The sequence below is a fragment of the Micromonospora sp. NPDC047730 genome, from assembly GCF_043204765.1.
GTDB lineage: Bacteria > Actinomycetota > Actinomycetes > Mycobacteriales > Micromonosporaceae > Micromonospora.
The window spans coordinates 112,850-154,190 of sequence record NZ_JBIDCU010000017.1 but is presented as its reverse complement, the minus strand read 5'-3'; the positions used below and the strand labels follow the sequence as shown (position 1 = coordinate 154,190).

The 41,341-nt window shown below is 72.7% G+C and carries 44 protein-coding genes, 2 tRNA genes and 1 other RNA gene; 25 read left to right on the top strand and 22 right to left on the bottom strand.

Features of this window, described 5'->3' with window-relative positions:
• Positions 1–134 precede the first annotated feature (134 nt).
• Both ACGF5G_RS29265 and ACGF5G_RS29260 read right to left on the bottom strand, forming a co-directional pair.
• Complete coding sequence (locus ACGF5G_RS29265; protein WP_393268578.1) at positions 135–1,805, bottom strand: DUF885 domain-containing protein; 1,671 nt, start codon at positions 1,803–1,805, stop codon at positions 135–137.
• A 52-nt stretch (positions 1,806–1,857) separates the two neighbouring features.
• Positions 1,858–2,457, bottom strand: coding sequence for a Uma2 family endonuclease (locus tag ACGF5G_RS29260; RefSeq protein WP_393268576.1), 600 nt, complete (start codon positions 2,455–2,457; stop codon positions 1,858–1,860).
• A gap of 117 nt (positions 2,458–2,574) precedes the next feature.
• Between ACGF5G_RS29260 and ACGF5G_RS29255 the strand changes: the two genes are divergently transcribed.
• Entirely contained in the window at positions 2,575–3,552 is a 978-nt protein-coding gene (locus ACGF5G_RS29255) for a DMT family transporter (RefSeq protein WP_393268574.1), read from the top strand.
• A gap of 110 nt (positions 3,553–3,662) precedes the next feature.
• Here ACGF5G_RS29255 and ACGF5G_RS29250 read toward each other — a convergent pair whose 3' ends face one another.
• Positions 3,663–4,739 carry a PHP domain-containing protein gene (locus ACGF5G_RS29250; RefSeq protein ID WP_393268571.1) on the bottom strand — a complete coding sequence of 359 codons (1,077 nt, stop codon included), beginning with the start codon at positions 4,737–4,739 and terminating at the stop codon, positions 3,663–3,665.
• Positions 4,740–4,793: 54 nt separating this feature from the next.
• Positions 4,794–5,543 (bottom strand): M23 family metallopeptidase, encoded by a 750-nt coding sequence (locus ACGF5G_RS29245; RefSeq protein WP_393268568.1) that lies wholly within the window; start codon positions 5,541–5,543, stop codon positions 4,794–4,796.
• Positions 5,544–5,603: 60 nt separating this feature from the next.
• Here ACGF5G_RS29245 and ACGF5G_RS29240 point away from each other — a divergent pair, with 60 nt between their 5' ends.
• From ACGF5G_RS29240 to ACGF5G_RS29225, 4 genes are all read left to right on the top strand, one after another.
• The gene (locus tag ACGF5G_RS29240; RefSeq protein WP_393268567.1) at positions 5,604–5,990 is read left to right on the top strand and encodes a hypothetical protein; all 387 of its coding nucleotides are present in this window, start codon (positions 5,604–5,606) and stop codon (positions 5,988–5,990) included.
• Between the two features lie 112 nt (positions 5,991–6,102).
• Positions 6,103–6,270 (top strand): hypothetical protein, encoded by a 168-nt coding sequence (locus ACGF5G_RS29235; RefSeq protein WP_350709602.1) that lies wholly within the window; start codon positions 6,103–6,105, stop codon positions 6,268–6,270.
• Positions 6,271–6,383: 113 nt separating this feature from the next.
• Positions 6,384–6,911 carry a tRNA adenosine deaminase-associated protein gene (locus ACGF5G_RS29230; RefSeq protein ID WP_393268564.1) on the top strand — a complete coding sequence of 176 codons (528 nt, stop codon included), beginning with the start codon at positions 6,384–6,386 and terminating at the stop codon, positions 6,909–6,911.
• Positions 6,912–7,104: 193 nt separating this feature from the next.
• Positions 7,105–7,557 (top strand): nucleoside deaminase, encoded by a 453-nt coding sequence (locus ACGF5G_RS29225; protein WP_393268592.1) that lies wholly within the window; start codon positions 7,105–7,107, stop codon positions 7,555–7,557.
• Positions 7,558–7,562: 5 nt separating this feature from the next.
• On the opposite strand, the gene ACGF5G_RS29220 is transcribed toward ACGF5G_RS29225, so the two are convergent.
• The 5 genes from ACGF5G_RS29220 to ACGF5G_RS29200 all read right to left on the bottom strand — a co-directional run bounded on the left by ACGF5G_RS29220 (position 7,563) and on the right by ACGF5G_RS29200 (position 11,917).
• Positions 7,563–8,030 (bottom strand): acyl-CoA thioesterase, encoded by a 468-nt coding sequence (locus ACGF5G_RS29220; protein ID WP_393268562.1) that lies wholly within the window; start codon positions 8,028–8,030, stop codon positions 7,563–7,565.
• Positions 8,027–8,665 (bottom strand): TetR/AcrR family transcriptional regulator, encoded by a 639-nt coding sequence (locus ACGF5G_RS29215; RefSeq protein WP_393268561.1) that lies wholly within the window; start codon positions 8,663–8,665, stop codon positions 8,027–8,029. The genes ACGF5G_RS29220 and ACGF5G_RS29215 overlap by 4 nt, the downstream gene beginning before the upstream one ends.
• A 107-nt stretch (positions 8,666–8,772) precedes the next feature.
• Positions 8,773–10,308: a hypothetical protein gene (locus tag ACGF5G_RS29210; protein ID WP_393268559.1), complete on the bottom strand. Its 1,536-nt coding sequence runs from the start codon at positions 10,306–10,308 to the stop codon at positions 8,773–8,775.
• Entirely contained in the window at positions 10,305–11,183 is an 879-nt protein-coding gene (locus tag ACGF5G_RS29205; RefSeq protein WP_393268556.1) for an ABC transporter ATP-binding protein, read from the bottom strand. The genes ACGF5G_RS29210 and ACGF5G_RS29205 overlap by 4 nt, the downstream gene beginning before the upstream one ends.
• Positions 11,183–11,917: a hypothetical protein gene (locus ACGF5G_RS29200; protein WP_393268554.1), complete on the bottom strand. Its 735-nt coding sequence runs from the start codon at positions 11,915–11,917 to the stop codon at positions 11,183–11,185. The genes ACGF5G_RS29205 and ACGF5G_RS29200 overlap by 1 nt, the downstream gene beginning before the upstream one ends.
• 132 nt (positions 11,918–12,049) lie before the next feature.
• On the opposite strand from ACGF5G_RS29200, the gene ACGF5G_RS29195 reads away from it, so the two are divergent.
• Together ACGF5G_RS29195 and ACGF5G_RS29190 are read left to right on the top strand one after the other, a co-directional pair.
• Positions 12,050–13,369: a sensor histidine kinase gene (locus ACGF5G_RS29195; RefSeq protein ID WP_393268552.1), complete on the top strand. Its 1,320-nt coding sequence runs from the start codon at positions 12,050–12,052 to the stop codon at positions 13,367–13,369.
• A gap of 11 nt (positions 13,370–13,380) precedes the next feature.
• Complete coding sequence (locus ACGF5G_RS29190) at positions 13,381–14,067, top strand: response regulator (RefSeq protein WP_393268589.1); 687 nt, start codon at positions 13,381–13,383, stop codon at positions 14,065–14,067.
• 157 nt (positions 14,068–14,224) lie between these two features.
• Here ACGF5G_RS29190 and deoD read toward each other — a convergent pair whose 3' ends face one another.
• Positions 14,225–14,932 carry a purine-nucleoside phosphorylase gene (deoD, locus tag ACGF5G_RS29185; RefSeq protein ID WP_393268550.1) on the bottom strand — a complete coding sequence of 236 codons (708 nt, stop codon included), beginning with the start codon at positions 14,930–14,932 and terminating at the stop codon, positions 14,225–14,227.
• Between the two features lie 75 nt (positions 14,933–15,007).
• Here deoD and ACGF5G_RS29180 point away from each other — a divergent pair.
• Positions 15,008–15,094: transfer RNA gene (locus ACGF5G_RS29180), tRNA-Ser, on the top strand.
• A gap of 147 nt (positions 15,095–15,241) precedes the next feature.
• Entirely contained in the window at positions 15,242–15,676 is a 435-nt protein-coding gene (locus ACGF5G_RS29175; RefSeq protein WP_393268548.1) for a hypothetical protein, read from the top strand.
• A 216-nt stretch (positions 15,677–15,892) separates the two neighbouring features.
• On the opposite strand, the gene ACGF5G_RS29170 is transcribed toward ACGF5G_RS29175, so the two are convergent.
• The 4 genes from ACGF5G_RS29170 to ACGF5G_RS29155 form a co-directional block, all read right to left on the bottom strand.
• On the bottom strand, positions 15,893–16,444 hold the full coding sequence (locus tag ACGF5G_RS29170; protein ID WP_393268545.1) for a hypothetical protein: 552 nt from the start codon (positions 16,442–16,444) through the stop codon (positions 15,893–15,895).
• Positions 16,445–16,580: 136 nt separating this feature from the next.
• Positions 16,581–17,075 carry a hypothetical protein gene (locus ACGF5G_RS29165; RefSeq protein WP_393268586.1) on the bottom strand — a complete coding sequence of 165 codons (495 nt, stop codon included), beginning with the start codon at positions 17,073–17,075 and terminating at the stop codon, positions 16,581–16,583.
• Positions 17,076–17,107: 32 nt separating this feature from the next.
• A complete protein-coding gene (locus tag ACGF5G_RS29160; RefSeq protein ID WP_393268543.1) occupies positions 17,108–17,722 on the bottom strand; it encodes a hypothetical protein in 615 nt (204 codons plus the stop codon).
• Positions 17,723–17,866: 144 nt separating this feature from the next.
• Positions 17,867–18,874 (bottom strand): helix-turn-helix transcriptional regulator, encoded by a 1,008-nt coding sequence (locus ACGF5G_RS29155; RefSeq protein ID WP_393268541.1) that lies wholly within the window; start codon positions 18,872–18,874, stop codon positions 17,867–17,869.
• Between the two features lie 62 nt (positions 18,875–18,936).
• Between ACGF5G_RS29155 and ACGF5G_RS29150 the strand changes: the two genes are divergently transcribed.
• Together ACGF5G_RS29150 and ACGF5G_RS29145 are read left to right on the top strand one after the other, a co-directional pair.
• Positions 18,937–19,347 (top strand): VOC family protein, encoded by a 411-nt coding sequence (locus ACGF5G_RS29150; RefSeq protein WP_393268538.1) that lies wholly within the window; start codon positions 18,937–18,939, stop codon positions 19,345–19,347.
• Positions 19,348–19,352: 5 nt separating this feature from the next.
• Positions 19,353–19,925: a YdeI family protein gene (locus tag ACGF5G_RS29145; protein WP_393268537.1), complete on the top strand. Its 573-nt coding sequence runs from the start codon at positions 19,353–19,355 to the stop codon at positions 19,923–19,925.
• Between the two features lie 150 nt (positions 19,926–20,075).
• Here the strand turns inward: ACGF5G_RS29145 and ACGF5G_RS29140 are convergent, their stop codons facing one another.
• A complete protein-coding gene (locus tag ACGF5G_RS29140) occupies positions 20,076–20,267 on the bottom strand; it encodes a DUF397 domain-containing protein (protein ID WP_393268534.1) in 192 nt (63 codons plus the stop codon).
• The gene (locus ACGF5G_RS29135) at positions 20,258–21,025 is read right to left on the bottom strand and encodes a Scr1 family TA system antitoxin-like transcriptional regulator (protein ID WP_393268531.1); all 768 of its coding nucleotides are present in this window, start codon (positions 21,023–21,025) and stop codon (positions 20,258–20,260) included. Before ACGF5G_RS29135 ends, ACGF5G_RS29140 begins: the two co-directional genes overlap by 10 nt.
• A gap of 332 nt (positions 21,026–21,357) precedes the next feature.
• On the opposite strand from ACGF5G_RS29135, the gene ACGF5G_RS29130 reads away from it, so the two are divergent.
• Positions 21,358–21,681: a hypothetical protein gene (locus ACGF5G_RS29130; protein ID WP_393268529.1), complete on the top strand. Its 324-nt coding sequence runs from the start codon at positions 21,358–21,360 to the stop codon at positions 21,679–21,681.
• A complete protein-coding gene (locus ACGF5G_RS29125; protein WP_393268527.1) occupies positions 21,678–21,926 on the top strand; it encodes a flavin reductase in 249 nt (82 codons plus the stop codon). The genes ACGF5G_RS29130 and ACGF5G_RS29125 overlap by 4 nt, the downstream gene beginning before the upstream one ends.
• Before the next feature lie 30 nt (positions 21,927–21,956).
• On the opposite strand, the gene ACGF5G_RS29120 is transcribed toward ACGF5G_RS29125, so the two are convergent.
• Positions 21,957–22,742 (bottom strand): sulfite exporter TauE/SafE family protein, encoded by a 786-nt coding sequence (locus ACGF5G_RS29120; protein ID WP_393268524.1) that lies wholly within the window; start codon positions 22,740–22,742, stop codon positions 21,957–21,959.
• 573 nt (positions 22,743–23,315) lie between these two features.
• Between ACGF5G_RS29120 and ACGF5G_RS29115 the strand changes: the two genes are divergently transcribed.
• Positions 23,316–23,969, top strand: a complete 654-nt coding sequence (locus ACGF5G_RS29115; protein ID WP_393268521.1) for a TetR family transcriptional regulator — start codon at positions 23,316–23,318, stop codon at positions 23,967–23,969.
• A gap of 166 nt (positions 23,970–24,135) precedes the next feature.
• Positions 24,136–25,275 (top strand): SMP-30/gluconolactonase/LRE family protein, encoded by a 1,140-nt coding sequence (locus tag ACGF5G_RS29110; RefSeq protein ID WP_393268519.1) that lies wholly within the window; start codon positions 24,136–24,138, stop codon positions 25,273–25,275.
• 336 nt (positions 25,276–25,611) lie between these two features.
• Here ACGF5G_RS29110 and ACGF5G_RS29105 read toward each other — a convergent pair.
• Positions 25,612–25,696, bottom strand: a tRNA-Ser gene (locus ACGF5G_RS29105).
• An 82-nt stretch (positions 25,697–25,778) separates the two neighbouring features.
• Here ACGF5G_RS29105 and ffs point away from each other — a divergent pair.
• From ffs to ACGF5G_RS29060, 9 genes are all read left to right on the top strand, one after another.
• Positions 25,779–25,869: signal recognition particle sRNA small type (gene ffs, locus ACGF5G_RS29100), an RNA gene on the top strand.
• A 108-nt stretch (positions 25,870–25,977) separates the two neighbouring features.
• Positions 25,978–28,638 (top strand): DNA polymerase III subunit gamma and tau, encoded by a 2,661-nt coding sequence (locus ACGF5G_RS29095; protein WP_393268516.1) that lies wholly within the window; start codon positions 25,978–25,980, stop codon positions 28,636–28,638.
• A 121-nt stretch (positions 28,639–28,759) separates the two neighbouring features.
• Positions 28,760–29,068: a YbaB/EbfC family nucleoid-associated protein gene (locus ACGF5G_RS29090; RefSeq protein WP_357696159.1), complete on the top strand. Its 309-nt coding sequence runs from the start codon at positions 28,760–28,762 to the stop codon at positions 29,066–29,068.
• A 7-nt stretch (positions 29,069–29,075) separates the two neighbouring features.
• The gene (gene recR, locus ACGF5G_RS29085; RefSeq protein WP_350683348.1) at positions 29,076–29,669 is read left to right on the top strand and encodes a recombination mediator RecR; all 594 of its coding nucleotides are present in this window, start codon (positions 29,076–29,078) and stop codon (positions 29,667–29,669) included.
• Between the two features lie 310 nt (positions 29,670–29,979).
• Positions 29,980–31,644, top strand: coding sequence for an ABC transporter substrate-binding protein (locus ACGF5G_RS29080; RefSeq protein WP_393268514.1), 1,665 nt, complete (start codon positions 29,980–29,982; stop codon positions 31,642–31,644).
• A 77-nt stretch (positions 31,645–31,721) separates the two neighbouring features.
• Positions 31,722–32,726 carry an ABC transporter permease gene (locus tag ACGF5G_RS29075; RefSeq protein WP_393268511.1) on the top strand — a complete coding sequence of 335 codons (1,005 nt, stop codon included), beginning with the start codon at positions 31,722–31,724 and terminating at the stop codon, positions 32,724–32,726.
• Positions 32,723–33,691: an ABC transporter permease gene (locus tag ACGF5G_RS29070; RefSeq protein WP_393268509.1), complete on the top strand. Its 969-nt coding sequence runs from the start codon at positions 32,723–32,725 to the stop codon at positions 33,689–33,691. Before ACGF5G_RS29075 ends, ACGF5G_RS29070 begins: the two co-directional genes overlap by 4 nt.
• A 167-nt stretch (positions 33,692–33,858) precedes the next feature.
• Positions 33,859–34,938, top strand: coding sequence for an ABC transporter ATP-binding protein (locus ACGF5G_RS29065; RefSeq protein ID WP_393268506.1), 1,080 nt, complete (start codon positions 33,859–33,861; stop codon positions 34,936–34,938).
• Entirely contained in the window at positions 34,935–36,038 is a 1,104-nt protein-coding gene (locus ACGF5G_RS29060; RefSeq protein WP_393268505.1) for an ABC transporter ATP-binding protein, read from the top strand. The genes ACGF5G_RS29065 and ACGF5G_RS29060 overlap by 4 nt, the downstream gene beginning before the upstream one ends.
• Before the next feature lie 46 nt (positions 36,039–36,084).
• Here ACGF5G_RS29060 and ACGF5G_RS29055 read toward each other — a convergent pair whose 3' ends face one another.
• Both ACGF5G_RS29055 and ACGF5G_RS29050 read right to left on the bottom strand, forming a co-directional pair.
• Positions 36,085–36,540: a hypothetical protein gene (locus ACGF5G_RS29055; RefSeq protein WP_393268502.1), complete on the bottom strand. Its 456-nt coding sequence runs from the start codon at positions 36,538–36,540 to the stop codon at positions 36,085–36,087.
• Complete coding sequence (locus ACGF5G_RS29050; protein ID WP_393268500.1) at positions 36,522–37,184, bottom strand: HNH endonuclease family protein; 663 nt, start codon at positions 37,182–37,184, stop codon at positions 36,522–36,524. The genes ACGF5G_RS29055 and ACGF5G_RS29050 overlap by 19 nt, the downstream gene beginning before the upstream one ends.
• Positions 37,185–37,292: 108 nt before the next feature.
• Between ACGF5G_RS29050 and ACGF5G_RS29045 the strand changes: the two genes are divergently transcribed.
• The gene (locus tag ACGF5G_RS29045) at positions 37,293–38,723 is read left to right on the top strand and encodes an MFS transporter (RefSeq protein WP_393268498.1); all 1,431 of its coding nucleotides are present in this window, start codon (positions 37,293–37,295) and stop codon (positions 38,721–38,723) included.
• A gap of 52 nt (positions 38,724–38,775) precedes the next feature.
• Here the strand turns inward: ACGF5G_RS29045 and leuA are convergent, their stop codons facing one another.
• A complete protein-coding gene (leuA, locus tag ACGF5G_RS29040) occupies positions 38,776–40,527 on the bottom strand; it encodes a 2-isopropylmalate synthase (protein ID WP_393268496.1) in 1,752 nt (583 codons plus the stop codon).
• Positions 40,528–40,765: 238 nt separating this feature from the next.
• Entirely contained in the window at positions 40,766–41,317 is a 552-nt protein-coding gene (locus ACGF5G_RS29035) for a nitroreductase family protein (protein WP_393268493.1), read from the bottom strand.
• Between the last annotated feature and the right edge of the window lie 24 nt (positions 41,318–41,341).

Here is a 41,341-nt window from a genome sequence, read left to right as displayed (position 1 = left end):
GGGGGGGGGGGGGGGGGGGGGGGGGGGGGGGGGCGGGGGGGGGGGGGGGGGGGGGCCCCCCGGGGGGGGGGGGGGGCGGGGCCCCCCCCCGCGGGGGGGGGGGGGGGGGCCCCCCCCCCCCCCCCCACCGCACCTCAGAGGCGGGCGAGCGCCCTGCGCAGCGGGTCGAGCCCGAGCGAGCCCAGGTCGAGCGCCTGGCGGTGGAACTCCTTCAGGTCGAAGTCGGCGCCCTTGCGGGCCTTCGCCTCGTCGCGGGCCTGGAGCCAGATCCGCTCGCCCACCTTGTACGAGGGGGCCTGCCCCGGCCAGCCGAGGTAGCGGTTCAGCTCGAAGCGCAGGTTCTCGTCCGGCACCCGGCAGTGCGCCCGCATGAACTCCCAGCCCAGCTCCGGCGTCCAGCGCTCGCCCGGGTGGAAGCCGAACGGGTTGTCCTTCGGGATCTCCAGCTCCAGGTGCATGCCGATGTCGACGATCACCCGGGCAGCCCGGAACGCCTGCCCGTCGAGCATGCCGAGCTTGTCGCCCGGGTCGTCCAGGTAGCCCAGATCGTCCATCAGCCGCTCCGAGTAGAGCGCCCAGCCCTCGCCGTGCCCGGAGACCCAGCAGAGCAGCCGCTGCCAGCGGTTGAGCAGCTCGGCGCGGACCGCGGTCTGGGCGACCTGGAGGTGGTGACCTGGCACGCCCTCGTGGTAGACGGTGGTCACCTCGCGCCAGGTGGAGAAGTCCGTGACGCCCTGCGGCACCGCCCACCACATGCGACCGGGGCGGGAGAAGTCCTCGCTCGGGCCGGTGTAGTAGATCGCGCCGTCGCTGGTCGGGGCGAGGCAGCACTCGATCCGGCGGACCTGCTCCGGGATGTCGAAGTGGGTGCCGTTCAGGTCGCTGATCGCCTTGTCGGCGAGCGCCTGCATCCAGTCCCGGAACGCCTCCTTGCCCTGGATGGTCCGGGCCGGGTCGGCGTCCAGCGCCGCGACCGCCTCGTCGATGGTCGCGCCGGGGCCGACGATCCGGGCGGCCACCGCCCGCATCTCGGCCTCCAGCCGGGCCAGCTCCTCGAACCCCCAGGCGTACGTCTCGTCGAGGTCGACCCTGGCGCCCAGGAAGTACTGCGAGGCCAGCTCGTAGCGCTCGCGGCCGGCGGCCTGCTTCTCCCGGCCCAGCGGGGCCAGCTCGGTGCGGAGGAACTGCCCGAACTCGGCGGTCGCCGCGGTCGCCGCCGCCGCGCCTCGGCGCAGCTCGGCACCGAGGCTGCCGTCGGCGTCCAGCCGCTCGACCAGCCCGTGGAAGAAGTTGTCGCCGTCCGGGTCCGTCCAGATGTCGCACTGCTTGGCGACCTCGACCAACTGCACCCGGGAGCTGACGTGGCCGGCGGCGGCCGCCTCGCGCAGCGTCGCCTTGTAGCCCTCCAGCGCGCCCGCGAAGCCGTTCAGCCGGGCGGCGATGTTGGCCCTGGCGTCGTCGCCCTCGGTGGGCATCAGGTCGAACACCATGCGGACCTCGTGCAGGCCGCTGGCGATCACGTTCACCTCGCTGGTCGTCTCGCCCGCCTCGTAGCGGGCGAGGTCGAGGCCCAGCCGCTCCTGCATGGCCTCCTTGGCGGTCCGTTCCGACTCTGATTCCGGCTCGGTCACGTCCAGGTCCGCCAGGGTCTGTCTGATCAGCCCGGCCCGGGCCGCGTATCCGTCCGGTGACAGATCGTCGAGCTGGCCGTCGTAGCCGGCAATGCCGACGTAGGTGGCGCCGGTCGGGCTCAGCGGCGCCCAGTCGGCCACGTACCGGTTCGCGAGGTCATCGATTCGTCCCACGCTGCGACCCTACGCGACGCGACCGCCGAGTTGTCGAGCGTGTTTGCGGTGTTCAGGGCAGCAGGTCGGCAGGGTCGAAGTCGATCGGGAACGGTGCGTCGGCGTGGAGCCGCTGCCCGCCGAGCGCCTCCGCCAGGATGACGTACGCACCTTCCTCGTCGAGCGAGTACAGCTCGACCGACACGTGCCGCAGCCGTCGGGTGATCTCGATCCGCATGAAGTAGGGCACCCCGCCCTCGGCGCAGCGGCGCGGCTTGTCCACGAAGTCCTGCCGCCGGCTCCCGGGGGAGACGAACTCCACGGCCATCGTGCACAGCTTCACCGGGATCCAGCGGTCCTCCTCGTCGTCCGCCGGGAGGGTGTGCAGGACGGTCACGTCCGGCTGGATCCACCGCTGCGGAGTGAAGGTGAGGTTCACCTGGCCGTACACGTAGAGGCCGGCGGTCTCCGCGGCCGGCCCGAGGAGACGGATCAGCTTGGCTTCCCCGTAGCTGTTGGTGCCCACCTCGGCGGGTGTCATGACCAGCCTTCCGTCGATGCACTCGTAACGCGCGGCCGGCACTTCCGGCAGCGGGAGGTAACGGTCGGCGAGTCGCGTCGTCCACATCCCGTCGAAATCGGTGAGCGGGTCGAACCGCATCGGCATCGCCATCGGGTGGCCACCTCCTCGGCTGGTCAACGTCTCCAATGTAAGTCGGTTGCTGTGGCGGTCGACACGGCGTCCGAAAGTCGCGGGACATTGTCGTGGGGCTGCGGCAGAGTGTCAGGAGTGACAGCGGATATCACCCCTGACCGGGCGGCGCTGCGGAGCTGGCTGCCCGGGTTCGTCGCGCTGGCGGCGATCTGGGGCTCCAGCTTCCTGTTCATCAAGGTCGGCGTCGAGGAGCTGCATCCGCTGCATCTCACCCTCTACCGGGTCGTCGCCGGCGCGGTGACGCTGCTGGTGGTGCTCGCCGTGCTCCGTGACCGGCTGCCCACCGAGCCCCGGGTCTGGGCGCACCTGGCCGTCGTCGCCGCGTTCGGCGTCGCCGTGCCGTTCACCCTCTTCGGCTACGGCGAGCAGCGGGTCGAGTCGATGCTCGCGGGCATCTGGAACGCGACCACCCCGCTGATCGTGCTGCCGCTGGCGGTGCTGGTGTTCCGCACCGAGCGGCTGACCGTCCGCCGCGCGGTCGGGTTGGCGCTGGGCTTCGTCGGCGTGCTGGTGGTGCTCGGCGTCTGGCAGGGCGTGGGCGGGGCGCACTTCGTCGGGCAGCTGATGTGCTTCGGCGCCGCCGCCTGCTACGGCGTCGCCATCCCGTACCAGAAGAAGTTCGTCGCCGGCAGTGCGCACTCCGGGCTCTCGCTCTCGGCGGCGCAGTTGCTGATGGCGGCGGCCCAGCTCGCGGTCGTCGCGCCGTTCGTCGCGGGGGCGCCGCCGGCGCCGACCGGCCTCTCGGTCGAGGTGGTCGCCAGCGTGCTGGCGCTCGGCGCGCTCGGCACCGGCCTCGCCTTCGTCATCAACATGCGCAACATCCGGGTCGCCGGGGCGAGCACCGCCTCCACCGTGACCTACCTGATCCCGGTCTTCGCGGTGCTGATCGGCGCCCTCGCCCTCGACGAGCGGCTCACCTGGCACCAGCCGGTCGGCGCACTGATCGTGCTGCTCGGCGTCGCCGTCTCGCAGGGCCTGATCGGCCGGCGTCCGCCGGCGGCCGACGCCGCCGCGCCGCCCGCGCCGGCCATCGTGCCGGCCACCCCTCGCTGAGCGGCCCCGGCCGACGTCGCCGGGCGGGCTGCGCGGGCCACCTACCGCTGGGCGGCGCCGCGCGGTGTCGACGGGGCGCCCCGGCCCGGGGCGGCCGGCGAGGCGAGGGTTCAGCGCGCGGCGTGCTCGCGCGCCCAGTCGACCAGCCGGTCGGCGTCCCACGTGTTGACCACCCGGTCGGCGGGCACCCCGCAGAGGGCGGCGCGCTCGCAGCCGAACCGCTGCCAGTCGAGCTGCCCCGGGGCGTGCGCGTCGGTGTTGATGGCGAAGTCGCAGCCGGCCTCCAGGGCCCGACGGATCAGCCGCTTCGGGGGATCCTGCCGCTCCGGCCGAGAGTTGATCTCCACGGCCACCCCGCGCTCGGCGCACGCGGCGAAGACGGCGTCCGCGTCGAAGTCGCTCTCCGACCGGGTACGCGGCCGGTGCGCCCGGTCGCCCGGCCCCTTCACGCCGGCCGGCCGGGACGACACCATCCGCCCGGTGCAGTGGCCGAGGATGTCCAGGTGCGGGTTCGCGATCGCGGCCAGCATCCGCCGGGTCATCTTCGTCCGCTCGTCGTTCAGGCCGCTGTGCACCGAGCCGACCACCACGTCGAGGCGGGCCAGCAGCTTCTCGTCCTGATCCAGCGAACCGTCGGCGAGGATGTCGACCTCGATGCCGGTCAGGATCCGGAAGCCCTCCGGCAGCGCCTCGTTGACCTTCGCGACGTGGTCGAGCTGGCGGCGCAGCCGGTCCGCGGTCAGGCCCCGGGCCACCTTCAGCCGGGGCGAGTGGTCGGTCAGCACCAGGTACTCGTGGCCCAGCTCGACCGCGGCGAGCGCCATCTCCTCGATGGGGGAGCCGCCGTCGGACCAGTCGGAGTGGGTGTGGCAGTCGCCGCGCAGCGCGGTGCGCAGCGCGGTCGCCGCCGCGTCGAGGTCGGTGCCCTCGGTGGCGACCAGCCGGCGCAGGTAGACCGGCTCCTCGCCGGCGAGCGACTCGGCGACGCACCGGGCGGTGACGTCGCCGACCCCGGACAGCTCGGTGAGCTTGCCGGTGCGGGCCCGCTCGGCCACCTCCCTCGCCGGCAGCGCGGCGAGGGCCGTGGCCGCCGACCGGAACGCCCGGACCCGGTAGGTCGCCTCGTTCGCCCGCTCCAGGAGGAAGGCGATCCGGCGGAGATCGGCGATCGGGTCCCGGGCGCTCATTCCAAGGAAAATACGCCTCCGTGCCGCCGGTCGCAGGGACGACCTGCGGCGCGGTCAGCCGGTCGTCGCCGGGGCCTTCGGGCAGCCGTGCCGGCGGTGCCACGCGGCCACCTCGGCGGCCGGCTCGCGGTTGCCCTTGCGCCGCCACGAGTTCAGGTAGGGCGCCGGCCAGACCACGCCCCGCCGGATCCACCAGCCGTCCCGGCCCGTACACGGCGGGGAGATGCCGAAGTGCAGGTGGCAGACGTTGTTCGCGTTGCCCGTCCGGCCGACCTCGCCGAGCAGCCGCCCCGCCCGCACCCGCACGCCGGCGTCGATCCCGTCGGCGATCCGGCGCAGGTGCGAGCCGTAGTAGCGCACCCCGTCGTCGCCGAGCAGCGAGACCGACAGCCCGCCGTTGTAGGGCCCTCGCGGCCCCCGCTTGTCGAACCGGTCCACCCGGCTGACCTCCAGGACGAGGCCGTCGGTCACCGCCACCACGGGCTCGCCGCAGTCGGCGAAGATGTCCGTCCCCGGGTAGGCCGAGTGGGTCGGGTGGTAGGCGACGTTCGCCGCGCGTACCGGAAAGACGTGCGGCAGCCCGGCGCGGGTCGGCACCGCCGACGGGCCGGTCGGGGCGGCGTCGGTCGGGACGGCGGACGACGGCGCCGGTTGCGCGGCCGTGGCCGGCAGGCTCGGGCGGGGGGTGCCGGGTGCCGTCCCGGGCCGGCTCGTCGCGCAGCCGGCGGCCAGCACCGGCACGAGCAGCAGCAGGACCGGGTACGCCGGACGCGCGCGGCGGCGTCGGATCGTCGGCGAGGGCATCCGGACATCCTGACAGAGTCGGTACGGTGGGACGAGCCGCACGGCAGAGGGGAGGCGCAGGTGACGACCGGACCGTACGCCTTCCCGCCCGACCCGGACCTGCGCCCGGCGCCGCGTGCCCCCTCGGGGCTCTTCCCCGCCGGGCCGCCGTCGCGGCCCACCTACCGCGAGCCGCACCCGGTCACCGGCGTGGGCGTCGCCGTGGGCGGCGGCGCGGCGACCGTCTGGCTGCTCCTGTTCGGCCTGCTCGGCCGCAGCGTGTCCGAGTACGCCTGGTGGACGGTGGCGGCCGGCGGCCTGGCCTGGCTGGCCGCGCTGCTGCTGGTCCGCGCCGGCGACCGGGGGGTGGCCACCGGGGTCGCGATCGTCACCGCCGGCGGGTGGAGCATCGCCGCCGCCGTCGTGGCGGTGCGCTGGGCGTCGAGCGGGGACTGGCCGCTCTGGTAGTCCCCGGTCCCGGGGAGGTCCGGGCGGCGGGCGCGGCTGCGCTGCGTCGCGGGCCGGCTGCGCAGCGAATCCCGTCTTGACGTGGCCGCACGGACTCGGCACTCTCGGCGGTATGGCCTGGACCACTCCGCGGCTCGATCCCGAGCGCAGCCGTCGTCGCCAGCAGCTCCTCGCCGAGTTGGCGGGTGCCCGGGCGGTCCGCCAGCGCGAGCGGCCGCAGCGGGTGCGGAGCGAGCGGCTGCGGGAACTCATCGCCACCCGCCGTCGCGTCGCCGGCTGAGAGAGTTTCCTCAGGATTGACCGGCCCTTCGGGGCGTTGACCGGTCGTCTGCCGACCCGACCGGCTAACGTGCACGCGTAACGGGTCGGCGTGCCGAGGCTTTTGGGGGGACCGTGTCGTACTTCGCTGCGGCGGTCGTGCGTGACGGCGGCGGCTGGACCGCGGCCGAGGTCAACCTGCGGGGCGTCACCGACGTCGACGACGTCGCCGACCGGCTGCGCGACGTCGACCAGGATGCCGACCTGTCGCTGCTCTTCGTCGAGGCGGACGACGCGTACCTGGTGATCCTGCGCCTGGACGAGGGGGAGGACCTGCGGGTCTTCGGCTCCGACTCGGCGTACGCGGAGGAGTCCCGGCTGGGCGCGCTGCTGGTGGGAGACCTCAAGACCTCGGTGACGGGGGTGGACGACACCGACGAGCCGCGCCCGGCCCCTTCCGGCGACGAGGAGAGCCAGCAGCCCGCCGTCGACCCCGAGGCCGACCCGGTCGGCGACGCCGACATCCTGGCCGACCTGGGCATCCCCGCGCAGAAGCTGCTCAACCTCTGCGCACAGGAGGGCATGATGCCCGCCGACGTGACCGCCGAGGTGTGCCTGATGCTCGGCTGCGCCGACGAGGTCGAGGAGCTGCGTGAGGTCTGACCCGTCCGGTGCCGCCGGGCCGGGTCGGTCGGGGGCCGGCGGCGGGGAGCCGGCCGACGCCACCGATCCGGCGCTGGAGACCGTACGGCCGGGGCAGCCGACCCCCGGCTCGGTCGGCCGGGTCGGGCCCGGCGCGCACGAGGGGCTGGCCGACCCGGACGGCGCCGGCCGGCGGCAGCGGCACGAGCTGTGGATGCGCCGGGCGCTGGAGGTCGCGGTCACCGGGCCGGCGGAGCCCCCCGGCGGCACGGGCGAGGACGCCTCCGACGACATCCCCGTCGGTGCCGTGCTCTACGGGCCGGACGGCGCCGAGCTGGCGACGGGGCGCAACGAGCGGGAGCTGACCGGCGACCCGACCGCGCACGCCGAGGTGCTGGCGCTGCGCCGGGCGGCGGAGCGGCTGGGCCGCTGGCGGCTCGACGGCTGCACGCTGGTGGTCACCCTGGAACCCTGCACGATGTGCGCGGGCGCGCTCGTGCTGGCCCGGGTGTCCACTGTGGTGTTCGGTGCCTGGGAGCCGAAGACCGGGGCCGCCGGCTCGCTCTGGGACGTGCTGCGCGACCGTCGGCTCAACCACCGGCCGGAGGTCTACGGCGGCGTCCTGGAGTCGGAGAGCGCGGCGCTGCTGCGCGCCTTCTTCCGCTGAGCGCGTCAGGCCGGGCTTGGGGCGGGGCGGAGCAGGGTGGCGGCCACCGCCTGCGCGGTCTCGGTCCACGGCGCCGGGCGCAGAGTGGCCGGGTCGAGCCGGACGATGGCGCGTCGGCCCTCGGCGTGCACGGTGCGGCCGTCGGTCGAGCGGAACTGGTAGGCGTACTCGGCGCTGCTGGTGCCGAAGTGTTCGAGCCAGAAGTGCACCGCCACGGGCCCGGTGCCGGTGATCGGGGCGCGGTAGGTGATGGTGAACTCGCGTACCGCGTGGAACACGTCGGGGGCGCTGCGCTGCCCGCCCTGGAACGAGACGCCCCGGGCAGCCCAGTACGGCGTCAAGGCCCGTTCCAGCAGCACCGCGTACCGGGCGTTGTGCAGGAGGCCGAGGGCGTCGAGGTCGTCGAAGTGCACCGTGACGTGCTCGACGTGACCGAACTCGACGGCGGGCTGGTCGGCGATGGCGTGGCTCATGAGCGGCCTTCCGGTAGCAGGGTGGGGTCGGGGCACAACGCCCGTAGGCGGTTCAGCAAGCCCTGGCGGGCGTGCCGGTAGGCGGTGTCGGGGTCCAGCAGCCGGGAGCGCAGCGCGGCGGTGATCCCGAGCGCGTCGATCTCGTACGCCAACTGCGGGACGTCGGTGTCGGCGGGTAGCTCGCCGGCGTCGACGGCCTCCCGGACGAGCCGTTCGAGGAACGCGGCCCAGCGGCCGAACACCTCGGCGAGCCGGTCCCGGACCGGGCCGGGGCGGGCGTTGTACTCGAAGTCGGTGCTGGCGAAGAAGCAGCCGCCGGGGAGCACCCGGGCGGCGTAGAAGTCGATCCGGGCCTGGTGCAACGCCCAGAGCCGCCGTACGCCGCCGGGGGCGCGCAGGGCCGGGGCGACGATTTGCTCCTGCCACTGCTCCACGGCCCGGTCGATGGTGGCGAGCTGGAGCGCCTCCTTGGAGCGCCAGTGCGCGAACAGCCCGGACTTGCTGACCCCGAGCGTGTCGGCGAGCTGGGCGAGGGAGAGCCCGTGCAGGCCGACCTCGGTGGCCAGCACCACGGCGGCGTCCAGCGCGGCGGCGCGGCTCCGCTCGCCCCGCGCGAGGCGTCCGTCGACGGTCATGGGGAGAGGCTAATCAAAAAGCACGACTGGTCGTATTTATTTTCGGTGTGATCGTGGCCACGAAAGCGCCGCCCGCCATCCGGTGATGACGGGCGGCACCGACGCCGTCAGCGGCGGGCCTCGCGGGTGGCGGTGGCGGCGAGGGCCACCACCAGCAGCAGCGCCGCCACGGCGCCCACCCCGACGGGCGCCGGACCGCCGGCCAGCGCGCCCATGTAGTCGAGGCCGGCGACGCCGTTGGCCACGGCATACCAGAGCGCCGGATACGTGGCCTGGAACAGCCGGTGGGTGCGAGCCAGCACGCCCAGGGCCAGCGCGAGCGCCGGGATGAAGGCGGCCCCGGACAGCCAGTCCCCCAGGTCGCCGGCGGCGGCCATCCGCACGGCCGGGCCCAGCCCGACGAGCGCGGTGAGCAGGAAACCGGCGAGCCACTGCGCCAACACCCGGCCGGCGGGGGACGGGTAGGCGCCGAGCAGCGCCTCGACGCCGTGCTCGCGGGCGTGGGTGCCGAGCCGGGACCAGACCAGCACCGGCCAGACCCACGCCGCGACGAGCGTGGCCCGCGAGGCGCCGACGGGCAGGGCCGCCCCGGCGACGACCAGCACCGCGACACCGAGCCACCACCACCAGGAGACACCCCGGACGAGGATCCGCAACTCGCCGGCGAGTAGGCGGCCGAAGGAACGCCCGCGCCGTGACGCGGTCCGGGGCGACGACACCACCGGGTACGCCGTCGCGGGAAGCTCGACCGGTGCGGCGGTGGCCGGCGCGGACGCGGCGGGGACGACCGCGCGGGCCGGGTCGAAGCGGCCGAACCAGACGGCCGGCAGGGTCACCGCCACCGCCGCCACCAGCACGAGCACGAACCGTTCGCCGACGAAGCCGGCGGTGAAGTCCACGCCTGTCCAGGGGATCGCCCGGGGCGGACTGTCCAGGTACATCAGGCCCAGCGCGAACTCGGTGACCGCCAGGCCACGGGCCGCCAGTTCGTCGCGCATGGAGTCGGCGAAGAGGTGCACGCCGAACCCGCCCAGCGGGGCGTTCGCCGACTGCCCGACGACGATCGAGGCCATCGACAGGAAGAACCAGACCAGGTTCCCGACTCCGGTGCGCAACACCGGGGTCGTCTCGAACACCACCGCGGCGGCTGCGGTGAGCGCCAACACCGGCAGCGTGAACAGCGCGAACGGCAACAGCAGGGCGACCGGGTCGACGGCCCGGGACTCGCCCCGCGCCAACTGCAGCACCAACGCCGTCCCGGCCAACGTCACCGCCATCGAGCCCAGCACCAGCAGGTTGCTCAGGAACTTGCCGAGCAGGTATCCGCAGGTGCGAAGCGGCGTCGTGGCGAGCAACTGCCCCACGCCGGTCCGCTCGTCGTGGGCGATCGCTGTCCGGATCACGTAGAAGCCGCCGACGGAGAGCCACAGCGCTCCGGCCAGCGCGGTCACCGTACCGAGGTAGGCGCTGTTGTAGACACCGCGGTACGCCCCCGAGTTGACGATGGTCCAGTTGGTTCCGGTCGCGGGCGCCGCCAGGTAGCCCAGCCCGACGGCGGCCAGCAGGACCACCAGGTACCCCGGGCGGCGTACGCGCTCGCGGAAGTCCGCGACGGCGAGCGCCCCCAGCATGCCCGGCCTCATCGGGCCAGCTCCGGCATCCCGCCCACCACCGCGAGGTAGGCGTCCTCCAGGTCGGGCGACACCGGCGTCGCGTCCGGCCCGGGCGCGGTGGTCGACAGCAGCCGTACGCGCACGCCGTGCGCGGTGCGGACCATCCGGCTGACCGGATGCCGGGCCTGCACCGCGGCGACCGAGTCCGGCCCGACGACCGTCTCCCAGACGTGCCCCGTCACGGTGCGCAGCAACTGCTCCGGTGCGCCGCGGCGCAGCAGCCGACCCTGAGCCACGATCGCGATGTCGTTCGCCACCGACTCGATGTCGGACACGATGTGGGTGGAGAGCAGCACCAACCGGTCGGCGGCCAGTTCGCTGAGCAGGTTGCGGAAGCGCACCCGCTCCTGCGGGTCCAGGCCGGCGGTGGGCTCGTCGACGATGACCACCCGCGGGTCGGCGAGCAGCGCCTGCGCGATGCCGACCCGGCGCAGCATGCCGCCGGAATACCTGCCCAGCGGGCGCTTGACCGCCTCCGTCAGGTTGACGGTCTCCAGCAGTTCGTCGATGCGTGCGCGGGCGGACCGGGCCGCGAGCCCCTTGACGGCCGCCAGGTACGACAGGAATTCTCGGGCGGTCAGGTTGGGGTAGACGCCGAAGTCCTGCGGCAGGTAGCCGAGCTGACGCCGGAGCACCTCGGGCTTCGCGACGACGTCGGCGCCCTGGAAGAGCAGTTGCCCGCTCGTCGGCCTGGTGACGGTGGCGGCTATCCGCATCAACGACGACTTGCCCGCACCGTTGGGGCCGAGCAGGCCCACCACGCCGGTGCCGAGCCGCATGGTGATCCCGTCGACGGCCCGCTTCCGACCCTTGTAGATCTTGGTGATGTCGTTCAGCTCCAACATCAGCTCACCTTTCGCACGGTAGCGGTGTAGCCCTCGCCGGCGGTGACGGTGACCGTTCGCCTGCTGGCCGGATCGTTGGTGAGCGCGGAGCCGCCGGGCGTGGCGACGACGCGGTAGGTCTCCGCTCCGCCGGGCAGCGCGACCTTGGCGGAACCGTCGGCGCGGACCTCCACCCGGTTCGGCGGGGTGGCGAAGACGAGGTCGACGTTCCGGCCGCTGGACGTGGCGATGACGTCGGGGGAGCGCGCCCCGGTGACGTCGATGTCGTACTCGGCGTCGAGACGCAGGGTCCCGGCGGGTTTCTCGACGCGCAGCCAGCCGTCGGTCACCGTCGCGGTCAGGTCGGCGCTCAACCCGACCACCCGTACCGCGGCGTTGTTGGTCACCCGGACCGCGACGCCGGCCGGCACGTGAACGATGTGCCGGCCCGTGCAGTCCGGCACCAGGCCGCTGCACGTCACCCGCAGCCGGAGCCTGTCGCCGTCAAGGGACCAGGACGCGTTGCCGCGGAGGGTGGCCTTGCCGGTCAGCGACCGCTCGACTTCGACCGCCGCGCCGGTGCCGGCGACCAGGCGTAGTTCGGCACCGTCGCTCTCGATCACCAACTGTTTGCCGGACAGGGCGAAGTCGCGCCGGTCGTCGCGCGCTTCGTTGATCGCTCGCACGTCGGCGCAGCCGGTAACGGCCACGGCGGTCACGACGGCGGCGGCGGTCAAGGTGGGGACAGGGCGCATGAAGGGCTCCCGAGACGGGGAAAGGGATGCCCAAAGCTCACCACCCGGCGCGGGTGCGGAGCACTACGGCCAAGCGCCCAAAGCAGGGTAGAGCTAGGCATACCTCGACCGCGGGAGGGATATGGTGGCCCGGTGCCCGACCCGCCGCCGCAGACGCTGATCAGGGCGGTCGTCCGGCGCCGGTTCGTCGTCACCGGGTGGCCATGGCGGTCACTGGGCTATCTGCTGACCACCCCGCCGATGGTGCTCGTGGCAGGGCTACCCCTGGCCGTGCTCGCCCTGCCCTGGGCCGTACTGCTGCACCGGGCCACGACGGGGGACGCCCCGACCCCCGCCGAGCTGGCGCTCCTGCCGTTGGCCGGGGCCGGGCTGCTGGCGGCGTTCGGCCCACTGGTGGCACTGCCGGTGGCGGCGGTGGAACGCTGGCGGCTGCGGCTGGTCGACACCCGGCCCGTCGAACCGGCGCACCGGCGACCGCTCGGCGACGGCCCGGGGTGGTGGCTGCGCAGCCGCTACGCCGAGGCGGCCACCTGGCGGGCGCTGGGCTACGCGGCCCTGCTGTCGACCGTGGTGCCGGTCGCGTACGGCGTCGTGCTGGTCCTGCTGCTGTTGATCGTGGCGTGGGTCGCCAGCCCGCTGATGGTCTCCGACGGCCCGCTCTCGCTCGGCTTCGGCCAGGTCGCCACCGCCGCCGACACGGTGCCGTACGTGCTCGCCGGCGTAGCGTTGCTGCCGGCCGTCCCGTACCTGCTGGCGCTGCTCGCGAGCGCCCACGGGGCGGCGGCCCGGGCGCTGCTCTCCGCCCGGCCGGCCACCCGGCTGCACGCCGAACTGGTCGAGGTGGCACGGTCGCGGGCCCGCCTCGTCGACGCGTTCGAGGCCGAGCGCCGCCGGATCGAGCGCGACCTGCACGACGGTGCCCAGCAGCGGCTGGTCGGCCTGACCCTGCAACTCGGGCTGGCCCGCCTCGACCTGCCGGCCGACTCGCCCGCCGGCAAGGCTGTGGCGGGCGCCCATGAGCAGGCGAAGCAGCTGATGACCGAGCTGCGGGAACTCATCCGCGGCATCCATCCGCAGGTGCTGACCGACCTCGGGCTGCCGGCGGCGCTGCACGAACTGGCCGACCAGGCGCCGATCGAGGTGAGCGTCGATGCCGACCTGCCAGGGCGACCACCCGCCCACGTCGAGTCGACCGCTTACTTCGTGGTGGCCGAGGCGCTCGCCAACGTGTCCAAGCACAGCGGCGCCACGGCGGCGACCGTCACCGCCAGCCAGCGGGGCCAGATCCTCGCCGTCGAGATCCACGACAACGGGCAGGGCGGCGCAGACCCGGCACGCGGCACCGGCCTGACCGGCCTGGCGGACCGGGTCTCCGCGGTGGGCGGACGGATGTACCTGACGAGCCCGGCGGGCGGGCCGACCCTCATCCTCGTGGAGCTTCCGTGCAGGTAGAACGACGCCCCATCCGCGTGGTCCTCGCCGAGGACGGTGTGCTGTTGCGGGAGGGACTCGCCGGCCTGATGGCCAGATTCGGGTTCGAGGTCGCCGCGGCCGTCGGCGACGCGGACGCGCTGCGGGCCGCCGTCGCCGAGCACGCCCCCGACCTGGTGGTGACCGACATCCGGATGCCGCCGGGCTTCACCGACGAGGGGTTGCGCGCCGCCGTGGAGCTACGCCGGGCCCACCCCGGGCTGGCGGTGGTCGCGCTCAGCCAGTATGTGCAGCAGAACTACGCCGCCGAGTTGCTGGACTCCGGCGACGGGCACCGGGTGGGCTACCTGCTCAAGGACCGGGTGGTCGACGTCGAGGAGTTCGTCGCCGCGCTCCGCCAGGTGGTCGACGGCGGCACCGTCGTGGACCCGGACGTGGTACGGCAGCTGCTGCGCCGCCGCCGCGATCCCGTCGCACAACTCTCCGCCCGCGAGCGTGAGGTGCTCGCGCTGGTCGCCGAGGGGCACTCCAACGCCGCCATCGCCCGAATCCTCGTCGTCTCCGAAGCCGCCGTCGGCAAGCACGTCGGCAACATCCTGGCCAAGCTGGACCTGCCGCCCACCGACGACACCAACCGCCGGGTGGTCGCCGTGGTGACGTATCTGCGCAGCAGCTCGGCACCGCTGTCGACCCCACCCGGTGCCGGACCGCCACGCTGAGCCGGCGGTCAACGCGAGCCGGGCCCGCCCGCAGGAGCCGGTGCGCCCACGGCACGCACGCCGGGATCGTCGGGCCGCGGCGGAGCCCTGGCCGCCTCCGGAGACCGGGAACGACGCCGTCCCGCCGTCGGAGCAGACGGCGGGACGGCGGCCGGGATCAGGCGATGATCGTGTCCAGGGCGATCTCGACCATCTGGCTGAAGGTCTGCTCGCGCTCCTCGGAGGTGGTCTTCTCGCCCGTCTTGATGTGGTCGCTGACCGTCAGCAGGGTCAGCGCGCGGGCCTTGAACCGGGCGGCGATCGTGTAGAGCGCCGCCGACTCCATCTCCACCGCCAGCACGCCGTAGTCGGCGAGCGTGTCGTAGAGGTCCGGGCGGTCGGTGTAGAAGGCGTCCGCCGCCAGGATCGGGCCCACCCGCATGGCGATGCCGCGCCGCTCGGCCACCTCGACCGACGTGCGCAGTAGCCCGAAGTCCGCGACCGGGGCGTAGTCGATCAGCCCGTCGAAACGCATCCGGTTCATGTTCGAGTCGGTGGACGAGCCGATCGCCGCGATCACGTCGCGCAGCCGCAGGTCCTCGGTCAGGGCACCGCAGGAGCCGACCCGGATCAGCGACTTCACGCCGTACTCGTTGACCAGCTCGTGGGCGTAGATCGAGGCGGAGGGCATGCCCATGCCGGAGCCCTGGACGGAGACCTCGACGCCGTTCCAGCGCCCGGTGAAGCCCAGCATGCCCCGGACCGTCGAGTAGCACTTGGCGTCCTCGAGGTAGGTCTCCGCGATCCACTTGGCCCGCAGCGGGTCGCCCGGCATCAGGACCCGCTCGGCGATCTCTCCCGGCTTCGCGCCGATGTGCGTACTCATGGCAAAGATCCTGCCAGGCCGGAGGCGGGGATACCGGTTCGGCATCCAGACCCGCTGTCCTGTACCCTCGTCGGCGGTGGCGTGTCCGAGTGGCCTAAGGAGCACGCCTCGAAAGCGTGTGAGGGTTTACGCCCTCCGCGGGTTCAAATCCCGCCGCCACCGCTCGTGAACAGCGAGAACGCCCGGCAGATCCGTGAGGATCGGCCGGGCGTTCCGCTTGGTGGTCTCAGTTCTGGTCTCAGTTGGGTGCTAGTGCCGCGCGGCGGTGAGTGGTCATGACAGCTGGACCGATCTCGTTACGGTGTGCTCGTGGCGAATGGGACAGCTGGCTGGGGGATGAAGTTCCTGCTCTGGGTTGGGCTTCCTTTCCTCGCCTTCCTCGGGCTGGCCCTCGCCGTACCCGACGTCGCTTCGGCCTTGCGGGCGAAGTCCGGTGACGGCACGGCGGGCACATTCACCGCGCGCTACGAGACGTGCGGCCGCAACTGCACCTGGCACGGCGACTTCGTCCCGGACGGGGGCGGGACGCCGCGTAACGACGTCATCGTTTACGACGGGCCGGATGGGCTGACCTCGGGGGCCACCGTGGCGGCCCGTGACACCGGCGCCCGCAGGGGTGTCTTCGCCGCCCAGGGCGGCAGTACTTGGCTGCTCTTCACCGGGCTCGCCGTGGCCGGCGCGCTAGCCGCGATCGGCTGGGTGGTCCTCCTGGTCCACGCGATAGCCAACCGGCGCCGGACGTAGCGGGAACCGGCCGGGCCGGGCGACCGAGGAGTCCCCGGCTGGGGACGATCACGCAGGTGACCGGGGTCGAGGCGACGGCGTGGCAGGGGCGTCTCACGCCGCCACCGCTCGTGACAAGCGAGGACGCCCGGTCGATCCGCGAGGATCGCACCGGGCGTTCCGCGTGTGGTCCCGGTTTCGGCGGTACGCGAGCGGGCGCGGTAACCCGGACGCCCGTCAGCGCCGGTCGAGTTCCGACTCCAGCCGCTGGATGAGCGTCTTGCGACCCTTGTTGTCACGTTCGTTCCGCAGTGCCGCCTTGAGTTGGCCCGTGTCGAGGCCCCGGACGAGCTTGGCCGCCTCGGCAACCGGCAGCTCTGACAGCCGCCCGACCGACGTGGCGTTCCGGCGTGCGCGGCTGGCCCGCTCGGTGTTGGCGACGTACTGCTTGCCGGACCTCGACTCCTTCCGCTTCTTGGCGTCGGTCTTGCGCTGCTCCTCGTCGGAGAGCTGCTCCCAGGCCTGTTTGGGCAGGTATCGACTCGTCTCGTCGCCGTGCCGCGCCCGGGTGTCGCCTTCCCTGGTCTGCCAGTGCTCGCCGCCCCAACGCTGCAGGGACTTCTGCCGCTCGTCCTTCGGGCCCTCGTAGCCTCCGCCGCGCTTCTGGTACTCCTTGGTGAGCCGTTGCGACTTGCGCGCCGACCACTGCCCCTGCCTGCCGCCCTTGTCGGAAGCCATGATTTCTTCCTTGAGCTGTTCTCTCAGCTCGGGCTTCGTGTACCGCGCCATGTCCGGCGGATACCCGGCACTCCGCTGCACATGCCTGCCGCGCCCCCGACCCCGTCGACGCCCGGTCCATCCGCAAGGCGTAGCCGTCGGGCCGCGGTACCGCACGCCGCTGGTGTCGGAGACCGACCGGCGGAGTTCAGCAGGGGCTGTGGCCCTCCTCGAAGAGGCGCTGGGCCCACTCTGCGTACCCGACGATGATCTTGCGGACCGTACGCCCGTCGTGCAGGAACAGGTACGCGCGGTCGCCCCGCCGGGCGAGCAGCCCGGCGAACCGGTGCGTCCCGTGTGGAGACTCCAGCTCGCGCGCCGACGGGTAGCGGCCCCAGACCTCGTCGACGGGGCTGCCGGCGGTGACGCCCTCCGGGGTGCGCGTCGCGTCGCCGAGCCAGAGCAGCACGAGCCGGTCGTCGACGAAGATCGGGCTGGTCGTGTCGTGTCCGGCGAGGGACGGGCCGCAGGCGTCGACGTCGGTACGCAGGATGCCCCGCCGGGTCAGCTCGTCCTCGGTGTCGCCGAACTCGACGTTGTGGAGCCCGTTCAGGCCGACCACGTCGAGGGCCCCGGCGGGCCGGCCGTCCATTTCGGGCAGTTGCGGGCGCGCGCCACTGCCCGCGATCGAGGCAGCCGTCAGCAGCGTCGCGATGAAGACGAATTGTCGCAATTTCATAGAATCCCCCAGTCCCCAACGGGGCCGGGGCGCTCAGGTTGCTGGTCGTTTCCAGATTGCCGGCTTTCCCACTCCTCGGCCAGCTCGTCCCAGTAGTCGGCGCTCAGCCGCCGGCGGCCGTGCGCGAGCCACCCGGCGGTGCTCCGCTCGACGTGCAGGCCCAGCTCGGCGAACGGGTCGATCCACGCCCCGGGCTCCGCGCCGAGCCGGACGAGCGCGGCGTTGAGCGGCCACTCCGCCCGCGGCCCGTCGAGGTGGCCGTCGACGCGCGGACCCCAGCTCACCCCGCCACCAAGCCACACCACGGCCGACTGGTAGCCGACGCCGCCAGCGAACTCCGCCTCCACATAGGCCACCGGACCCGACCGTGACCAGCGCGCGAGGACCCCGGCGAGGGCCGCCGAGAGCACCAGGTGGAACGGCTCCTCCGGCGACCGTTCCGCCACCGAGTAGTCGGGCAGCGCCCCGGTCAGCTCCTCGACCAGTTGCGAGGTGACCGGCAGCAGTGCGAAATCCTGACGCAGCTCGCCGAGGACCGCGTGGTCGAGGTCGGCGGTCTGCTCGCGGAGCAACTCGGCGTCCGCGACGACCGCACTGAGCTGGTAACCCATCGGAGCCCTCCGCCGTCCACAGCCTGTGGATGGAACATGTGTACGACGGAACCGGCTCCGCCACCAACCACCGCACGCTACCCGCCCATCCCCGCCGCCGTGGGGACCGTCGACCCCCGCGATCTTGCACTTTTGGCCCCCGTTTCAGGCGGAATGCGCGCCTTCGCCCGGGCGCGAAGTGCGAGATCGCCGGGGTGGGTGGGGGAGGGCGGCGAGGTAGCGGGTGGCGAGGGTGTGGAGGAGGTCGTGGAGTTCGGGGGGAGCCAGGACCGTGAACGGGACGTCGAACTTGCTCAGGTACGTGGCCAGGTCGTGCAGCGAGTCGGTGCCGGTGACCAGCTCGCACGTCGCGTCGTCGATCGGGATGATCTCGCCGGAGGTGGGGGTGCTCCGCTCGGCCACCACGGCGGCCGGCGCGTGGAAACGGATGCGCGCCTGGTACGCCCAGACCCGCGAGCGGACGCCGCGCAGCACGTGCGCCGCCGCGTCGCCGCCCGGCGGCTCGCGCGGCACGAACCGTGGCCCGGCCGGCGGCAGCGGACGCACCCGGTCGGCGCGGAACGTGCGCCAGTCCCGCCGGTCCGTGTCCCAGGCCAGCAGGTACCAGCGGCGGCCCGTGTAGACGAGGGTGTGCGGCTCGACGTCGCGCACGCTGGTGCTCCCGTCGTGGCCGGCGTACTCGAACCGCAGCCGTTCGTGCCGGTGGGCCGCCGCCGCGACGGTGGTCAGCGTGTCGGCGTCGACGGTCGGCCCGCCACCGGCCGCCGAGACCGTGGTGGTGCGCAGGGCGTCGACGCGCGGGCGCAGCCGCGCCGGCAGGGTCCGTTCGAGCTTGGTCAGCGCCCGCAGCGACACGTCCTCGATGCCGGTGACCGAGCCCGCCGCGGCCGCCCGCAGACCGACCGCGACCGCCACCGCCTCGTCGTCGTCGAGCAGCAGCGGCGGCAGCGCGGTGCCGGCGCCGAGGCGGTAGCCGCCGGCCGGGCCGGTGGTCGAGTCCACCTGGTAGCCGAGCTGCCGGAGTCGGTCGACGTCGTTGCGGACGGTCCGGGTGGTGACCGCCAACCGGGCCGCCAGGTCGGCGCCGGACCAGTCGCGCCGCTGCTGGAGGAGCGAGAGGAGCCGCAGGAGCCGTACCGAGGTTTCCAGCATTTTCCCGATTCTGCCCGAGATTGAGGAAGCTGGTGTTCCTCAACCCGTCCTAGCGTGAGGCCATGACGGAGACACTGAGACTGCGCGGCATGGCCAACGTCAGCTACTGGGCGGCGGACTGGCAGGCAGCCAAGGGCTGGTACACGGAACTGATCGGCTTCGAGCCGTACTTCCTCCGCGACGGCTACGCGGAATGGCGCCTCGGCGACCACCAGGACGAGCTGGGCCTCATCGACAGCCGCTACCGGCCGCCGGGCGCGACGTCCGGGCCGGGCGGCGTCGTCCTGTACTGGCACGTCGACGACGTGCACGGCATGTTCGCGCGGCTGCTCGCGCTGGGGGCCACCGCCCACGAGCCGCCGCAGGACCGGGGCAGCGGCTTCGTGACCGCCACCGTGGTCGACCCGTTCGGCAACCTGCTGGGCGTCATGTACAACCCGCACCACGTCGAGATCCTCGCCGGGCAGGGCTGACGATCGTGGACGAGGTCGAGATAATCCGGTGCGCGGACGCCGACGAGTGGGACGGGTGGCTCGCCGCGCACGCCGGCACCCGGTCCGAAGCCTGGCTGGCGATTCCCCGCAAGGGCTCGGGCGCGGTCGCCATGAGCGCGGCGCAGGCCGGCGACGTCGCCATCTGCCACGGCTGGATCGACAGCCACCGCCGTCGCCTGGACGCGACGCACTTCCTCCAGCGCTACTCGCCGCGCCGGCCGGGCAGCCCCTGGTCGCGGGTCAACGTCGACCGCGTGGCCGCACTGGAGGCGGCCGGCCGGATGCGCCCCGCCGGCCGCGCACAGGTCGACGCCGCGAAGGCCGACGGCCGATGGGCGAGGGCGTACGCCCCGCAGCGCAGCGCCGCCGTACCCGAGGATCTCGTCGCGGCGCTCGCGGACAGCGACCGTGCCCGCGTGGCGTTCGAGGCCCTGAGCCGCAGCGACCGGTACGGGATCTTCCTGCCGCTGCTCAAGGCGCGCACGCCGGCCGGGCGGGCCGGCGCGCTGCGGCGGGCGCTGGCGACCCTGGAGGCCGCCACGATGCCGGGGGAGTGACCCCAGGTCGTCCGGGGCGCCGGAGTCTCCCGTCGCCCCGGACGCCGACCCGGTCACCGCCGCTCGGTCACCGCCGCTCGGTCACCGCCGCTCGGTCACCGCCCGCTCGGTCAGGGCGCTCGGTCAGGGCGCTCGGTTACCGCCGCTCGGTCAGGGGCGCTCGGCGATCCGGCTGACGAACGCGCGCCACGCCGCCGGCGGGAAGGCGAGCGCCGGGCCGGCCGGGTCCTTCGAGTCGCGCACGGCGACGATGCCGGGCAGGTTGTCGGCGACCTCGACGCAGTTGCCACCGTTGCCGCTGCTGCGGCTGCTCTTGCGCCACCGCGCGCCATTCAGCTCCATGTCTCCGCCACTTCCGTGATGAGATCGACAGACTGCCAGTGGGTCAGCGCCTCGCCGCGCACGTTCTCCCACGCAGCCATCATGGCGGCGATGTCCGTGGGGTCGCTAACCACTTGGCCCTGGAGTTGGTTGTCGAGATAGCCGGCGATCCGGTGGTCGTGGCTGTTGGCGATGACGAACGGCCCGTTCAGCCCCGCGTAGGCACCGACCGACGACGGCACGACGTGCACCCGGACGTGCGGCTCGGCGCACACCGTGACCAGGGCGTGGAGCTGCTCGCGCATGGTGGCCCGGCCGCCGACCGGCCGGCGCAGCACCGCCTCGTCGACGACGGCCGTGAACTGCGGCGGCTCGTCCTGCCGGAGGATGCCCTGCCGGGCGAGCCGGGCCGCCAGGTGCCGCTCGACGTCGCCCCGGGGGAACAGGCCTCCGCCGGTCAGCACGGCCCGGGCGTACGCCTCGGTCTGGAGCAGCCCGGGCAGCACCACCGACTCGTACGACCGCAGCGACACCGCCTCGCGCTCGATCTCCTGCCACGGACGGAACCAGATCGGGTCACGACGTCTCGAAGTGTCCGGCCAGATGTCCGACACGTCCCGGTGGAGGGCCTCCGCCGCCGCCAACCGATGTCGCGGATGCGGGATGCGGTCCTCCGTCAGCCAGCGCCCCACCGTCTTCGGGTCGACGCCGATCTTCTCGGCGAGGGACTCCGTCGTGTGCCCGGTGTCGCTGAGCGCGACCCGCAGCGCGTCGTTCACGGGCTCCTCCCATCGGATGTCCCAAATATCTGGCGACCATACATTTACGCGGTGTATCTGTCTGCTCACCACCGGCAAGTTGGGGTGACGAAGGCGGCGCGGCCGGTGGAGGCGAGGGAGCCCGGCGGTCGTGCCAGTCGCGGGGCCGCCCCGGCGGGGAGGGCGGGGCGGCCCCCTCCAGCCCGCTCGTCGCGTTCCTCGTCGCGCTCCCGGAGGAGGCCCCGCCCGTGCCCACCCGCCGTACGCCCGGCCCGACACCGTCGCCCGTCCGGCCCGATGCTGTCGCAGGCCAATGCCAGCCGACCCCGCCCACGCCCCGTCGGGAGCCACGGATGCCTCTGGCCGTCGGCGCGACGATCCGCGTGCCGGACGACGCGTACCGCTTCGGCGAGGGACCGCTGACCCTGCGGATCACCGAGGTGCTGAGCATCGGCCCGTTCGAGGGACGGGTGTGGGCCGAGGTACGCGGCCACGAGGTCACCCCAGACGGCACCCTCCGCGCCCGAGCCCGGTTCGCCTTCGTCCGCGTCGACCGGGTCGGGTTGCTCTGCGCCGGTCCCGAGCCAGCCGGGTCGGTCCCGGTCGTTGCCGACCAGGCCGGGTCGGTCACCGGCGGCCGAGGGTCCGCCGGGGCAGCGGGGGCGGCCCGGCCGTGACGCGACGCCGCGAGCACGTCCCGACCCGGCCGACCTGGCGCTGCCGGGTGTGCGGCATCGCCTGGCCCTGCTCGGCGGCGAAGCTGCGGCTGCTCGGCGAGTACCGCCACGACCGCGTCGCGCTCACCGTCTACCTGGCGACCCTCCAGGCCGAGGCCGCCGAGCAACTCGCCGGGCTGGACCACGACGTCAACCCCGCCGACCTGGCCGACCGCTTCGTCTCGTGGACCCGTGCGCGCGGATGACCGGCCAGGCTCACGTCGGGCGGCGCCGGCTCAGGCCAGCAGGTTGACCAGGGCGGCGAGCCCGACGACCACGATCGCGGCGCGCAGCACCGCCGGCGGCAGCCGGCGTCCCCAACGGCCGCCGATCAGGCCACCCACCACGGAACCCGCGGCGATCAGCAGGGCTGGCTGCCACGCCACCGTGCCCAGGGCGATGAACAGGACCGCCGCGACCCCGTTCACCAGCCCGGCGAGCACGTTCTTGACCCCGTTGACCCAGCGCAGGTCGGTGGAGAGCAGCACCCCGAGCAGCCCCAGCAGCAGCACGCCCTGGGCGGCGCCGAAATAGCCGCCGTACACCCCGGTGGCGAACACGCCGAGGAGCAGGAGCGGCCCGGCGCGCCGGACCTCGGCGGACGGGTCGCTGCCGTCCCGGCCCTGTCGGCGGGCCAGCGCCCGGGCCAGTTGCGGCTGCACCACCACCAGCACCAGCGCCAGCCCGATCAGCGCCGGCACGATGGCGCGGAACGCTCCCGGCGGCAGGCGCAGCAGCAGTACGCCCCCGGTGACCCCGCCCAGCACGCCGGCGACGCCCAGCCGCGCCAGCAGCCGGCCGTGCCCCGCCAGGTCCTTCCGATAGGCGTACGCCCCGGAGAACGACCCCGGCACCAGCCCGACCGTGTTCGACACGTTCGCCACCACCGGCGGAAAGCCAAGGGAGAGCAGGACCGGGAAGGTCACCAGCGTGCCCGAGCCCACCACCGCGTTGATGGCGCCGGCAGCCACCCCGGCGGCCAGTACGGCCAGCATCTCGGTGGCGTTCAGCATCGTGTTCATCTGTGTCCGCGCCTTCCCCGGGCCGGTCGTCGCCCTCAGGTCGCCGCCGCCCGGTTACCTCGCTGTCGAATGCGGCTGCCAGCGTAGGGTCCGGGCGTCGCCGGTCGGCCGACCTGCGTCGGAGATCACCTCCCGACCGGCCGCCCGGGGCCGACGCGGGACAGCAGGACCGGGCCTCCAAGCGAGCTGTGGGGATGCGCGATTCCTAGCTGGGGCCGACCTGGGCACCGTCCTTGACACCGGCCGGCTCACCGACGACCTGATCCGCCGCTGCGAGCAGGCCGTCATCGCCTGGCGCGACCACCCAGGCGGCTTCCGGGGTATCGGCTGGACCGACGTCGTCGACGCCTGCTCCCAAGCCGGAGAGGCCGTGTGGGCAGCGTGCCGGCCGGCCGACCCCGGAGAGCAGCTCGACCTATTTGCCACCGCCGACATCGAGAGCTGAGGCCACCATGATCAGGACCGCGACCCCGCGCCTGGCCCAACCACCGACATCCAGCCGGCCGAATCCACCCCAAAAAATACCGTGCGGTCGGTATTTACAAACCGCGCGGTAGGTTTTAATGTGAGGACATGACAACGCGACTCGACGCTTTGGCGCCGGCCGAGATGGTGCCCGCGACCGCGAAAGGTGAGGCGACTCGGGCGTTCCTACTGCGGACGGCGGCCCGGGTGTTTGCCGAGCGTGGTTACACGGGCACTGCGCTGGGCGACTTGATCGCCGCCAGTGGGCTGACCAAGGGCGCCTTCTACTTCTACTTCCGGTCCAAGTCGGCACTGGCCCTGGCGGTGCTGCGTGACCAGCAGGAGCGTTGGCTCCGGCTGGTCAGCGAGCGCGTGCTGTCCGAGGGCACGGCGGTGGAGCAGTTCCGAGCCTTGACGCCCGTCATGCTCGAGTTGCTCGCCGTCGACCCGGGCGCCTGGAGCATCACCCGGCTGACCAAGGACATGGCGGCTGATCCGGCCACGGCCGAAGAGGTCAGCAAACCCATGGCGAAGTGGGTGGAGCTCGTCGCGGACATCGTGCGGCGCGGCCAGGCCAGCGGCGACCTTCGCCCGGGGCTTGACCCGCACGATGCCGCCGTGGTCCTCGTGGGCGCGTTCGACGGGCTCAAGGCCCTGACTGACGTGCTGGATCCGGGTGGGCGGGCTTCCGAGGTCTTCGCCCAGCGGGCCCAGGTGCTGCTGGCCATGATCGAGCGCGGCCTGCTCGTCGAACCAAACTAGGCCTCGCGGGCTTTACTCACGCCCTCGCCGACGCAGCAGCCACGGCGATGCTCCGGCTCAGTCCGGCACCGATTCGCCCTGGCAGATCCACTGCGGTCGCAATCACGGTCGGGAGTAAAAACAAACCAACCGGTAGGTTTAAAAGCCTCAAGGTAAGGAAAGAACCATGACAACCACCGCCACTACTCATTCGGCGGCACCCGCGAAGAAGTCCCCGGCACGCAGGCGCCTGCTGCGGGTGACCGCGTGGAGCGCAGGCCTGTTCGTGCTCGCCGGGATGGTCTTCTTGGCCATCCCGTCGCCGATCGACCCGCTCGCGTGGAGCACACCACCAGCACCGGCAATGACCGGCGTACTGGCCCCCAACCAGGAACTCGCTCGTGCCGAACTCGTCACCCCAACCCCGGATGGCCCCGAAGACATCACCTTCGACGCTCAAGGACGTCTCTACACCGGTGATGAATCCGGGATCATCTACCGCCTGACCGCCGGAGGGCAGGCCGAGCGGTTCGCCGACACCGGCGGCCGGCCCAACGGCCTGCGCTTCGCCCCCGACGGGCACTTGCTCGTCGCGGACACCCGTCGAGGACTGCTCAGCGTCGACCCGACCGGCAACGTCAGCGTCCTGACCAACAGCGCTGGCGGCAAGCGGATCGCGCTCGCCAATGAGCTCGCCGTCGCCACGGATGGCACCGTCTACTTCAGCGACAGTTCCGACACGGTCTACGACAAGATCAACCTCACGCACGAACTACTCGAGCAACGCCCCTCCGGGCGGCTACTGCGCTATGACCCGCACAGCCACCGCACCGACGTCCTGCTCAGTGGCTTGAGCCTGGCCAACGGCGTAGCACTGGCTCCCGACGAGTCCTTCGTCCTGGTCAATGACTCATTCCGCTACCACATCACCCGTTACTGGCTCACCGGCCCGAAAGCCGGCACGCACGATACCTTCGCCGACAACCTGCCCGGTTTCCCGGACAACCTGACTCCTGTCGGCGACGGCACCTACTGGGTCGCCCTCTACCAGCCCCGCGACCCGAATCTGGACAGGCTGCAGAGCCACGCGTTCCTTAAAGCGCAGATCGCCAAACTGCCCAGCTCGCTGCTGACCGGTGCAACCCGCCGCGCAAGCACTGCCCTGCAACTCGACAGTGCCGGCCGGCCCATCCGCGCTTTTAGCGATACCACCGGGCACATCTTCGGTCTCACCACCGTCGTGCCCCATGACGGCTACCTTTACCTCGGCACCGACCACAACGGCAGCAATGACGTCATGCGCTACCACCTCCCGGATGTGCACTGACCACGAAGATTGAGCCGTCCCACCTCGTTGCCGCAGGTGACGGCTGGTTGACAGTGGGGAGATCGGCGCTCAACCGGAGGCCGGTGTGGGTGACCGGCATGTGGTTGACAAGAACCACCATTCGGGATCGTCGGATCCTTCGGCCTCGACGTCGGCGGCGATCCCGGCCTGGATCTCGGTCAAGGTGTTCAGGAAGCCCAGCGGAGGCGGCGGCGGCCTGTGTTAGGGACGCCCGCTGTGCGAACGAGACAACAACTGAGACGGGAGCGGCTCCAGAGACGATGGAGGGCCGGCCCCTCGTAGGGCCGGCCCATCCGTTCGTGCTGCTCTAGCGAGCGGAGGATACGAGATTCGAACTCGTGAGGGTGTGAACCCAACACGCTTTCCAAGCGTGCGCCCTAGGCCTCTAGGCGAATCCTCCGCAGAAGAGGATACAGGTCCCCGGCGGGTCGGCCACCCCACCACCCCCTGAAGATCGACGGCCGGTCGGGTAGGCTTGGCGGCACCCCCCGTGCGGCGTGCATCTCGTGAACCTCCCCAGGGCCGGAAGGCAGCAAGGATAAGCGGGCTCTGACGGGTGCACGGGGGGCCTTTCTGTCTCCGGGCGCCGGTAACGTCCCTGCGGGTCAGGTCACCGGCGGGGTGGGTGGTCACCCGCGGCTGACCGGCGCAGAATGGCTCGGTCGAGAGGAGGCGGGACGGGTGGCACTGGCGCTCTACCGCAAGTACCGGCCACGCACCTTCGCCGAGGTCATCGGGCAGGAGCACGTCACCGAGCCGCTGTCGCAGGCGCTGCGCAGCGGGCGGCTCAACCACGCGTACCTCTTCTCCGGCCCCCGTGGCTGCGGCAAGACCTCCAGCGCCCGGATCCTGGCCCGCTCCCTCAACTGTGAGCAGGGTCCCACCCCGGAGCCGTGCGGGCAGTGCGAGTCGTGCCGCTCGCTGGCCACCGACGGCGCCGGCTCGATCGACGTCATCGAGATCGACGCGGCCAGCCACGGTGGCGTCGACGACGCCCGTGAGCTGCGCGAGAAGGCGTTCTTCGCGCCGGCCCGCAGCCGCTTCAAGATCTATGTCATCGACGAGGCGCACATGGTCTCGTCGGCCGGCTTCAACGCCCTGCTCAAGCTGGTCGAGGAGCCGCCGGAGTACGTCAAGTTCATCTTCGCGACCACCGAGCCGGAGAAGGTCCTCGGCACGATCAAGTCGCGGACCCACCACTACCCGTTCCGGCTGATCCCGCCGAAGGTGCTCCGGCCCTACCTGGAGCAGCTGACCGAGGCGGAGGGCGTGGCGGTCGAGCCGGCGGTCTTCCCGCTGGTGGTGCGCGCGGGCGGCGGCAGCGCCCGGGACAGCCTCTCCGTGCTCGACCAGCTCATCGCCGGGGCCGGGCCGGAGGGGGTCACCTACCCCCGCGCCGCCGCGCTGCTCGGTGTCACCGACGCCGCCCTGATCGACGAGATGTGCGACGCGCTGGCCGCTGGCGACGGGGCGGCCGCGTACGCGACCGTCGACCGGGTGGCCGAGGCCGGGCACGACCCGCGCCGGTTCGCCTCGGACCTGCTGGAGCGGCTGCGCGACCTGATCGTGCTCCAGCAGGTGCCGGACGCCGCCGCCAAGGGCCTGATCGACGGCCCGACCGACCAGATCGAGCGGATGGCCGCCCAGGCCCAGCGGCTCGGCCCGGGCACCCTGTCCCGCTGCGCCGACATCGTGCACAACGGCCTCGTGGAGATGCGCGGCACCACCGCGCCCCGGCTGCTGCTGGAGCTGATCTGCGCCCGGATGCTGCTGCCCGGCGCCGACGACTCCACCGGCGGCCTGCTCCAGCGCCTGGAGCGCATGGAGCGCCGGCTCGCCCTCGTCGGCACCGACGCGCCGCCGGCCGCCGCCGGCCCCGCGCCGGCCGCCCCGGCTCCGGTACGCCCCGACACTCCCACCGCGACCGCGGCTGCCGCCGCGCCCGACCCGGGGCCCGCCGGCCCGCCGGCGGCTGCCGCCGCTCCGTCCGGTGTCGCCGCCGCCCGCGCCGCAGCCGGGGCTGCCACCGGTTCCCGGTCGGCGGAGGCGGTCCCGGGTGCCGCGGACCCGGTGGGTGCCGGTGGCCCGCCCGCCGATGCTCCCGCCCGCCGTCCGGTGCCGCCCTCGGCGGTGATGCCCGACCCGGCCACCCCGGAGCCGCCCCGCCCCGGTGCGGCTCCGGCGGGCGCGCTGGACGCCGTCGCGGTGCGCCGGGTCTGGCCGGACATCGTCGCCAAGGTCAACCGGATCAAGAAGCCGGCTGCCGCGCTGATGCGCGATGCGGTGGTCCGCGACGTGGACGGCGACACCCTGGTGCTGACCGTCAAGTCGCCGGTGCTCGCGCAGATGATGGGCAACCACACCTCGGTGCTGGCCGAGGCGCTGTACGAGGAGTTCGGCAGCCGCTGGCAGATCCGCTGCGAGGTGGCCGGCGAGCGGGGTGGCGCGTCGCTCGGTGGCCCGTCCCGGCCCGCTGCTCCGGCCCGCCCGGCCTCCCCGCCACCGGCCGCCCCCGTCCACCAGCCCCCGGGCGGCGCCGGCCCGTCCGGCAACGGCGCGGGCGGCGGCATGTCCGGCGCACCGAGTGGCCCGAGCGGCCCGAGCGGTGCGGCCGGCGGGCCCGATGGCGTGGCCGGTGGGCCTCGTGGCGGCGCGGGCGGCCAGGGCGGGCCGGCCCGTCCGGCGTCCGGCGCGGGTGCGGCGCGGGGCGGCAACACGTCCGCCGACGACGCCGGGGACTGGCCCGAACCGGCCCGGCCCGGCGGCGCGGCCGGCGGGGGCGAGGACTGGCCCGAGCCGGCCCGCCCGGGTGGCGCGGCCGGGGGCGCCGACGACTGGCCGGAACCGGCCCGGCCCGGCGGCACGTCGGCCACCACGTCGACGGCCACCTCGACGGCGGGCGCGGCGACGACCACCGCACCGACGGGCAGCGCGTCGGTGACCGCCGCGCCGGCCGTACCGCAGCCGGCCGGTCCCTCGGCGGCGCCGCAGCAGGCCGCGCCCGCCGGCCCCCCGGTGAGCAGCGCGATCGCGGCGGCGCGGGCGGCTGCGGCAGGACGCGGTCCGCGGCCCGCCCAGGCGGCCCGGAAGACCGCGGACGCCGACTGGGCCGGCGAGCCGCCGTACGACCCGGACTTCGACGGGCCGGTGCGCGGCGGCGGGGGACGCCCCGGCGGCGCCCAGCCGGCGAGCCCGACCTACGAGGGCTTCGACCCGGGCGACGAGCCGCTGGACGAGGTGCTCGACGAGAAGACCGCGCGGGAGTCCAGCGAGGAGCAGGCGGTACGGCTGCTGCGCGAGGCGTTCGGCGCGGAGAAGATCGACGAGGTGGACGCCCGGTAGGGCAAGGCCGGGCGGGGAAGCACCGGGCGGGGCGAGGCCGCTTCCAGCGGATAGGCTGAGCGGCGGCCGAGCAGACGAGTGCGAGAAGGAGCCATCCGTGCGCCCAGGTGGACAGCCGAACATGCAGCAGATGCTGAAGCAGGCGCAGAAGATGCAGCAGCAGATCGCCAAGGCCCAGGCCGAGCTGGCCGAGGCCGAGCTGACCGGCACCGCCGGAGGCGGCCTGGTGACCGCGACCGTCGCCGGCACCGGGGAGCTCAAGGCGATCAAGATCGACCCCAGGGCGGTCGACCCGGAGGACGTGGAGACCCTGGAGGACCTGGTCGTCGCGGCGATGCACAACGCCGCCGAGGCGGCCCGGGAGCTGACCGAGAAGAAGATGGGCCCGGTCACCGGCGGCATGGGCGGCCTCGGCCTGCCCGGTTTCTGAGCGGCAGATGTACGAGGGTGCCATCCAGGACCTGATCGACGAGCTGGGGCGGCTGCCGGGCGTCGGCCCGAAGAGCGCGCAGCGGATCGCCTTCCACGTCCTGTCGGCCGACCCGGCCGACGTCAACCGGCTGGCCGGCGCGCTGCGCAAGGTCAAGGAGCTGGTGCGGTTCTGCACCAGTTGCTACAACGTGGCCGAGTCCGACCAGTGCCGGATCTGCCGCGACCCGCGCCGCACCGATGAGGTGCTCTGCGTGGTCGAGGAGCCGAAGGACGTGGTTGCGATCGAGCGGACCGGTGAGTTCCGGGGCCGCTACCACGTGCTCGGCGGGGCGATCAACCCGCTGGAGGGCATCGGGCCCGACAACCTGCGCATCCGCGAGCTGATGACCCGCCTGGGCGGGGGCGCGGTGCGGGAGCTGATCCTGGCCACGGACCCGAACACCGAGGGCGAGGCCACCGCCACCTACCTGGCGTTGATGGTCAAGCCGATGGGCATCGCGGTGACCCGGCTGGCGAGCGGCCTGCCGGTCGGCGGCGACCTGGAGTACGCCGACGAGATCACCCTCGGCCGGGCCTTCGAGGGGCGCCGCGCCGTCTGATCCGCCGATCGTGGCCGGCACCGGATCCCGGTGCCGGCCACTGCCGTACGCGCTCGGACATCCACTGTGGGCTCTGACATGTGGACGAAGCGCGCGTCGATAGATGTAACAAATTTGCATCGGTCAACCTGGACATTTCGCCCCTTTGATGGCGGTCCGGCGCTGCCTGCGGGGCGGGACGCCTCGGTTAAGACACGATCCGGTACCAACCGCTTCGACGAAGGTTTCCCGGCGGTCCGAACGAAGGCTAAGGTCACGCCCATCGGTGACCCCTGTCACCACGTTGTCCGTACCCCCAAGGAGAAGCACCATGCGTGCATCCAGGCCGAAGGTCGCTATCGCGGCCGTCGCGGTCGCGGCCCTCGCGGTAGCAGGCTGCGCCGAGAGCGACCGCGGTGACAGTTCCGGCGGTAGCAAGAAGGACACCCTCGTCTTCGGCGTCGCCGGAGACCCGAAGGTGCTCGACCCGAGCTTCGCCAGCGACGGTGAGTCGCTGCGCGTCGCACGCAGCATCTTCGAGACGCTGGTCACGCCGGAGGAGGGGGGCACGAAGATCACCCCCGGTCTGGCCGAGTCCTGGACTCCGGACGCCGCCGGCACGACGTGGACCTTCAAGCTGCGTTCCGGCGTGAAGTTCCACGACGGCACCGACTTCAACGCCGAGGCGGTCTGCAAGAACTTCGACCGCTGGTACAACGCCAAGGGCCTCATGCAGAGCCCGGACGTGACGGCGTACTGGCAGGACGTCATGGGCGGCTTCGCCAAGAACGAGGACGCGGAGCTGCCGCCGAGCCTCTTCAAGTCCTGCACCGTCAAGGACGCCACCACTGTGGACCTGGCCTTCACCCGGGTCTCCAGCAAGATCCCGGCCGCGCTGATGCTGCCGTCGTTCTCCATCCACAGCCCGACGGCGCTGGAGAAGTACGACGCGAGCAACGTGGGCGGCACCGCCGATGACATCAAGTACCCGTCCTACGCGATGGAGCACCCGACCGGCACCGGCCCGTTCAAGTTCAAGTCCTGGGACGTCGCCAACAAGACGCTGACCATCGAGCGCAACGACGACTACGCCGGCGCCAAGGCCAAGCTGAAGACCATCATCTTCAAGACCATCTCGGACGAGAACGCGCGCAAGCAGGCGCTGCGCTCCGGCGACATCCAGGGCTACGACCTGGTCGGCCCGGCCGACGTCGAGCCGCTCAAGGGCGAGGGCTTCAACGTCCTGACCCGCCCGGCGTTCAACATCCTCTACCTGGCCATCAACCAGAAGGGGAACCCGAAGCTCGCCGACATCAAGGTCCGGCAGGCCATCGCGCACGCCCTGAACCGGCAGGCGCTGGTCGACTCGAAGCTGCCCCCGGGCGCCAAGGTCGCCGAGAACTTCATGCCGGACACCGTCGAGGGCTGGAACGGCGACGTCGCCAAGTACGACTACAACCCGGAGAAGGCCAAGCAGTTGCTGGCCGAGGCGGGCGCGACGAACCTGACCCTGCGGTTCCACTACCCGACCGAGGTCACCCGCCCGTACATGCCGAACCCGAAGGACATCTTCGAGCTGCTCTCGGCGGACCTCAAGGCGGTCGGCATCAACGTCCAGGGCATCCCGCTGAAGTGGAGCCCGGACTACCTCAACGCCACCACCTCCGGCAGCAAGCACGACATCCACTTCCTCGGGTGGACCGGTGACTACGGCGACGGCTACAACTTCATCGGCACCATGTTCGACCGGCCGAAGGACGAGTGGGGCTTCACCAACAAGGCCCTGTTCGACCAGTTCCAGGACGCCGACACCACCGCCGACCAGGCGGCTCGGGTGGAGAAGTACAAGGCCCTCAACAAGGCCATCATGGAGTTCCTGCCCGGCGTCCCGGTGTCGCACTCGCCGCCGGCGATCGTCTTCGGCAAGGACGTGACCGGGGTCAAGGCCAGCCCACTCACCGACGAGCGGCTTGAAACGGCCGAGTTCAAGTCCTGACCTGACGCTCCGACCGCGGGCGGGCGCTGCTTCGACAGCGTCCGCCCGCGGCCCTCCGTACCCCCTTCGAGGCCGCCGTGTTCCGGTTCATCGTCAGACGCCTGCTACAGCTGATACCCACGCTGTTCGGGCTCTCCCTCCTGCTCTTCATCTGGCTCCGTCGACTGCCCGGCGGCCCCGAGACCGCCATCCTCGGCGAGCGCGGAACGCCCGAGATGCGTGCCGCGATCCGGCGCAACATGGGCCTCGACGAGCCGATCCTGGTGCAGTACGGCCGTTTCGTGCGGCGGCTGCTCCGCCTCGACCTCGGCACCTCGACCTCCACCAAGCGCGCGGTCACCACGGAGTTCCTGGAGCGTTTCCCGGGCACCGTCGAGCTGACCGTCATGGCGCTGGTGATCGCGATCGGGCTCGGCATTCCGCTCGGCTACCTGGCTGCCCGCCGTCGCGGCCGGATGCTCGACCACCTCTCGGTCGGCGGCTCGCTGATCGGCATCTGCATCCCCGTCTTCTTCCTGGCCTACGTGCTGAAGGCGATCTTCTCGGAGAACCTCGGCTGGTTCCCGTCCAGCGGCCGGCAGGACCCGACGCTCGGCGCCACCCGGATCACCAACTTCTTCGTCCTCGACGGCCTGATGACGCGGGAGTGGGACGCCGCCGCCGACGCGATCTGGCACCTCGTGCTGCCGGGCGTCGCGCTGGCCAGCATCCCGCTCGCGATCATCGTCCGGATCACCCGGGCCAGCGTGCTGGAGGTGCTCAACGAGGACTTCGTCCGCACCGCCGAGGCGAAGGGCCTCACCGAGTCGACCGTCCGCCGCCGGCACGTGCTGCGCAACGCGATGCTGCCGGTGGTCACCTCGATCGGCCTGCTCACCGGCGGCCTGCTCTCCGGCGCGGTGCTGACCGAGACCGTCTTCGCCTTCAGCGGCATCGGGGCGTTCATCTACGACGCCATCGGCCAGCGGGACTACCCGGTGCTGATGGGCTTCATCATGATCATCGCGGTGGTGTACGTGCTGGTGAACCTCCTGGTCGACCTCTCCTACAGCCTGATCGACCCGAGGGTGAGGGTCCGATGACGATCACCACCGGCAAGAAGAAGGAAAAGATCGACCGGCTCTCCGAGCTGGCCGCCCGCGACGACGAGCGCGGCGTCAGCCTCTGGCAGGAGGCGTTCCGCCGCCTGCGGCGCAACCCCGCGGCGATCATCGGCGCGGTCATCCTGGTGCTCTTCGTCCTGGTCGCGGTCGTCGGGCCGTTCTTCGTCCCGTACGGGCCGACGGACGCGATCGGCATCCGCGAGGGCCTGGTCAAGTCGGGCCAGGGCCTGATCCCGGGGGCCTCCGGAGACCACTGGCTCGGCTTCGACCACCAGGGCCGCGACGTGTTCAGCCGGATGATCGTCGGCGCCCGGCAGACCCTGCTCGTCGGTGTGGTCTCCACGCTGATCGGTCTGGCGGTCGGCGCCCTGATCGGTGGGGTCGCCGGCGCGGCGGCCGGGCTGGGTGGCCGGTGGGGCCGGGCCGTCGACACCGCGCTCATGCGGGTCGTCGACATGATGCTGGCGCTGCCCAGCCTGCTGCTGGCGGTGAGCATCGCCGCCCTGCTCGGGGCGAGCCTGACCACGGTGATGATCGCGGTCGGCGTGGTCTCCGTGCCGGTCTTCGCCCGGCTGCTGCGCGGCTCGATGATCTCCCAGGCCAACAGCGACTACGTGCTGGCGGCCACCTCGCTGGGCGTGAAGAAGTCGAAGATCGCGATCACCCACGTGGTGCCGAACTCGCTCGCCCCGGTGATCGTGCAGGCCACGCTGACCCTGGCCACCGCGATCATCGAGGCCGCCGCGCTCTCCTTCCTCGGCCTCGGCAACCCCGACACGGCCGTGCCGGAGTGGGGCGTGATGCTTGCCGACGCGCAGCCGTACCTGGGCATCCGGCCGGGGCTGGCGATCTACCCGGCGGTCGCGATCATCATCACCGCGCTCGGCTTCACCCTGCTCGGTGAGGCGATGCGCGAGGCCCTCGACCCGAAGCTGCGGAAGTAGGTGCTCATGTGTGAAGCGCGAGGAGTGAGCTTGCGAGCCCCGCAGTCGCGAACGGAAGGTCGGCTGTGTGAAGCGCGAGGAGTGAGCTTGCGAGCCCCGCAGTCGCGAACGGTACGTCGGCTGTGTGAAGAGTTGCGAGCCCCGCAGTCGCGGACGGAGGGTCGGTAATGTCCCTGCTCGAAGTGGACGACCTCGCCGTCACCTTCGCCCGGCGCGGTCAGCGCACCGTGCACGCCGTGGACGGTGTCTCGTTCTCCGTCGACGCCGGCGAGGTGGTCGGCCTGGTCGGTGAGTCCGGCTGTGGCAAGAGCGTGACCTCGCTGGCGATCATGGGCCTGCTGCCCAAGCAGCCGGGCCTGCGCGTCGGCGGCAAGGCGGTCTTCGACGGCACCGACCTGCTCCAGCTCGACGACCGGTCCCGGCGGGACATCCGCGGCCGGGACGTCGCGATGATCTTCCAGGACCCGCTGTCCTCCCTGAACCCGGTCATCCCGATCGGGTTGCAGGTGACCGAGGTGCTCGCGCGGCACCGGGGAATGAAGGGCGCGGCGGCCGAGAAGGAGGCGGCGACGCTGCTGGACCGGGTCGGCATCCCCGACCCGAGGCGGCGGTTGAAGGAATACCCGCACCAGCTCTCCGGCGGCATGCGGCAGCGCGCCCTCATCGCGATGGCGGTGGCCTGCAAGCCCCGGCTGCTGATCGCCGACGAGCCGACCACGGCGCTGGACGTCACCATTCAGGCGCAGATCCTGGAGCTGCTCAAGGAGTTGGTCCGCGACTCCGGCACCGCGCTCGTCATGATCACGCACGACCTGGGCGTGGTGGCCGGCATGTGCGACACCATCAACGTGCTCTACGCCGGCAGGGTGGTGGAGACGGCCCGCCGTCGTCCGCTGTTTCGCGAGCCCCGGCACCCGTACACCGTGGGGTTGCTCGGCTCGGTGCCCCGCCTGGACGCCGGGCGCGGGGAGCGACTGAACCCGATCCCCGGCTCGGTCCGCGACGTGCTGCCCTGGCCGGACGGCTGCGCCTTCGCGCCGCGCTGCGCCCGGCGGGTCGACGAGTGCGTGGGGGAGCCGCCCGCGCTGGTGCACGCCCACGACGGGCGCAGCTACCGCTGCGTCAACCCGGCGCCGCTGCCCGGCACCGTGCCTCCGGCCGCCGCCACCACCCGGGCGGCGGACGCTCCGGCGGCGGAGGCGACCGCGGGCCCGGTGCCCGCCCCGCGCGAGGAGGAGAAGCCGTGACCGAGAGCGACATCCTCGTCGAGGTCCGCGACCTGAAGGTGCACTTCCCGATCCGGCGGGGAGTGATCCTCGACCGGACGGTCGGGCACGTGAAGGCGGTCGACGGGGTCGACCTGCGCATCGCGCGCGGCCGGACGTACGGCCTGGTGGGCGAGTCCGGGTGCGGCAAGTCGACGCTCGGCCGGGCGCTGCTCCAGCTCACCCCGCCCACCGGCGGCGAGGTCGCCTTCGACGGCGTCGAACTGACGAAGCTGCCGGCGGGCAGGCTGCGGGCGATGCGCCGCCGGATGCAGATGATCTTCCAGGATCCGATGTCGAGCCTGGACCCCCGGCAGAACGTCGAGTCGATCCTCACCGAGGGGTTGCAGACCCACGGCATCGGCGGCAACCGCGACGAGCGGCGGCGGATCATCAGCGAGACGCTGGACAAGGTCGGCCTGCCCCGCTGGGCGCTCTCCCGCTACCCGCACGAGTTCTCGGGCGGCCAGCGGCAGCGCATCGGCATCGCCCGGGCGCTGGTGCTCGGGCCCGACCTGATCGTCGCCGACGAGCCGGTCTCCGCGCTCGACGTGTCGATCCAGGCCCAGGTGGTGAACCTGCTCGACGAGCTCCAGGACAGCCTCGGCCTGACCTACCTGGTGATCGCGCACGACCTCGCCGTGGTGCGGCACATCTCCGACACGGTCGGCGTGATGTACCTCGGCGCGCTGGTCGAGGAGGCGCCGAGCGACCGGCTCTACACGGAGCCGCTGCACCCCTACACGCGGGCGCTGATGTCGGCGGTGCCGGTGCCGGACCCGGACGTGGAGGACCGGCGGGAGCGCATCCTGCTCGCCGGTGACCTGCCCTCGCCGGCCAACCCGCCGGCGGGCTGCCGGTTCCACACCCGCTGCCCGTGGGCGCAGCCGACCCGCTGCGCCGACGAGCGGCCGGTGCTGCGGGAGATCGGCGGGAGCCGGGTCGCCTGCCACTTCGCGGAGCGGATCGCCAGCGGCGAGCTGCGCCCGCACAAGGTCAGCGTGCAGATCACCCGCCCGATGGGCGAGGGCGAGGAGCCGCACGCCGTCTCCGCCCCCAGCGAGCCCGGCTCGTACGTCTGACCTGCGGCGGACGCGGTCCCGCCGAGGGGCCGCGTCCGGCCGGTGGTCAGCCCTCGGGGCGGTGCAGCAGGGCGACGGCGATGCCGTGCACCGCGTCCAACCCGGCCGGATCAGCCAGCGCGACCCTGCCACCGGTGACCGTGTACCACTCGTCGGCGTCCTTGTACTGCACCGACAGCGTGACCTGGCCGTCGGCGTAGCCGGTGCGCAGGGTCAGCTCGCCGGTGACCACGCCGACCTCGTCGGTCATCACTCCGCCCGGACCGGGCACGAGGTCGGCGGTGCGTTCCTGGGCGGCGGCCGACGCGCCGCCGGCGTCGGCGGCCATGCCCGCCCCCGGCACCGCGGTCTGCGTGGCGGCCGTCCCGTCCGCCGTCATGCCGGCCGTGGTCGGCCCCGCGGGCGCGCTGCCGGCGGCCGCGGCCGCGTCCTCCCCGCCGGAGTCCGGCATCTGTTCGGGAGCGGGGGTCGCCCCGGCCCCGGTCACGGCTTGTTCGCCCATGTGCAGCCCTCCAGCATGTCGGTCAGGGCGGCCTTCTCGGCGGTGGTCACCGTGAGCCGCCAGTGGTGCTTGACCGTCACCCAGTTCTCGGCGTACTGGCACCAGAACGACCGGTTCGCCGGTTTCCACTGGGACGGGTCCTGATCACCCTTTGCCCGGTTGGAGTTCTTGGAAACCGCGATGAGCTGCGGTCGGTCCATGTCGTTGGCGAAGTCGCCGCGCTTGGCGTCGTCCCACTCGTCGGCGCCGGAGCGCCACGCGTTCGCCAGCGGCACCATGTGGTCGATGTCCACGTCGGACGGATCGGTCAGGGCGCGGTCGTCGTACACGCTCTCCCACCGGCCGCCGACCACGTTGCAGCCGGAGAGCTCGATGTCCTCCCCGTCGCGCTTCAGCACGCTGTCCCGCACGTCGCAGTTCTTGCCGGTGTCCCGCCAGTGCGGGAAACGCTCCCGGCTGTAGCCCTTCATCGACCCCGCGCCGGCGACGCTGAGCTGGGCCAGCTTCTGCGCGGCGTTGCCGCCGCTGCTGCTGCTCGGCGGGGTGTCCGGCTCGTCGACGGGGACGCAGCCGGCCGCGCCGAGCGCCAGCGCCGCGGCCAGCGCGGCCGTCACCGCGACGCGCGGTCCTGATCTGGTACGCACAGACGACACCTCTCCAGCTTGCGGGCTCCCGGCGATCCCGCACAGTACCCGGGCATGGTTTCGGCGTTTCGTGGCGTCTCTCATATGGTGCGGGGAAGATTGGAGGCGATGACCGACTCTCCGCCCGCGCTCCGGCTGGGCACCGCCCACGGTCGGGGCACCCTGCTCGCCGCCGTCCTCGCCTCCGGCATGGTCTTTCTGGACGCCACGGTGGTCAATGTGGCGCTGCCCCGGCTCGGCGCGGAACTCGAGGCCACCGTCGCCGGTCTCCAGTGGACGGTCAATGGATACCTGTTGATGCTCGCCGCCTTCGTCCTGCTCGGCGGCGCGCTCGGCGACCGCTTCGGCCGGCGGCGGGTATTCCTGCTCGGGGTGGTCTGGTTCACCGCCGCCTCGCTGCTCTGCGGCCTGGCCCAGGGCACGGAGTGGCTGATCGCGGCCCGCTTCCTCCAGGGCGCCGGCGGCGCGCTGCTGACCCCGGGTTCGCTGTCGGTGCTCCAGGCCAGCTTCCACCCCGACGACCGGGGGCGGGCGATCGGCGCCTGGTCGGGGCTGTCCGGCGTCTCCACCGCGCTCGGCCCGTTCATCGGCGGCTGGCTGATCGACGCGCTCTCCTGGCGGTGGATCTTCTTCCTCAACCTGCCGTTGGCCGTGCTGGTGGTGCTCGCCGCGCTGCGCTGGGTGCCGGAGAGCCGGGACGAGGCCACCTCCCGCACCCGGGCGGCCGGCCGGCGCCGCCGCTTCGACGTGGCCGGCGCGCTGCTCGGCGCGCTCGCCCTGGCCGGCATCACGTACGCGCTGATCGACGCCCCGGCGCGCGGCTTCGACTCGGCGCCGGTGCTGGTCGCGGCGCTGCTCGGGGTGGCCGGCGCGGTGGCCTTCGTGCTCGTCGAGCGGCGCCGGGGCGACACAGCGATGCTGCCCACCGGGCTGTTCAGCAGCCAACTCTTCTCCGTGCTGAACGTCTTCACCGTGCTGGTCTACGCGGCGCTCGGCGGCTTCACCTTCTTCCTCGCCGTCTACCTGCAGAACGTGGTCGGCTGGTCGGCGCTGCTCACCGGGGTCGCGTTGCTGCCGATGACGGTGCTGCTGCTGGTCGGCTCGGCGCGGGCCGGCGCGCTGTCGGCGCGGATCGGGCCACGGCTGCCGCTGACCGTCGGGCCGGTGGTCGCCGCCGCCGGGCTGGTGCTGCTGCGGGGCGTCGGCCCCGACGCGTCGTACTGGCGGGATGTGCTGCCCGGGGTGGGGCTCTTCGGGGTCGGGCTGACCCTGGTGGTGGCGCCGCTGACCGCGTCGGTGCTGGCGGCGGTCGACGACCGGTTCGCCGGCGTGGCGAGCGGCTTCAACAACGCCGCGTCCCGGGCCGGCGGCCTGCTGGCGGTGGCCGCGCTCCCGCTGCTGGTCGGGCTCTCCGGCACCGGCTACGAGCAGGCGGGCGAGCTGACCGGCGCCTACCGGGACGCGATGCTCTGGTGCGCCGGCCTGCTGCTGGCCGGCGCGGCGTTGGCCGCCCTGCTCATCCACCGCCCGCGGCGTTAGGAAGGGCCCCCTGCTATGCACCAGGCGTTAACAGGGTGCCCTTCCTTACACCTCAGGCGCGGGCGCGGTTGACGGCGCTCGTCACGGCCTTGATCGAGGCGGTGACGATGTTGGCGTCGGTGCCCACGCCCCAGACCGTACGACCGTCGACCTCGCACTCCACGTACGCGGCGGCCTGCGCGTCCCCGCCGGAGGAGAGCGCGTGCTCGTGGTAGTCGAGCACCCGCACCGCCACGCCCACCGACTGGAGCGCGTTGACGTACGCGTCGATCGGGCCGTTGCCGACCGCGGTCAGCGAGTGGGCCTCGCCGCCCAGGCCGACGCGGGCCTCGATCTCGACCTTGCCCTCGGGGGTGCCGATGGCGTAGCCGTCCAGGGTGAGCGCCGGGTCGGCCTGGTGGTCGAGCAGGTAGTGCCCCGCGAAGATCTCCCACATCGTGCCCGGGTCGACCTCGCCGCCGTCGTGGTCGGTGACCTGCTGGACCACGCCGGAGAACTCGATCTGGAGCCGGCGCGGCAGGTCGAGCTGGTGCTCGCTCTTCATGATGTACGCGACGCCGCCCTTGCCGGACTGCGAGTTGACCCGGATGACCGCCTCGTAGGTGCGGCCCAGGTCCTTCGGGTCGACCGGCAGGTAGGGCACCGCCCAGGTGAAGTTGTCGACGGGCACCCCGGCCGCCGCCGCGTCCGCGGTCAGGGCGTCGAAGCCCTTCTTGATCGCGTCCTGGTGGGAGCCGGAGAAGGCGGTGTAGACCAGGTCGCCCGCGTACGGGTGGCGCTCGTGCACCGGGAGCTGGTTGCAGTACTCGACGGCCCGCTTCACCTCGTCGATGTGCGAGAAGTCGATCATCGGGTCGATGCCCTGGGAGAACAGGTTCAGGCCCAGCGTCACCAGGTCGACGTTGCCGGTGCGCTCGCCGTTGCCGAACAGGCAGCCCTCGACCCGGTCCGCGCCGGCCAGCAGGCCCAGCTCGGCGGCGGCCACGCCGGTGCCCCGGTCGTTGTGCGGGTGCAGGCTCAACACCAGGCTGTCCCGCCGGGGCAGGTGCCGGTGCATCCACTCGATCGAGTCGGCGTAGACGTTCGGCATCGCCATCTCGACGGTGGCGGGCAGGTTGACGATCAGCTTCCGGTCCGGCGTCGGGTCGACCACCTCGATGACCTTGGCGCAGACCTCCAGCGCGTACTCCAGCTCCGTGCCGGTGTACGACTCCGGCGAGTACTCGTAGTGGATGTCGGTGTCCGGGGTGTGGATCTCCGCGTACTTCTGGCAGAGCCGCGCGCCCTGGGTGGCGATGTCCGCGATGCCGTCGCGGTCCAGCCCGAAGACCACCCGGCGCTGGAGCGTGGAGGTCGAGTTGTAGAAGTGCACGATCGCGCGCCGCGCGCCGCGCAGCGACTCGAAGGTGCGGTCGATCAGGTGCTCCCGGCACTGGGTGAGCACCTGGATCGTGACGTCGGACGGGATCAGGTCCTGCTCGATCAGCTGCCGGACGAAGTCGTAGTCGGTCTGGCTGGCCGAGGGGAAGCCGACCTCGATCTCCTTGTAGCCCATCTGCACCAGGAGCTGGAACATCCGCCGCTTGCGCTCCGGCGACATCGGGTCGATGAGCGCCTGGTTGCCGTCGCGCAGGTCCACCGCGCACCAGCGCGGCGCGGTCTCGACGTGTCGGGTCGGCCAGGTGCGGTCCGGCAGGTCGATGCGGAACTGCTGCTGGTAGGGCTGGTAGCGGTGGTACGGCATCCCGCTGGGGCGCTGCCGGGCGAACGGATCGGTCTCCGCGTCGGTGACGGGTTGAGCCATGACGAAGTGCTCCCCTTGAACATGTGGCGTCAGCAATCGGAAGGTGTCGGCCAGGTGCCGGGGCGACGGTGCCCGGGCGGTGCCGATGGGAAGTTCGGATGTGCTGGACGGCGCGGTTCGACTCCGCGACGAGGTGCCGGCCTTCAGGCCTCGTCGCGGCGACCAAGGAGGAGGTACGCCCGCCACATGACCAGGTAACCCTACGTGGTGGGACGAGTCGCGGGAAGGACGGTCCGGACTATGAGACGTACTTCGCATTCCCGCTGGTCAGCACGATCTCGGCCAGGGGGAGGCGGCGGCGCAGGCCGGTCTCCGATCCGAGCAGGTCGGCGGGCAGGCTGAGCGGGTCGCCGAGCTGCCCGACGGCCACCACCACGTGCGGCCGTACGCCGTCCGGCAGGTCGAGGTCGGCGGCCAGGCCGGCGCGGTCCAGGCCGCGCAGCTGGCGCACGTGCAGGCCGAGCGCCGTGGCCTGCACGGTGAGGTGGGCGATGGCCTGACCCAGGTCGTAGAGGTGCCCGGCGGCCCCGGTCAGGTGGGTGCCCAGCAGCAGGGCGGAGGCGCGCTGGGCCCACCGCTGGTCCGGCTCCGGCAGGTTCACCAGGATCCGCTTGAACGTCTCGTCGTCGCGGTGCCCGAGGACGAACCGCCACGGCTGGACGTTGCCGGCCGAGGGCGCCCAGCGGGCCGCCTCGATCAGCGCCGACGCGTGGTCGGCGGCCAGCTCCGCCGTCGGGTCGAAGGACCGGGGGCTCCAGCGGAACGCGAGCAGCGGGGTGAGGTCGACCATGCGACGAGTGTCCCGTACGGGCGG

Coding starts and splice junctions, on each gene's coding strand:
- ACGF5G_RS29260 (WP_393268576.1), bottom strand. CDS start 2,457: ATGGCGATGCCGATGCGGTTCGACCCGCTCACCGATTTCGACGGGATG.
- ACGF5G_RS29250 (WP_393268571.1), bottom strand. CDS start 4,739: ATGAGCGCCCGGGACCCGATCGCCGATCTCCGCCGGATCGCCTTCCTC.
- ACGF5G_RS29245 (WP_393268568.1), bottom strand. CDS start 5,543: ATGCCCTCGCCGACGATCCGACGCCGCCGCGCGCGTCCGGCGTACCCG.
- ACGF5G_RS29235 (WP_350709602.1), top strand. CDS start 6,103: ATGGCCTGGACCACTCCGCGGCTCGATCCCGAGCGCAGCCGTCGTCGC.
- ACGF5G_RS29225 (WP_393268592.1), top strand. CDS start 7,105: ATGCGCCGGGCGCTGGAGGTCGCGGTCACCGGGCCGGCGGAGCCCCCC.
- ACGF5G_RS29220 (WP_393268562.1), bottom strand. CDS start 8,030: ATGAGCCACGCCATCGCCGACCAGCCCGCCGTCGAGTTCGGTCACGTC.
- ACGF5G_RS29215 (WP_393268561.1), bottom strand. CDS start 8,665: ATGACCGTCGACGGACGCCTCGCGCGGGGCGAGCGGAGCCGCGCCGCC.
- ACGF5G_RS29210 (WP_393268559.1), bottom strand. CDS start 10,308: ATGAGGCCGGGCATGCTGGGGGCGCTCGCCGTCGCGGACTTCCGCGAG.
- ACGF5G_RS29205 (WP_393268556.1), bottom strand. CDS start 11,183: ATGTTGGAGCTGAACGACATCACCAAGATCTACAAGGGTCGGAAGCGG.
- ACGF5G_RS29200 (WP_393268554.1), bottom strand. CDS start 11,917: ATGCGCCCTGTCCCCACCTTGACCGCCGCCGCCGTCGTGACCGCCGTG.
- deoD (WP_393268550.1), bottom strand. CDS start 14,932: ATGAGTACGCACATCGGCGCGAAGCCGGGAGAGATCGCCGAGCGGGTC.
- ACGF5G_RS29170 (WP_393268545.1), bottom strand. CDS start 16,444: ATGGCGCGGTACACGAAGCCCGAGCTGAGAGAACAGCTCAAGGAAGAA.
- ACGF5G_RS29160 (WP_393268543.1), bottom strand. CDS start 17,722: ATGGGTTACCAGCTCAGTGCGGTCGTCGCGGACGCCGAGTTGCTCCGC.
- ACGF5G_RS29155 (WP_393268541.1), bottom strand. CDS start 18,874: ATGCTGGAAACCTCGGTACGGCTCCTGCGGCTCCTCTCGCTCCTCCAG.
- ACGF5G_RS29150 (WP_393268538.1), top strand. CDS start 18,937: ATGACGGAGACACTGAGACTGCGCGGCATGGCCAACGTCAGCTACTGG.
- ACGF5G_RS29140 (WP_393268534.1), bottom strand. CDS start 20,267: ATGGAGCTGAATGGCGCGCGGTGGCGCAAGAGCAGCCGCAGCAGCGGC.
- ACGF5G_RS29130 (WP_393268529.1), top strand. CDS start 21,358: ATGCCTCTGGCCGTCGGCGCGACGATCCGCGTGCCGGACGACGCGTAC.
- ACGF5G_RS29120 (WP_393268524.1), bottom strand. CDS start 22,742: ATGAACACGATGCTGAACGCCACCGAGATGCTGGCCGTACTGGCCGCC.
- ACGF5G_RS29115 (WP_393268521.1), top strand. CDS start 23,316: ATGACAACGCGACTCGACGCTTTGGCGCCGGCCGAGATGGTGCCCGCG.
- ACGF5G_RS29110 (WP_393268519.1), top strand. CDS start 24,136: ATGACAACCACCGCCACTACTCATTCGGCGGCACCCGCGAAGAAGTCC.
- ACGF5G_RS29090 (WP_357696159.1), top strand. CDS start 28,760: ATGCAGCAGATGCTGAAGCAGGCGCAGAAGATGCAGCAGCAGATCGCC.
- recR (WP_350683348.1), top strand. CDS start 29,076: ATGTACGAGGGTGCCATCCAGGACCTGATCGACGAGCTGGGGCGGCTG.
- ACGF5G_RS29080 (WP_393268514.1), top strand. CDS start 29,980: ATGCGTGCATCCAGGCCGAAGGTCGCTATCGCGGCCGTCGCGGTCGCG.
- ACGF5G_RS29070 (WP_393268509.1), top strand. CDS start 32,723: ATGACGATCACCACCGGCAAGAAGAAGGAAAAGATCGACCGGCTCTCC.
- ACGF5G_RS29065 (WP_393268506.1), top strand. CDS start 33,859: ATGTCCCTGCTCGAAGTGGACGACCTCGCCGTCACCTTCGCCCGGCGC.
- ACGF5G_RS29055 (WP_393268502.1), bottom strand. CDS start 36,540: ATGGGCGAACAAGCCGTGACCGGGGCCGGGGCGACCCCCGCTCCCGAA.
- ACGF5G_RS29045 (WP_393268498.1), top strand. CDS start 37,293: ATGACCGACTCTCCGCCCGCGCTCCGGCTGGGCACCGCCCACGGTCGG.
- leuA (WP_393268496.1), bottom strand. CDS start 40,527: ATGGCTCAACCCGTCACCGACGCGGAGACCGATCCGTTCGCCCGGCAG.
- ACGF5G_RS29035 (WP_393268493.1), bottom strand. CDS start 41,317: ATGGTCGACCTCACCCCGCTGCTCGCGTTCCGCTGGAGCCCCCGGTCC.